Genomic DNA, 54,638 nt, shown 5'->3' with positions numbered 1-54,638 from the left:
GCCGACCTGGGTGAGGAAACGGTCGATCCAGTCCCGCGGCGGATCCACCGGCCCGTCGAACGGCGCGATCGCGAACCGGACGTGCTCGCGGATCACCTGGGAGGGCGGCCGGTCCACCCAGGGCACCTCGCGTCGCAGCGCCTTCCAGTTCTTGTCGAACCGCCACATGAGCGGGGGCAGCCAGGTCACGCCGCTCTCCAGCAGCACGACCCGCAGCCCCGGGTGCTCGGTGAACACGCCCTCCGCGACGAGACTGGTCAGCTGCGACTGGATCGCGAGGGCGGCGTTCGCATAGTCCTCGATGTAGTGCGACGGCCAGCCCACCGGGGACAGCGCGTTCGCCCCGGCGACGCCGGGGTGTATCGCCACCGGCAGCCCGGCGCGCTCCGCGGCGGCGTAGATGGGCCGGTGCACCCGGCGGCCGAGCGGGGTGGTGGTCTGGGCCGGCAGCAGGACCTGCACGAACCGTGGGTCCGCGGCGCAGCGTTCGATCTCCGCCGCGGCGCCCGCCGGGTCGTCCGGGACGACGACGATCGCGGCCCGCAACCGCGGGTCGGCGTCGAGCCAGGTCGCGGCCTGCCAGTCGTTGACCGCGCTCGCCAGCGCACCGGCCCAGTCGGTGTTGTGCAGGGCCCCGACCGCGTAGAGGCAGTTCAGTACCGCGACGGCGGCCCCGGGACCGTCGAGCACCCGGTCCCGCAGCAGGTCGACGTCCGAGCCGGGCGGGCCGGCGGCCGGGCGGGCCCCCGGGCGGGCGGACAGCGGCATCCCCGGCGGGTAGAAGGCCGGTGCGAAGCCCTCGATGCGGCCCTCGACGCAGTAGTCGATCCAGCGGTCCGGCAGGTGCGGGAACAGCGCGGAGATGCCCGGCACGGCGTGGTGCACGTCGACGTCGATCGCGGCCACCATCGGCGGCACCTCCACACGAGGGGACTGGCGACGAGCGTAGCCACGGCAGCCACTCGGCGGGTGCCTCGATGTGCGACGCGGCGGGCCACCCCGCCGATCGCGCCGGCGGCCCTCCGGGCGCGATCGGCGAGGCCCGAGCCGCCGGCTACCCCGCTGCCGGCTGTTGCGGGATGCCGTTCGCCGGCGGGGTGCTCTCGGCGCCGGTCACCGCGCCCCGGGAGAACCGGGAGAGCAGCTGCTCGCCCTCGGCCTGACGGCTGCCCGTGCGAGCACGTCGCGCCCGGCACGCCGACCCGGCGGCCGGCGCCGTCGACCCCTCGTCCATTCTGGACCCCATGTCGGAGCCGACGGCTGCGGATGTGATCGGCCTAGGCGGGTGGAACCCGCGCTACGCCCGGGTGCTGGCCATCGCGGCCACCGGGCCGTTCGCCGTCGCGTTGATCGACACGAACGGCGACGAGAGCGAGATCGACATCGACCACCTGTGGCTCGACGACACCGGGCGCTGGCGGCCGGGCAGCAGTTCCGGGGTCTACATTCCGCCGGTCGGCGTCGGTGATCACGGGGAGACCACCCACTACCGCTATGCGGTGGGACGGGCGGAGGCCCCCGGCGAGCACCACGTTCAGGTGGCCGGGGCCCCGGTCACGGTGACGGCGCAGGCCGGCGGATGGTGGGCCTGGCTCGCGCTGTGGTGAGCACCGGGCGTGTGCGACGGGTTCACCTGCGGGCCACCCGGACGTGTGCCGACGGACACCCGAGGGGACTGAGCTAGCCCGGATGCGAGTGGCCGTCCTGGACATGGCGGGTACCACGGTGGCTGACGACGGAATGGTCTTCGACGCCGTGCGGACGGCGCTGCGCGCGGTGCGCATCGTGCCGGAGGGCCCACGGTTCCCGGCACTGCGCCGACAGGCCGAGGCGACCATGGACCGGTCGACGATCGCGGTGTTCGGCGAGCTGCTCGACGGCGACATGCACCGTGCCCGCCGGGCCAACGCGGCGTTCGAGGCCTGTTTCGAGACGCAGCTGCGCGCCGGGCGGATCCACGAGGTCCCCGGCGCCCGTGCCGCCATGTCGGCCCTGCGTGCGGCCGGTCTGACCGTCGTCCTGAGCAGCGGGTTCGCCCCGGCCGTGCGGGACGCGCTGATCGCCGCGCTGGGCTGGTCGGACGTCGTCGACCTGCTCGTGTGCCCGGCCGATGTGGACGGTCGTGGGCTGCCCGATCCGGCGATGCTGCTGGCCGCGGCGGCGAGTGTCGACGCCGACCCGGCCGAGGTCGTCGCCGCGGGGGATGCGACGTCCGGAATGCTGGCGGCCCGCCGCGCCGGGACCGGGCTGGCGATCGGGGTGCGCACGGGGGCACACGGGGAGCGGGCGCTGCGGGCCGCCGGCGCCGACGACGTCATCGACTCGGTCGCCGACCTGCCCGCGCTGCTCGGCCTGCCCTCCTGACCCATCAGGCCGCCCCCTCAGGTGGAGAGCTCGCGCTCCAGCGGTGTGCGGAAGCGCGGCGTCACCCGGACCTCGCCCAGGTGCCCGGCCAGCCGCTCGGCGCCGGCCTGCACCGCCTTCTCACCGTCGGCCCCGATGTCGTCGAGCAGCCGCACCGCGACCTCGCCGTCCGGCCGTTGCGCCCAGCCGCCGACGATCCGGCCGTCCCACCACACCGTCGGGCCGATGTTGCCGGTCCGGTCGAACAGTGCCGGCCCGTGGGGGCCGAGGAACCAGCTACGCTCCTGCCACCCCATCGGCGTCGGATCCAGCGCCGGCAGCAGCGCGGCGGCCGGTTCCGGCGCCGGCACCGGGTCGGCGTCCTCGGCGAGCATCAGCCCGGGGGTGCCCTCCAGGTCCACCTCGACGGTGTCCAGCGCGGCCAGCGCGCGGCTGGTCTCGCGGATCCCCCACCCGGCCCACCAGCGCAGATCGCTCACCGGCGCCGGACCGAACGTGGCCAGCCAGTGCCCGGCCAGCGCGATCTGCGCGGCCTCGACCGCGAGCTCGGCGAGCGGGGCGCCGAGCCACGTCGTCATCGGCGACCAGCGGTACCGGGTGGAGGTCCACGAGCCCCGCGGCCTGCCGCGCACGATGTGCCCGTCGGCGGCCAACTGCAGCAGCACCCGGGCCGTCGCGTTCTGTCCGGTGGCCGCGATCCGGGTACGCAGCCGTGGCTCGTCGGCGGCGAGCTCGGTGGCGGCGGCTTCGCCGCGCGCCGCCAGCGCCGCGTGGGTGGCCGCCTCGACGTCGGCCAGCCACGCGGCCGCCTCGTCCACACCGGAGTCGGCGAGGTGGGCCACCAGGCGTTTGCGCTGGGTCGCCGCCACCGCCCGGGCGCACGCGGCCTGCACGATCGGGGCCACGTCCCGGTCGAGCACCCACACGGTCCGGCGCATCCCGAGCATTCGGATCAGCGCGCGGTCGTCGTAGAGGGCGCGCTCGACCGTGCCGACCCGCCCGTCGCGGGTCCGGGCCAGCACCGACAGGAACACCGAGGCCGCGTCGGTGGCGTGCAGCGCGACCAACGACGCCGCCACCGCCGTCGCACCGGCCACCGAGTCGGCCGCCCATGCGGTGGGGCAGAGCCGGTGCCGCACGGTCAGCCGGGCCCGCCGCCCGGCCACCCCGACCCGCCGTACCGCACCCGCCATCGCCGTCCCCCGTGTGCTGTGCCGATGCCGCCCGGCGGCGACAATCCTCCTGACCGCCCGTGCATCGGACCGGAGGAGATCCATGCCGTACTACCAGTTCACGATTCCCGCCGACAGCCCCAGCGCGCGGTACAAGGCCGAGATCGCCGCGGCGTTCACGAAGGTGCACACGACGGTCACCGGCGCGCCCGCGCAGTACGTCAACTGCTCGTTCGTCGAGGTCCCGGCGGGCAGCATCTTCGTCGCCGGCCGGCCGGTGGAGCACGGCCGCATGGTCGGGATCATCCGCGCCGGACGCACCGTCGAGGTGCGCAAGGAGCTGATCACCGCCCTGGCCGAGGCATGGAGCGAGGTGACCGGGGAGCCGAAGGAAGGATTCGCGTTGTTCCTGCAGGAGGTGCCCGGCCACCAGGTCATGGAGGAGGGCGTGATCCTGCCGGAGGCCGGCGAGGACTGAGCACTCAGGCCCAGGCGCGCGCGGAACGGGCGCGCCAGTAGTCCGCCGGCGGCTCGGCGAGCGCGGCCAGCTCGTCGCGCACCGCAGGCGGCACGTCGAGCGCCCGGGCGGCGGCGTTGCTGGCCAGCTGCGCCGGGTCGACCGCGCCCGACAGTACGATCCCGGCCCACGGCTGGGCGAGCGCGGCGGCGAGCGCCAGCTGGTCGACGGGCACCCCCAGCTCGGTGGCGAGCTCCGCGGCCCGCGTCGCCCCGGGCGAGCCGTCCTGCCCACCCGGCGCGAGCCGCCCGTTGGCCACCGCCTCCTTGACGATCACCCGCGCGCCCGCGGCGGCCGCCTCGGCCAGAGCCGGGGCGGCCGAGGTCTCCAGCACGTTCCAGGTCGACTGGATCGAGGTGAACAACGGCGCGCCGTCGACCTCGATCTCCACCGCCCGGCGCACCGTGTCGGCCTGCGTGGGCCCCGACGTCGACACCCCGATCCGCACCCCGGCGTCGCGCAGCCGGGCGAGCGCCCGGTGCAGCGGGGCGTCGTCGAGCACGCCGGTCTGCGGCGTCGCGGAGTGCACGTGGTAGACGTCGAGCCGGTCACCCAGCAGCGCCCGGGTCTGCGCGTACTGCTCGGTGAACGCGGCGAGCGAGTGGTCCTTGATCTCGTGCACCTCGGCGTCGAGGCGCCAGTCGCCGACGTAGCGGTAGCCCCACTTGGACCCGATCTCGACGTCGTCGATCTCCGGGTGGGCGGCCAGCCAGGCGGCCAGGAACTCCTCGGCGCGGCCGTAGGAGCGGGCGGCGTCGAGGTAGCGGATGCCCGCCGCGTAGGCGGCGTCGAGCACGGTCGCGGTGCGGGCGCGTAGGTCGGCGGCGTCGCGCCGGTCACCCAGGTCGGCGGCCCGCCCGGAGTTGATGTAGGCGGGCCGCCCGACGGCAGCCAGCCCGATCCCCAGCCCGGCGCTCACGGCCCCGTGGCCGTCCGGATCACAGCGCTGCTCCCTTCGGCGGACACGGGCGGCCGGATACCGCGCCGACGCCTACCCATCCTGCCTGCTGAGCACCCGTCCGCCCACACTCCCGGCCCTGGCGCCCTCGGCGCGCTCCCCGCACTCTGGTCTGCACGCACGTCAACGTCTGGAGGAGCATCAATGAAGAAGCTCATCAACGATCCGGCCGACGTCGTCGCGGAGGCGCTCCTGGGCATCGCCGCGGCGCATCCGGAACTGCGCGTCGACCACGAGAACAGGATCGTCTACCGCGGTGATGCCCCGGTCCAGGGCAAGGTCGGACTGATCTCCGGCGGCGGCTCCGGTCACGAACCGCTGCACGGCGGGTTCGTCGGCCAGGGGATGCTCGACGCGGCCTGCGCGGGGGAGATCTTCACCTCGCCGGTGCCCGACCAGATGCTGGAGGCCACCAAGCAGGTCGACGGCGGCGCCGGGGTGCTGCACATCGTCAAGAACTACACCGGCGACGTGATGAACTTCGAGATGGCCGCCGAGCTCGCCGCGGCCGAGACCGGCGTGGACGTGATGTCCGTGGTGACCAATGACGACGTCGCGGTGCAGGACAGCCTCTACACGGCCGGTCGCCGCGGGGTCGGGGTCACGGTGCTGCTGGAGAAGATCGCGGGCGCCGCCGCCGAGCAGGGCCGCAGCCTCCCCGAGGTCGCCGACGTCGCCCGCCGGGTCAACGAGAACGGGCGCAGCATGGGCATGGCACTGACCTCGTGCACCGTGCCCGCCGCCGGACAGCCCACCTTCGACCTCCCCGAGACCGAGATCGAGATCGGCATCGGCATCCACGGCGAGCCCGGCAGGCGCCGGGTGCCGCTTGTCCCGGCCGAGCAGATCGCCGAGTACCTGGTCGAGCCGATCCTGGCCGACATCGACTTCAGCGGCGGCGACGGCGTGATCGCGTTCGTCAACGGAATGGGCGGCACACCGCTGCTCGAGCTGTACCTGATGTACCACGAGGTGGCGGGGATCCTGGACAAGGCGGGTGTGCGGGTGGCGCGCTCGCTGGTCGGGCCCTACATCACCAGCCTCGACATGGCCGGCTGCTCGGTGACCCTGCTCAGGGTCGACGACGATCTGCTCGGGTTGTGGGACGCGCCGGTGCGCACCCCGGCCCTGCGCTGGGGTGTGTGAGCCGGTGGCCGACACCTCCGGCACCATCGACCTGGCGGCCCTGGACGGCTGGATGCGCGAGTTCGCCCGGCTCGTCGCCGAGAACCGCGACGAGCTGACCCGGCTCGACTCCGCCATCGGCGACGCCGACCACGGCATCAACATGGACCGCGGCATGACCGCGGCGGTGTCCGCCTTGGACGCCGCGACGCCGGCCGGCGCCGCCGGGATGTTCAAGAAGGTCGGGATGACGCTGGTGAGCACGACCGGCGGGGCGAGCGGCCCGCTGTACGGCACGCTGTTCCTGCGGTTCGGCACGGCCGCGGGCGAGGTCGGCGAGCTGACCGCCGCGACGTTCGCCACGGCGCTGCGCGCAGGTCTGGACGGGGTGGTCCAGCGCGGCAAGGCCGAACTCGGAGACAAGACGATGGTCGACGCGCTGGCCCCCGCGGTCGACGCCCTCGACGCGGGTCTCGCCGCCGACACCTCGCTCGGCGCGGCGCTCGCGGCCGCGCAGGCGGCGGCCGACGCCGGCCGGGACGCGACGATCCCGATGCTGGCGCGCAAGGGCCGGGCCAGCTACCTCGGCGAGCGCAGTATCGGGCACCAGGATCCGGGAGCGACGTCGGTGGCGCTGCTGGTGACCGCGGCGGCCACGGTGCTGGGCACACCGGGGCAGCGGTGAGCGAGGCGCCGGTCGGGCTGGTGGTCGTCGCGCACAGCAGGCCGCTGGCCCGGGCCGCGGTCGCGCTGGCCGAGGAGATGCTGCACGGTGGGCGGGTGCCGATCGCCGTCGCGGCCGGCCTGGACGAAACGACGTTCGGCACCGACGCCACCGCGATCCTGGACGCGATCACCGCCGCGGACACCGGCGCCGGGGTGGTCGTCCTGATGGACCTGGGCAGCGCGGTGCTCTCCGCCGAGCTCGCGCTGGAACTGCTCGACGACAACGCGCGCGCCCGGGTGCAGCTCTGCCCGGCACCCCTCGTCGAGGGCCTGGTCGTCGCGGCCGTCGCCGCGGCGGGCGGGGCCGACCGGGCGGAGGTGGCCGCGGAGGCGGGCGGTGCCCTGGCCGGCAAGACGGCGCAGCTCGGCGCGCCCGCCACGGACGACAGGGCTGCCGGGGCGATCCCCACCGGTGGGGCGGACGCGCTGACCGCGTCGTTCACGGTGACCAACCCGCACGGGCTGCACGCCCGCCCGGCGGCCCGCCTGGTGCAGGAGGTCCGGGCCGCCGGCGGGCAGGTCCGGCTGCGCAACAGGAGCACGGGCTCCGGGTGGGTGCCGGCCGGCAGCCTGTCGCGGGTCGCGACCCTGGGCGCCCAGCAGGGACACGAGGTGGAGGTCGAGGTCGCGGGAGACGGGGCCCGGGGCACGCTGGACCGGCTGCTCGCCCTGGCCGGGCGGCACTTCGACGAGGACACCCACGGCACCGGGACCGCCGAGGTCGCGCAGCCGCGGCCCGCGCGCGGCCCGGTGCCCGCGTCCCCGGGCGTCGTGGTCGGGCCGGCGCGCCCGGTGCGGCAGCCCGCGCTGGACGTTCCCACCGCGCGCACCGACGACCCGGCCGGGGCCTGGCGGGAGCTGAGCAGCGCCCTGGCCGCGGTGCGCGACGAGATCACCGGGGTGCGGGCGCGCGCGGCGCGGGACGCCGGACCGGCCGAGGCCGCGATCTTCGACGCACACCTGCTGCTGCTCGACGACAGCGGCCTGCTCGACGACGTCCGCGCCCGGGTGGAGGCCGGCGAGGCGGCGGCCCCGGCATGGGCGGGCGCCGTCGGCCGGGTGGCGGGGGAGTTCGCGGCGCTGCCCGACCCCTACATGCAGGCCAGGGCGGCCGACGTGCGGGCGGTCGGGGCCCAGGTGCTGCACGCGCTGCTCGGCGCCGCGGCCGCGGCGCCCCCCGCGCCCGGACCGGGGGTGCTGGTGGCCCCTGACCTCACCCCCGCCGAGGCGGCCGGGCTGGATCCGCAGACCGTCACCGGCGTGGTGCTCGCCGGCGGCAGCCCGACCGCGCACAGCGTGATCCTGCTGCGGGCCCGCGGTGTCCCGGCGGTGGTCGGCGCGGGCCCGGCTGTGCTGGACGTCGCCGACGGCACCCCGATCGCCCTCGACGGGGGCGACGGGAAGCTCGTCGTCGACCCGCCGGAGGCGGTCCTGCGCGACTTCCGGGCCCGGGCCGAGACCTTCGCCGCACGGGAACGGCGCGCCCGGATCCGCGCGGGCGAACCGGCGACCACCCACGACGGCGTCCGGGTCCTCGTCGGTGCGAACGTCGGGTCGGTGGCCGACGCCGTGGCCGCGTCCACATCCGGGGCCGACCTCGCCGGGCTGGTGCGCACCGAGTTCCTGTTCCTGAACCGGGAGCGGGCACCGGATGTCGCGGAGCAGGAGGCGGCCTACCGTGACGTCGCCGACGCCCTCGCCGGACGGCGGATCACGCTGCGCACCCTGGACGTCGGCGGGGACAAGCCGCTGGACTACCTGCCGATGCCCGCGGAGGCGAACCCGTTCCTCGGGCTCCGCGGGATCCGGCTCGCCCTCGCCCGCCCGGCGCTGCTGGCCGATCAGCTGCTGGCCGCGGTCCGGGTGGCCCACGACGTGCCGGTGAGCCTGATGTTCCCGATGGTCAGCACGCTCGACGAACTGCTGGCCGCCCGCCGGATGCTCGACGAGGCGATCCTGCGCGCCGGGCGTGGGCGGCCGGCCGGGCTGCAGGTCGGGATCATGGTGGAGGTGCCGGCCACCGCGCTGAAGGCCGCCGCCTTCGCCCCGTACGTCGACTTCCTGAGCATCGGCACCAACGATCTCACGCAGTACGCGCTGGCCGCCGAGCGCGGCAACGACGCCGTCGCCGGGATCGCCGACCCGCTCGACCCCGGCGTGCTGGCGCTGGTGGACGCGGTCTGCCGGGGCGCAGGCCCGGACGTGCTCGTCGCGGTCTGCGGCGAGCTGGCCGCCGACGAGCACGCGGTGGCGCTGCTGACCGGCCTCGGGGTGCGCGAGCTCAGCATGGCGCCGCCCGCGGTGCCCCGGGTGAAGGACGTCGTGCGCGAGCTCGACGCGGGCCGGGCGGCCGCGCTCGCCGCGCAGGCCCTCCGGGTGGGCACCGCGGACGCGGTCCGCACCCTGGTGGCCGGTCACTGACGCGGATGGGGTCGACTCGCGCACCGAAGAGCGCCGACTCGCGGGTCAGCTCCAGATCGTCACGTACACCGGTGGGCGGAACCGCGACGGCGGCACCCCGGCGCCGGGCGCGCGCAGCAGCCGCATCGCCTCCGGGGTGCCGAGGAAGTGCCGCAGCGAGCCGGCCGCGACCGAGCGCCGGTCGGTGGGCAGCGTGGTGGCGTGCCAGACGATGTCCAGCGGCGTGCCCGGCACGTCGACGACCTGCAGTTCGCGGCGGCGCAACTGGTGCACGGCCAGGTGCGCGATCGCCGGTGCGACGCCCGCCCCGCGCGCGGCGGCGTCCCACGCGGCGGTCTGGTTCGGGAACACCCGCAGCCGTGACTCCGGCACGCCGAGCCCACGCAGCAGCCGGCTCACGTCGCTGCCCGGGTCGGTCGCCGCGGACTCGACGAGCCACGGCCACTGCGCCGGCGACCCGCGGAAGCGGGCGTCCGGGGCGCCCAGCACCACGAGCCGGCACCGGAAGATCGCCTCGCTGACCAGGCCGAGGCTGCGGTCGCCGCCGAGATACGGGCCCAGCGCGAGGTCGGCCAGCCGCTGCGAGACCAGCACCGCCATCTCGTCGGTGGCCGCCACCCCGGCGGAGACCTCGATCGACCCCGAGGACCGTGCCGTGAAGGCGTCGGTCAGCGGGCCGGCCACGAACTCCACGATCGAACTCGGGGCGGCCAGCCGCAGCTGCTCCGGGGCACCCTTGGCCGACCGGACCGCGGCCTCGGCCTCCGCGCCGAGGGCGACCATCTGCGCCGCGATCGTCAGCAACCGGCTGCCGCCCGCGGTCATCGTCATCCCGTTCCCACCACGGATGAGCAGCGGATCGCCCAGGTACTTGCGCAGGGCCGCCAGGGCCTGGGACACAGCGGGCTCGCTGACCGAGAGTGCGTTGGCCGCCGCCTTCACCGAACCGAGGCGGGCGACCAGCACGAACGCAGACAGCTGTGTCAACGTCATGAACACAGTGTGACCTGCAGCACCGCCCATCTGGACCTAAGCGAAGGCTTATTTGTGATTTGTGCCTCGCTGCCGGCTGGTCCACGATGCGCAGACCACAACCGACGCGCGAGCGTGCAGCGGGAAGGAGCTCGGGGATGACCGGAGAACCGCAGAACCGACGCCCGGCCGAGGACCGCGCCGACGACGGAGAGCAGGCACTCTCCGTGCTTCGTGGGATCTGGTCGGCCCAGGGGCAGACCAGCGCCGAGCTCGAGGAACGCTTCGGCACCGGACACACCAAGGTCTGCAAGAACATGAAGGACATCGGCTTCGGTGGGATGGCGCCGGACGCGGTCGCCGAGGGGCCTGACGGCACCAACACCCCGGTGGGCTCCGACCTGCGCTCGGCCTGGCGGAACCGGCTCGAGCGCGAAGGCAAGCTGCACCCGCACGCCGTCAGCATCGGCGAGACCATCCGCCGCGACGCCGCGCGCTGATCGATGGGGCCGACCCGCCCGCACCTCGAGGAGATCCCTTTCGTGAACCAACCGGGCTCGGTCGCCGAGCTGACCGAGACGCTGCGCGCGGGCGGGTACCTGGCCGACCGCGGACTGGCCACCGCGGTCCATGTCGCACTGTCGCTGAATCGCCCGATGCTGCTGGAGGGCGAGGTGGGCGTCGGCAAGACCGAGCTGGCCAAGACGCTCGCCGCGGTCCTGGGCCGCAAGCTGATCCGGCTGCAGTGCTACGAGGGCATCGACACCAACCAGGCCATGTACGAGTGGGACTACGCCCGCCAGCTGCTGCACATCCGGGCGCTGTCCGAGCGCGGTGTCGAGGGCGAGGAGGCCGTCGACAAGCTGTTCGGGCCCCGGTTCCTCCTCGAACGCCCGCTGCTGGAGGCGATCAAGGCAGGCGACGGCGCGGTGCTGCTCATCGACGAGGTCGACCGCGCCGACGACGAGTTCGAGGCGTTCCTGCTGGAGGTGCTCTCGGACTTCCAGATCAGCATCCCCGAGGTGGGAACGATCAGGGCCGAGCGCCCGCCGCTGGTGCTGCTCACCTCCAACCGCACCCGCGAGCTGCACGACGCGCTCAAGCGCCGCTGCCTCTACCACTGGCTCGGGTACCCGGCGGCGCAGCGCGAGGTCGAGATCGTCACGGTGCGCGAGCCGAGCGTGTCCGCGGAGCTGGCGGCCAAGGTCGTCGCCGCGGTCAACCGGCTGCGTGAGCTGGACCTGGCCAAGCCGCCCGGCGTGGCGGAGACCATCGACTGGGCCCGCACGCTGGACTTCCTCGGTGAGACCGAGCTCGACGCCGAGGCCGCCGACCTCACCCTGGGCTCCGTCGTCAAGGACCACGACGACGCCGAACTGGTGCGCAGCCGGCTCGACGAGATCACCTCGCGGTAGCGATGACGGGGACTGCGCTGTGACGGCGGCCCCGGCCGGGCTGACCGGGGTGCTCGTCGACTTCGGCCGGGCCCTGCGTGCCGAGGGCGTGTCCGTCGGCTCGGGCGACATCCTCACCTTCTGCGCCGCGATGACCCCGCTGGACCCGACCGACCTGGTGGACCTGTACTGGGGCGGGCGGGTCTCGCTGGTCAGCCGCCGCGACGACATCGTGACCTACGACCGGGTGTTCCGGGAGTTCTTCCTCGACGCCGGCAACCCGGTGCAGGAACTGGTGAAGATCAAGGCCCGGGCGGAGTCCGAGGCGGAGACGGTGCTGGAGGTCGCCGCCGACCCGGGGGCCGAGGAGCCCGACGAGGAGACCGTCCTCGGGCTGATGGCGTCGAACGCCGAGACGTTGAAGGCCAAGGAGTTCTCCGCCTGCACCGACTCCGAACTCGAGGCGGTGCGCCGGATCATGGCCCGGATCCGGCTGGCCCCGCCGCGGCGGCGGACCCGCCGCACCCGCGCGGCGCGCCGGGGTCGCCGGCCCGACCTGCGCGCCACGATCCGCCGGTCGCTGCGGATGCACGGTGAGATGATCGACCTGCACTGGCGCCGCCGCCGGCTCCGGCTGCGCCCGCTGATCCTCATCCTGGACATCTCCGGGTCGATGGCCGACTACTCACGCGCGCTGCTGCAGTTCGCGTACTCGGCCAAGCGCGCGTCGTCGGGGTCGTTCACGGTCGAGGTGTTCTGTTTCGGCACCCGGCTCACGCATCTGACGAAGTCGCTGCAGACACGCAAGCCCGACGACGCGCTCGAGCGGGCCGCCCGGCTCGTCGTCGACTGGGAGGGCGGCACCCGGATCGGGGAGTCGCTCGACGCGTTCGTCCGGCACTGGGGGCGGCGGGGGATGGCCCGCGGCGGTGTCGTCGTGATCTGCTCCGACGGCCTCGACCGCGGCGACCCCGACGTCCTGGCCACCGCCATGGAGCGACTGTCGCGACTGTGCCACCGCATTGTGTGGATGAACCCGCACAAGGGAAACAACCCCGACTACCGCCCGCAGACCGTCGGCATGATGGTCGCCGACCCGCACATCGACGTGTTGCTGTCCGGTCACGACCTGGGCAGCCTGGAAGAGCTGGCCGCACTGCTCCCCGAGCTGGGCTAGCGAGAGAAGGAGAGCCGATGACGATCCGCTGGAGCGTCGGGGTCGAGGCCGAGGGCGACCGCATCTTCTCCCACGACGAGGTCGTCGAGCTGGCCGATGCCGTGGCGCCCCATGGCGGCATCGCCACCGGAATCGGCACGAACCGCTACGGCGCCCAGGTCGTCGTGGTCGCCGAGACCCGGGACGAGGCCATCGAACGCGGCGCCGCGACGTTCTCCGACGCCGTGCGCACGGCCGGCCTTCCGGAGTTCCCGATCGTACGGGTCGAGGCCATGAGTGAGGACGAGGACGGGGACGCGTGATCCGGCTCGGCTCGCTCGCCGGGTACGCGTTCTCCGGCCCCCGGCTGCTGGGCGGGTGGACCCCACCGGCCGAGCCGGGCGTCTACGCGATCTTGTACAAGCCGGACCCGGAGCGGGAGAAGTACGCGGTCATCTACGTCGGGCACGCCGACGACCTGTCCGCGGAGGGCTTTCCGTTCAAGCACCGCCGGGCGCACTGCTGGGTGCAGCGCGCGGGGTCGAAGTGGAAGGTGCACATCGCGACCCTGCAGATCCCCGGCGGCGGGCGCGGGCACCGGGAGATGGTCACGAACGAGCTGATCTCCGTCTACGACCCGCACTGCAACGAGCAGAAGTACGACACGGCGTGGCGCGCCGAGTGGATCGGGGAGTACTCCGACGCCCCCAACACCGCCCCGCTCCCGCCCCCGCGTCCGCCGGAGAAGCGCCCGCGCTGAGGGCCTCCGCTGCTGGCCCGGATGCCGGACGCTGCGATGTGGCGCTCCGGTGCGGTGATCGCCTGCCGTAGCGCAGCGTTCGGCGGCCCTGGGCCGCCCGCTCGTGGACACCGGACGCGACACGGCGCCGCACCCGGGGCAGGGGTGCGGCGCCGGTCCGGATGGCCGTCAGTCCACCGGAGCGAACCCGACGGCCTCGTGCAGACGTGACCGCCGCCGCCCGGAGGCGGGGACGGCCACCTTCGGCCGCTCGACGTTCGGCGAGGCCTTGACGACGATCTTCTCGGCGAACCCGTAGAGCAGCGGCAGCGCGCCGGCCACCGTGCCGCCGGAGCGGTTGATGTGCTCGACGCCCGGTCCGATCAGCGCGGCGTCGGCGTTGATCTGCCGGACGCTGTCCTCGCACGCCTCGAGGTTCGTCGCGATCCGGCCGAGCAGCGATCCGACCCAGAACAGGTAGAACGCGAGTCCGGCGATGAGCGCGGCGATGACGACGACGGTGAGGACGACCAGGGTGGTCATGCCGCCCCTCCGTTCGTGGTGGCCGGGGTCGGGATGCTCGGCAGCACCCGACCGAGGAACAGATGGTGTTGCAGGCCCTCGGCCAGCACCGCGTCGACGGCGTCACCGGTCTGTGGGATGAGCGCCGTGGACGCGGTGTTCCGCGTGATGGCCGACAACGTGTCCCGGATCTCCGCGACGCGCCTGTCGATGATCTTCACGAACCACACCAGCAGGCTCAGCAGTGCCGCCACGGCGAGCACCACGACGAACCCGGCGATGATGGCGATCCACCAGGCGGTGATCTCCTGATCGCTCATGGTTACCCTCCCAGCCTCTCGCGGCCGCGGCGCAGCCCGGCGGTGATGACCTCGGCGTGGTCGATGGTCTGGCGCAGCGCGGCCAGTGGCCGGGTGTTGCGCTCGGACTGCTGCAGGCCTGAGTTGATGACCTGCGCCTGCTCACCGATCCTGTGGGCCAGGACCAGGATCGGGACGACCAGGGCGACGACGACGAGGACCACGACGATCCCGATCCCGAAACCCAGGTACCACCCGAACATGTCCGGCTCGGCGGCTTGCGCGAGCGTCATGACGTCCTCCTCGCTACGGCGACCCGGCCGCCCGAATCCGACGACTCGTGCGCCGGAAAGTGCCGACTCGCGCTCCCGAAAGTGCCGACTCGCGGGGTCATACCGACTCGCAGAAGTCGCGGACCGGCTTGAGGTTGGCGTTCACCGACGGCAGCACGACCGGCACGGTGGACGTCGAGGCGGCGATGGCCTGCACCCCGCCGGTGAGGGTGGCGAGGGTCGTGCTGACGTGGCGCAGATGCAGGATCACCCGGAGCAGGCCCACGCCGGTGATGGCGATGATCAGGCCTGAGATGATCAGCGTCGCCCAGGCGGCTGCGGGCATGGCTGGTTCCTTCCTCGATCGGTGGTCATCACGGCAGCAACTTCGCGACGCTGCCCGCGTAGCGGGTCGCGCCGACCGCGACCTGGTGCACGGTCGCGTCGGTCGTGGCCAGCAGGCCGGGCACCGGTTCCAGTTGCCCGGCGAGGCGCCCGCCGCCGGCCAGGATGTCGTCGGCGGCCCAGCGGATCCGCTCGACCGCGGACAACACCCGGTTGAGCAGCGCGACCACGACCGGGAACACCACGAACAGCAGGATCGCGTTGCCGATCCACCACAGCGTCATGACTGCTCCTCTCTCAGGGGCGGGTGCTCGGGCCGAAGAACCGGCGGATGACCCGCTTGAGCGCCATCACCGCGGCCGACAGGCCGATGCCCAGACCGCTGGCCGGTTTCGCGGTCCGGGTCATGGTGGCGGTACCGCCGCCGCGACCGGCGTCGATGTTGTAGGAGATGCACTCCGCGAAGCTCTTCATCAGCACGCTGCTGACGTCGGAGATCATCCCGCGGCCGTACTGCGCGGCCGCGCCGGAGACCTGCAGGTCCTGGGTGACCTTGACGGTGGTCGCCCCGCCGCTCGCGGGCACCAGGGTGGCGGTCACCGTCATGTCCGCGGTGCCCTTGCCCTTGTCCTCCGAGCCGACCGCGTGGATCGCGATCCGCCGCGCGGCCTCGTCGGCCTCGACCATCCTCGCCGTGCCGGTGAATCCCAGCTTCACCGGCCCGAGCCGGGTGATGACCTTGCCCTGGTAGGTGCCGTCACCGAGGTCGTCGGTCAGCTCGGCACCGGGCAGGCAGGGCGCGAGGCCCGGCAGGTCCTGCATGTAGTCCCACACCTCGTCCACCGGTGCGGTGACCCGGAACTCGTTCTCGATCAGCATCAGTGATTCCCCCGCTCACTCGTTCCGCAACGGCGGCGCGCCGGAGATGTCCTTGCCGGTCCGGATGGCGTCCCAGACCCGGTCGGGCAGCAGCGGCATGTCGATGTTGCGCACACCGCTGTGCTCGATGGCGTTCATGACGGCGTTGACGAACGCGGCCGGCCCGCCGACCGCCGCGCACTCACCGACGCCCTTGGCACCGATGGGGTGGTGCGGGCACGGGGTGACGACCTCGTGCAACTCGAAGCCCGGGGTCTCCCAGGCCGTGGGCAGCAGGTAGTCCATGTAGTTCCCGCCGACGATGTTGCCCTCGGCGTCATAGGTCTGGAACTGCATGTTCGACATCGCGTAGGCCTCGGTGAGCCCGCCCATGATCTGCCCCTCGACGATCATGGGGTTGATCCGCACCCCGCAGTCGTCGACCGCGACCAGCCGCAGCACGTCCCAGACGCCGGTCTCCGGGTCGACCTCGACCGTCGCGATGTAGCAGGCGAACGGCCAGGTCAGGTTGGGCGGGTCGTAGTAGGCGTTGTTCTCCAGGCCGGGCTCCATGCCGTCGGGCATGTTGGTGTACGCGGCCATCGCGCACTCCTGGATCGTCACGCCCCGGCTCTCCGCCCCTCGCACGTAGAACCGGCCGAGCTCCCACTCGACGTCCTCCTCGGACACCTCCAGCAGGTGCGCGGCGAGCTTGCGGGCCTTCGCGCGGACCTTGCGGGACACCATCGAGACCGCCGCCCCCGCGACCGGCGTGCTGCGCGAGGCGTAGGTCCCCATCCCGAACGGCGCGGTGTCGGTGTCGCCCTCTTCGACGAGGACGTCGGAGGCCGGGATGCCGAGCTCGTGGCTGACGATCTGCGCCCAGGTCGTCTCGTGCCCCTGGCCCTGGGTCTTCGCGCCGGTGCGCAGGAGCGCCTTGCCGGTGGGGTGCACCCGCAGCTCGGCGGAGTCGAACATCTTGATGCCGAGGATGTCGTACTCGCGGCTGTTGCCGGCCCCGAGCGGCTCGGTCATCGTCGAGATCCCGATGCCCAGCAGCCTGCCGCGCTTGCGGGCCTCGGCCTGCTCGCGCGTGAAGTCCTCGTAGCCGATCGCGTCCAGCCCGATCTGCAGGCACGTGCCGTACTGCCCGGAGTCGACCAGGAACCCGAAGGGCGTGCGGGCCGGGAACGAGTCGTCGGAGCGCAGGTTGATGCGCCGGAACTCGGCCTGGTCCATGCCCAGATCGGCGGCCGCCGCGTGCATCATGCGTTCCTGGAAGAACATCGCCTCGGTGACCCGGAACGAGCACCGGTAGGCGACCCCACCGGGCGCCTTGTTGGTGTACGCACCCTGCGCGGTGATGTGGCCGTACGGGATGTCGTAGCAGGCGAACGCGGAGTGCACGAGCCCGATCTTGAACTTGCTGGGCTGGGCGTCGGAGAAGAACGCACCCTGGTCGGTGTCGGCGTGGAACCGGATGGCGAGGATCTTGCCGTCGGAGCGCAGCGCCATCTCACCGGTCAGGTACATGTCGCGGCCGAACCCGGTGGAGACCAGGTTGCCGGTCTTGTCCTCGATCCACTTCACCGGTTTGCCGGTGAGGATCGAGCACAGGATCGAGCACACGTAGCCGGGGTAGACGGGGACCTTGTTGCCGAAGCCGCCACCGATGTCCGGGGAGATGATCCGGATCATGTGCTCGGGCAGTTCCGCCACCAGGGACACCGCGGCCCGGATGATGTGCGGGGCCTGGGTGGTCATGTAGACCGTGAGCTTGCCCGTCGCGGAGTTGTAGTCGGCGACCGAACCGCAGTTCTCGATCGGCGACGGGTGGCTGCGCGGGTAGTGCAGCTTCAGCTCGGAGATCTGGTCGGCCCCGGCGAAGGCCCGATCGGTGGCCTCCTTGTCGCCGACCTCCCAGCGGTAGCAGACGTTGTCCGTCTGCCCCTCCTTGTCGTCCCGGATCAGCGGCGCCCCGGGTTCGAGCGACTGCATCGGGTTGACGATCGGCGGCAGCGGCTCGTACTCGACGACGATCGCCTCGACGCCGTCGCGGGCGATGTAGGGGTCGTCGGCGACGACACACGCCACCTCCTGGCCCTGGAAGCGCACCTTGTCGGTGGCCAGCACCGCCTGCGTGTCGTAGGACAGCGTCGGCATCCACGCCAGGTTGCGCTGCGCGGCCATCTCGCCGGTGAGTACCAGTCGCACCCCGGGGATCGCCCACGCCGCCGACGTGTCGATCGACGTGATCCGGGCGTGCGCGAGCGGGCTGCGCAGGATCTCCATGTGCAGCATGCCGGGCAGCACGATGTCGTCGACGTAGTTGCCCCGGCCGCGGATGAAGCGGGCGTCCTCCACCCGCTGCCGGCTCGCGCCGAGACCGCCGATCTTCACTTCGTCCAGTGCCTGTGACATTCCCTGCCTCCTCAGACCGCGACGGCGTTGTCGCTGGTGCCGGCGGCTGCCGCCTCGGCCCGCTGCTTCTGCGCGGCCCACAGCACTGCCTTGACGATGTTCTGGTAGCCGGTGCACCGGCAGAGGTTCCCGGACAGCCCCCAGCGGACGTCCTCCTCCGTGGGGTCCGGGTTCTCGGTGATCAGGGCCTTGGCGGCGAGCATCATCCCGGGGGTGCAGAAGCCGCACTGCAGGGCGTGCTCGCTGGTGAAGCCCTCCTGCACCGGGTCGAGTTCGCTGGGCGTACCCAGCCCCTCGACGGTGGTGACCTCGTGCCCGTCGGCCTGGACCGCGAGCATCGTGCACGACTTCACCGGGCGGCCGTCGTAGAGCACGGTGCAGGCGCCGCAGTTGGTGGTGTCGCACCCGATGTGCGTGCCGGTCAGCCCGAGGCCCTGCCGCAGCAGGTGGGCCAGCAGCAACCGGGGCTCGATCTCGGCGGTCCTGGGCTCGCCATTGACCGTGACGGTGATCCGGCGCTCGTCCACGCCGCCCTCCTTGGAGTTCACAGTGGACATGTCAGGCCGCCAGCGCGGTCCGGGGGCCGCCGAGTGCGCGGCTGACGAAGGTCTCGATGACGTGGCGCTTGTACTCGGCGCTGCCGCGGTGGTCGGGCTTGGGCCGGGCCGCCCCGGCGGCGAGCCGGGCCGCGCGGGCGATCACGTCGGGGTCGAGGGCATTGCCGGTGAGGGCCGCTTCGGCCTCGACGGCCTTGATGTTGTTGGCGCCCACCCCGGTCAGCGCGATGCCGGCTCGGATCACCTGGCCGTTCGCGGTCTCGAGCGCCACCGCCACGCCCGCCGTCGCGAAGTCACCGACCCGGCGCTCGAGCTTGAGGTAGGTGCCCGACACCGCGCCGCGAGCCGCCGGGACGCGGGCCTCGACCGCGATCTCATCGGGCGCGAGCGCGTTCTGGAACGGCCCGACGACGAAGTCCGCGGCCGGGATCGTGCGCCGGCCACGTGGGCCCTGGGCGACGATCTCGCCGTTCAGGGCCAGCATCACGGAGGCCCAGTCGCCCTGCGGATCGGCGTGGCACAGCGACCCGACCAGGGTGCCGCGGGTGCGCACGATCGGGTCGGCGACCAGCGGCGCCGCCGCGGCCATGGTGGGGTACCTGCCGGCCAGCAGCGTCGACCGCTCCAGGTCGGCGTGCCGGCACAGCGCGCCGACCCGCAGCGTGCCGTCGGCGTCCTCGTGGTGGTAGGCGAGCTCCGGGATGTCGTTGATGTCGACGAGCACTCCCGGTGCCGCGAAGCGCAGCTTCAGCAACGGGATGAGGCTCTGCCCGCCGGCGAGGACCTTGGCCTCGTCGCCGTACTCGGCCAGCAGTGCGCACGCCTCGTCGAGCGAGTGGGGAGCCTCGTAGCGAAAACGAGACGGGTACATCTCAGATCTCCTCTTCTGCGGCGCGGTGCCGGGCGGCCCGCTCGGGCTGGGCGGGCTCACTGATCGCCACGGGGAGTGACTCCTCCTCGGGGTCGGGGCGCGGCTGCTGGTGCGGCGGCCACGGTCCGGCCACGGGCTGGCCGGCCACCTTCATGAAGTCGACGATGGCGGGGAAGGACCAGATCGTCGGGCTCTTCCCGGTCTTCGGAGCGTTCTCGATCAGTTCGAACATGCGTGGATTGCGTCGGCTGTGCCCACTGGACTCGATGGCCATCGTCGGCTCGCCCTTTCGGCGGTGGTGCGGAAGTACCGCTGGTCGGTCCGGGTGCCAGTGCGTCACACGGTGTGACGAGATGACCACCCTGAGGTGGTGGGCAACCTCACACCTGTTTCGACTGGCGTGTCAAGTGCCGCCATGCTGCCGCGTGGAGACGCAGAGCACATCCACGCCCTAAGCGAAGACTTAAGTCCGATTTGCTGAGGCGCTGTGATCGGGACCACGATGGCCTCGATACGAGCGACGCCGCCGGACAGGTCGACGGCGCCGGTCGCGGCCGACCCGGGAGTGCCCATGCAGGTGCCCGCCCACTTCGAGTACCAGCGGGCGACGAGCGTCGATCACGCCATCTCGCTGCTGGCCCGGTACGGCCCCGAGGCGCGCATCGTGGCCGGTGGGCACAGCCTGATCCCGATGATGAAACTGCGGCTGGCCCAGCCGGAGATGCTCATCGACATCAACGACCTGGACGAGCTCGGCGAGATCCGTGTCGAGGTCGGTGACGAGGGCGCTGAGCTGCGGATCGGCGCGATGACCCGGCATGCCGACCTGCTCGGCTCCGCGGTCGCGGGCGAGCACTACCCGATGCTGCACGACGCCGAGCGCATGATCGCCGATCCGCTCGTGCGCAACCGCGGCACCGTCGGCGGCTCGGTCTGCCAGGCCGACCCGTCCGAGGACCTGTCCGGGGCGTTCACCGCGCTGCGGGCCACCGCGGTGATCCGCGGCCTCGACGGCGAACGCACCGTGCCGGTGCGCGAGTTCTTCACCGGGCCCTACCAGACCGTGGTCGGCCCGGCGGAGATCCTGGCCGAGCTGCGCGTCCCGCTGCGCCCAGGCGGGGGCAGCACCTACCTCAAGGTCGACCGCCGGGCCGGGGACTGGGCCGTCGCCGCGGCCGCTGCCGCGCTGTGGCTCGCCCCTGACGGCACCGTCGCCGAGGTCGGTCTCGGTCTCACCGCCGTCGGGGCCCCGGACTTCACCGCGGTGCAGGCCGAGGAGTACCTGCGTGGCCGCCCGGCCACGGAGGAGACCTTCGCCGAGGCCGGGCGGATCGCCGCCGAGCACTGCAGCCCGGTGGCCGACCAGCGTGGGCCGGTCGACTACAAGCGCCACCTCGCGGACGAGCTGACCGTCCGGGCGCTGCGCCGGGCCGCGGCCCGGGCCCGGGGCGGGGAGGCCTGATCGCGTGCAGATCACGGTGTGGGTCAACGGAGTCGAGCACGTCCGCGAGGTCGAGCCCCGGTTGCTGCTGGTGCATCTGCTGCGCGACGAACTCGGCTTGACCGGGACGCACTGGGGCTGCGACACGTCCAACTGCGGCGCGTGCACGGTGTGGATGGACGACGTGCCGGTGAAGTCGTGCACGGTGCTGGCGGTGATGGCCGGCGGCCGGCGGGTGCGCACCGTGGAGGGCCTCGAGGGTCCCTTCGGCCTGGACCAGGTGCAGCTGTCGTTCATCCGATGCCACGGCCTGCAGTGCGGCTTCTGCACACCGGGGATGCTGATGACCGCCCGCTGGCTGCTCGACCACAACCCGGACCCGACCGAGGCCGAGATCCGTGAGGCGATCGCGGGCCAGACCTGCCGGTGCACCGGCTACGAGAACATCGTGCGCTCGATCCGGCACGCCGCGGCGGCCGAGAACGCCCGGGACGGTGCCGCGTGAGCGCGCTCGGGGAGTTCAGCGGGTTCAGCGACGTCCCGACGCCGATGGGGCACGGGCGGATGCTGCGCAAGGAGGACGCGCGGTTCGTCCGCGGCCGCGGCCGCTACGTCGACGACCTGCGGCTGCCCGGGATGCTGCACGGCGCGATCCTGCGCAGCCCGTACGCGCACGCCCGGATCACCGCGGTCGACACCAGCGCCGCCGAGTCGCACCCCAAGGTCCGGGCGGTGATCACCGGCGAGACCCTCGCCGGGCGCGGGCTGGCCTGGATGCCGACGCTGTCGCACGACGTCGCGGCGGTGCTGGCCACGGACAAGGTGCGCTACCAGGGGCAGGAGGTCGCCTTCGTCGTCGCCGAGGACCGCTACGCCGCGCGCGACGCGCTGAGCCTGATCGAGGTCGAGTACGAACCGTTGCCGCCGGTGATCGACGCCCGCCGCGCCCTGGACCCGGACGCGCCGCTGATCCGCGACGAGATCGACGGGCGCACCGACAACCACGTCTTCGACTGGGAGGCCGGCGACGCCGCGGCCACCGATGCCGTGTTCGCCGCGGCCGAGCACGTCTCCGGGTGCGACCTGCTCTACCCGCGGGTGCACCCGGCCCCGCTGGAGACCTGCGGCATCGTCGCCGACGCCGACCGGATCTCGGGCAAGCTCACCGTGCACGCCACCACCCAGGCCCCGCACACCCACCGGATGCTCTACGCGCGCATCGCCGGCATCCCGGAACACAAGATCCGGATCGTGGCCCCGGACATCGGGGGCGGATTCGGCAACAAGGTCGGCATGTACCCCGGCTACCTGTGCGCGGTGGTGGGTTCGGTGCTGACCGGGTCTCCGGTGAAGTGGACCGAGGACCGCTCGGAGAACCTGATGAGCACGTCGTTCGCCCGCGACTACCACATGCACGGGGAGATCGCGGCGACGCGCGACGGGCGGATCCTCGGGTTGCGGGTCCGGGTGCTGGCCGACCACGGCGCGTTCAACGGGACCGCGCAGCCGTCGAAGTTCCCGGCCGGGTTCTTCACCATCTTCACCGGCTCCTACGACGTGGCGGCCGCGCACTGCCGGGTCACCGGCGTCTACACCAACAAGGCGCCCGGCGGCGTGGCCTATGCGTGCTCGTTCCGCATCACCGAGGCGTCCTATCTGGTCGAGCGCCTGGTCGACGTGCTCTGCCACGACCTCGGGCTCGACCCCGCCGAGGTCCGGATGCGCAACCTGCTGCGCCCGGAACAGTTCCCGTACGCCTGCGCGACGGGATGGGAGTACGACTCCGGTGACTATCCGCGCACCCTGGCGCTCGCCCTGGAGATGGCCGGCTACGACGAGCTGCGCCGCGAGCAGGCCCGCAGGCGCGCGGCCTACGCCGAGACCGGCCGCGGTGAGCTGCTGGGTGTCGGGATCAGTTTCTTCACCGAGGCCGTGGGCGCCGGCCCACGCCGGACGATGGACATCATGGGCCTGGGCATGGCCGACGGCGCGGAACTGCGGGTGCACCCCACCGGCACCGCGGTGCTGCGGGTGTCGTGCATGAGCCAGGGGCAGGGCCACGAGACCACGTTCGCCCAGATCGTCGCCGAAGAGCTGGGCGTCTCACCCGACGACGTCGAACTGGTGCAGGGCGACACCGACCAGACCCCGTTCGGGCTGGGCACCTACGGCTCCCGCTCGACCCCGGTGTCCGGGGCGGCCGCCGTCATGGTGGCCCGCAAGGTCCGCGAGCGCGCCCGGATCGTGGCCGCGGCGATGCTCGAGGTGTCTGCGGACGACCTGGAGTGGCACAAGGGGCGCTGGCAGGTCGCCGGCGACCCGGCCGCCGGGGCGACGATGGCGCAGATCGCGCTGGCCGCACACTCCGACCTGGAGCTGCCCGACGGCGTGGAGGGCCATCTCGACGCGAGCTGCGTCTACAACCCGCCCAACCTGACCTATCCGTTCGGCGCCTACATCTGCGTGGTGGACGTCGACCCGGGCACCGGGCAGGTGAAGGTCCGCCGGTTCGTCGCGGTGGACGACTGCGGGGTCCGGATCAACCCGATGATCGTCGAGGGCCAGGTGCACGGGGGGCTGGCCGACGGGATCGGGATGGCGTTGATGGAGCTGATGGCCTTCGACGACGACGGGAACCATCTCGGTGCCTCGTTCATGGACTACCTCCTTCCGACGTCGATGGAATGCCCGTCCTGGGAACTGGGAGAGACCGTGACACCGTCACCGCACCATCCGATCGGCGCCAAGGGGGTCGGTGAGTCGGCCACCGTCGGGTCACCCGCCGCCGTGGTCAACGCCGTGCTCGACGCGATCGGGGTCCGGCACGCGGACATGCCGCTGACCCCGGCGCACGTCTGGCGGGCCGTGCAGGGCCGCCCGATCCGTCCCGACCTGGCGATCCGGTGATCACCGTGAGCCGCGGCGAGCTGCTGGCGCGGGTCGACGACCTGCGGGCCGGCCGGACGCCGTTCGTCCTCGCGACGGTGGTCCGTGCCGAACGCCCGACCAGTGCGAAGCCGGGGGACTGTGCGCTCGTGCTGCCCGACGGCACCATCGACGGCTTCGTCGGCGGGGTGTGCGCGGAGTCGACCGTGCGGCTGGAGGGGCTGCGGTTGCTGGCGGCCGGTGAGTCCGGGCTGTTGCGGATCACCCCGAGCGCCGGTGGCGACGACGCCCCGGTGGAGGGGGTGCGCACGGTCGGCAACCCGTGCCTGTCCGGCGGCACCCTGGAGATCTTCCTGGAGGCGATGGTCCCGCCCACGCTGATCTCGGTGTTCGGCGAGGCCCCGGTGGCCCGGGCCCTGGTCCGGGTCGGCACCGCGCTGGACTACGACGTCCGGGCGGGGGCCGACCCGAGCGTTCCCGTCGCGGCGGACACCGCCGCCGTCGTCGTCGCCTCGCACGGGCGCGACGAGGCCGCGGTGCTGCGCGCGGCGTTGCGCGCGGAGGTGCCCTACATCGCGCTGGTGGCCAGCCGCAGACGGGCGGCCGGGGTGCGCGAGGAGCTCGCCGCGCTCGGCGTGCCCGCCGAGCAGCTCGACCGGGTCCACGCCCCGGCCGGGCTGGACATCGGGGCCCGGACGGCCCCGGAGATCGCGCTGTCGGTGTTCGCCGACATCGTGGCCCGCCGGCCCCGCAGCAGCGTCACGGTGCCGGACACGCTGCGCACCGAGCCGCCTGCCGAGCGGGCGCTCGAGGTCCCGGTCCCTGACGAGCCGCCGCCGGCGAAGCCCGCGCCGTTGCAGATCGCGATCGACCCGGTGTGCGGGATGGAGGTCGCGCTGACGCCCGCCGGCGTGTCGGCCCGGCACGGCGGGCAGGGCTACTGGTTCTGCGGCACCGGTTGCCGGCAGGCGTTCCTCGACGACCCGGCACGGTTCACGGGGTGACCCGGGTGCCCGATCTGCCCGCCGTTCCCGACGTGGACGCCCTGCGTGCCGCGCTGGACGACGTCGGGTACCTGGCCGACGACGCGCTGGCCACCGCCCTGTTCCTGGCCATGCGCATCGGCCAGCCGCTGCTGCTCGAGGGCGAGCCCGGGGTCGGCAAGACCCGCGCGGCGACGGCGCTCGCCGAGGCGCTCGACACCACGTTGCTGCGGCTGCAGTGTTATGAGGGGCTGACCGCGGGGGAGGCGCTCTACGAGTGGAACTACCCGCGCCAGCTGCTGTCGATCCGGCTGGCGGAGAGCCGCGGGGAGCAGCTCCGCGACGCCGACCTGTTCACCGAGGACTATCTGCTGGCGCGGCCGCTGCTGGCCGCGATCAGCCATCCGGGGCCGCGGCCCGCGGTGCTGCTCATCGACGAGATCGACCGCGCCGACGACGAGTTCGAGGCGTTCCTGTTCGAGATGCTCGCCGAGTCGGCGGTGACCATTCCGGAGCTGGGCACGCGGCGCGCGATCGTGCCACCGGTCGCGGTGCTCACCTCCAACCGCACCCGCGACCTGCACGACGCGCTGAAGCGGCGCTGCCTCTACCACTGGATCGGGTACCCGGACCCGCGGCGAGTGGAGGAGATCATCCGCCGACGGGTACCGGAGGCGGCGGGCTGGCTCGCGAGCCGGGTCGCCCCGGCGGTGCAGCGGTTCCGGGCCTTGGACCTGCTGAAACCGCCCGGGGTCGCGGAGGCGATCAGCTGGACGACCGCGCTGCACGTGCTCGGTGTGGCGGACCTCGACGTCGCTGCCGCCGAGCGCACGCTGGGTGCGGTGCTCAAGTACGACGAGGACGCGGCCACCGCCCGCGCAGCGGGCCTCGCCACCCTGATCCCCCATGCCTGACCCGCGAGTCGGCGGTTTCGGGTGAGCGAGTCGCCGGTGTGGGGTGACCTGCCGGCGCTGGTCGCCCGGTTCGCCGCCGCCTGCCACGACGCCGGGCTGCCCGTCGGCCCCGAACGCGCGGAGCGGCTGGCCCGGGCCGTCGTCCTCGTGGCGCCGCGGACGGTGCGCCGGCTGTACTGGTGCGCGCTGGCCACCGTCGTGTCCGACCCGGCGCAGATCCCCGTGTTCGACCGGGTCTTCGGTGCGGTGTTCGGCGGACCGGTCGACGTGGCCGAGTCCCGCGGCGACCCGAACGCGCCGGCGCCGGCCGGTGGGCCAGGTCGTGGCGAGCCCCGCGGCGGTGACACCCGAGGCGGCGGCGTGCTGCACCTCGCGCCCGGCACGGCCGCGGCCGCAGGCGGCGTCGAGGCGCCACTGCCGGCGATCGCGAGCGCCGCCGAACGGCTCGCCGGCCGCGACTTCGACGAGCTGTCGCCCGCGGAACTGCTGACGCTGTCCACGGCGATGAGCCGGTTGCGGGTGGCCATTCCGCCGCGGCGCTCCCGGCGCACCCGGCGCGCCTCGCACGGCCCGCGGGTGGACCTGCGGTCGACCCTGCGCACCGCCCGGCGCACCACGGGTGTCCCGATCACCCTGGTCCGTCGCACCCCGCGGCAGCGGCCGCGCCTGCTCGTCGTGCTGTGCGACATCTCCGGATCGATGGCGCCCTTCGCCCGCGCCCTGCTGCAGCTGCTCTACTGCGCGGGCGGCGGCGCCGGCGCCGAGGTCTTCACGTTCGCGACCCGGCTGACCCGGCTCACCCCGGTGCTCGCCCCCAGCACCCCGGCGATCGCGTTGCGGCGGGCCGGCCGGCTCGCTCCGGACTGGTCCGGCGGGACCCGGATCGGGGAGGCGCTCAAGGAGTTCCTGGACGCGCACGGCGCCCGCGGGATGGCCCGCGGCGCGGTCGTCTTGATCATCTCCGACGGCTGGGAGACCGGGGACCCGGCGCTGCTGCGGACCCAGATGGCGCGGCTGTCCCGGCTGGCCCACCGCATCGTGTGGGCCAACCCGCGGACCCGCGTGCCCGGGTACCGGCCGCTGGTCGGCGGCATGGCCGCGGCCTGGCCGTATTGCGACGCCGTGGTCAGCGCGCACAGCCTGGCCGCGATCGACGACCTGCTCGCCGCGCTGGCCGACACCACCCCGAACCGGTTCTCCCGGTCGACAGCCGGCGGTGGCCGCTAGAAGACGTGTCCCGACATCACACCGAGCAGCATCGCGAGGAGGCCGCGCCCGCCGGTGGGGCGAGCTGCTCCACCCGCAGTTCGGTGCGGATGTCGCCCACGGGGCTCCTGACGTCGCGGGCCCCGCATGGGCCCGAGGACGCCCGAGACGTCGGTCAGGGCGATTTCAGTCCTGCGGGCCGGCGTCGAGAGCCACCTCGTCGGGCAGCCCGTCGAGCTCCCAACCGTCCGACCGGATCTCCAGGTCGATCCGCCCGCCCCCCAGCGGCACGTTCTCGATCCGCAACGGGAGCATCCGCTCGGGCAGCACCGGGTCGAAGCCGACCCGCGCGGCCGGTAGGTCCGGGTCCAGCCGCAGCAGGCTGCGGGTGAGCAGCAGCGGGGAGGCGGCCGCCCACGCCTGCGGCGAGCAGGAGGTGGGGTAGGGGACCGGGCGGGAGAACTGCTCGCGGTCGAAGCCGCAGTACAGCTCGGGCAGCCGGTCGCCGAACCGGGCCGAGGCGTCGAGCACCTCGAGCGCGATCCGCTGAGCCTGCTCGACGAAGCCGTAGCGGGCCAGCCCGGCCACCGCGATCGCGCTGTCGTGCGGCCATACCGAGCCGTTGTGATAGCTCATCGGGTTGTAGGCGCCCATGTCGTTCGCCAGCGTGCGCACGCCGAACCCGCTGTCGAGCCGCTCGCCGGACAGGTGCCGGGCCACCGCGGGCGCCTTCTCGTCATCGACGATGCCGGTCCACAGGCAGTGCCCCATGTTGGACGTGACCGCGTCGACCTGCTCCTTGTCCCCGTCGAGTGCGATCGCGAACGCCTCCCGGTCGTCCATCCAGAACCAGTGGTTGAACTCCGACTTGAGCGTGGCCGCCCGGCCTCGCCAGTACGACTCCGCCGCCGGGTCGCCGAGCGTCGTGGCGATGGCGGCGCGGGCGCGGAACGCGGCGTAGGCGTAGCCCTGCACCTCGCACAGTGCGATGGGTGGGACCGCGAGCCGGCCGTCCGCGTGATTGACCCCGTCGAAGGAGTCCTTCCAGCCCTGGTTGGCCAACCCCCGGTCGGTGTGCCTGCGGTACTCGACGAACCCGTCGCCGTCGAGATCGCCGTAGTCGGCGATCCAGGTCAGCGCCCGGTCGACCGCCGGCAGGAGCGCCCTGAGGTCCTCGTCGGGCAGCTCGCCCCAGCGGTGCAGCTCGCCGACCAGCATGACGAACAGCGGGGTCGCGTCGACAGTGCCGTAGTAGACGTTGCCGCCACCCAGGGCGAGCCCGGCCTCCCGGCCCATGCGCACCTCGTGCAGGATCCGGCCGGGCTGCTCCTCGGTGAGTGGATCGGACTTCCGGCCCTGGAGCCGGGCCAGCGTGCGCAGGCTGCACCGAGCCAGCCGCGGGTCAAGCGGAAGCGCCATCCAGCTGGTCAGCAGACAGTCGCGGCCGAACAGGGCCATGAACCACGGCGCCCCGGCCGCGACGACGGGACAGTCGGGGTGATCCGGGTCCTCGATCTGCAGCGCACCCAGGTCCCGGGCGCTGGCCCGCAGCGTGTCGGCGAGGACGGTGTCCGGGGTCCGGATGCTCGGGGCGGCCAGCCGCCAGGCCTGCATCCGTCGCGCCGGGGGGCTCGTCTGCACCGGTGCCCCGCAGCGGTGCCGCGGCGGGATGCGGCGTCCCCCGACCAAGGCCTCGACGCTCAGGCAGGTCGACCATTCCGAGCGGGCCGGGATCACCAGGTGAAAGGTGAACCGGCCCGGCGAGATGCCGGGGTCGCCGGTTGCGGTGATCCGGGAGCCGCGCACGTCGGTGGGGGTCTCGAGCTGGTAGGTCAGGGCGTCCGCGCCGACGTCGACGACGACCCCGTGCGCGGGGTTCACGCGGCGTTGCTTCACCTCGAACAGGTCGGCGAAGTCGGTGGTGACGGTGAGGGACAGGGTCACCCCCGTCGCCTCCCGGCCCAGGTTGCGCAGCACGACGTCCTCGCGCATACCGTCGCCGACGTAGCGGTGGCGCAGGACGAGCACCGTGCTGTCGGCGTGCCCGCTGTGCGGCGCGGTGCGGCCCACGAAGGTCACCCGGTAGGGCTCGGTGGGGTCCTCGAGCGCGGTGAGGGTCTCCACGGCCTGGCCGTCGACTGCGAGCTTCCAGCACGACACGATCCGGGTGTCGGCGACGAACAGCCCGTGCGGGAAGTCGCGCAGCATGTCTCCGGAGGTCGAGGACACGCAGAACGTGGAGCCCTCGACGGCGGTGACGGTGCCGGTCTCGGCGGGCGGCACGGGCGGCCCGGCTCCGGTCGCCCACGCGTCGGAGGTCTCGGCGTCGACCAGGGTCATCGGCACACCACATCCTCATAGAGGGCCAGATGGTCGGCGACCATTCGCGAGGTGGAGACCGTGATGTCCGGGGCGCGGGCCACCTGCGCGTTCGAGATCGCGCTGACCGGCAGCCGCGTGCCGTAGCGCTGGTAGATCTGCCGGAAATCGCCGTCCAACGGGCCGTGGCACGTGGTCACCACCCGGTCGTGGCCACCGGCGAGAGCCCAGGCGGGGCCGGCCAGGGTGTGGTCGTGCACGATGTCGCAGCCGGCGAGCGCCTCGTACCCGTGCATCACGTGGTGCAGCTCGACCGGGGTCCGGCCCATCTGATCGCCGGCCGCGTCGTCGCGCGTGTAGGCGGTCGGCACCGGGGCCGTGCTGTCGCCGGTCGCGAACAACGTGACCTGGTGCCCCGCGGCGGAGAGCCCGCGAGCCAACTGGTCGATGACCGATTCGGTTCCTCCGTAGGTCGGTGGTGGCACCGCCGCCCATGGAGGCGCCAACAGCCCGATGCTCAGCGTGACGCTCGGCATCGGCCCATGCTGCAGAACCGGTCACCGACGGCGATTCGGCCCCGCGGCGCGAACGGCGGTGGCGCGCCCGGACCTGCCGGGTCAGACCTGCGGGGTGATCGCGGACAGTGCCTTCGAACCGCGGACCGCCGTGGCCAGGTCGACCAGCGCGGCCCCGTGGGTGGCGGCCAGCGCGGCGCTGTCCTCGGTCAGGGTGGAGCGGTCGGCGTAGCCGGAGTGGTCGACGTACAGGCCGGGGGAGAGGACCTGCATCGCGAAGAACCCGGCCAGCACGTTGCGCAGGTCGTTCATCGCGAGGAAGTGGTGCCCGCTCGCGCCGGTGAGCACGGTGGCCGCGGCCTTGCCCTGCAGCGGGGCGGTGGTCTCGCCCCACTTGCCACGCTCGGTGCGCTCCAGCAGGTCCTTGAGCAGGGCGGTATAGGTGGCGCGGTAGACCGGGCTGCCGAACACGACGGCGTCCGCGGCCTCGAGGGCCGCTGTGACGGCGGCCGGCTCGGCCTGGCTCAGCTCGATCAGCGAGGTGGTCGCTCCGGCCGCCTCGGCGCCGGCCAGGATGCCCGCGACGGCGGTGCTGGTGCGGCCACCCGGGTCGGGCCCGCCGACCACCCCCAGCACGACGCTCATCGGCTCTCCTCCTCGGTGGCGAGGGCATCGGGCGCGGTGATGCCGTAGCGGCCGCGGTAGAACAGCAGCGGCAGCCGGGCCGAGTCGGCGCCGAGGTCGGATACGCGGGCCACGACGATGGTGTGGTCGCCGCCGTCGTACTCGTTCCACAGCGCGCCATCGATCCAGGCACTGACCCCGTTCAGCACGGGCGCCCCGGACGGGGCCGGGGTCCAGTCCACGCCGGCGAACTTGTCCACGCCGGAGCGGGCGAACCCGGCGCTGTAGTGCTCGTGGTCCTCGGCCAGCACATTGATGGCGAACGTGCCGATCTCGCGGATCCTCGGCCAGGTCGACGACGTGCGCGACGGCGAGAAGCTGACCAGTGGCGGATCCAGCGACAGCGAGGCGAAGGACTGGCAGGTGAAGCCGATCGGCCCGTCGGGGCCGTGCGCGGTGATCACGACGACACCGGAGACGAAGTGGCCCAGGACCTCGCGCATGACGGCCGGGTCGACCGGACCGGGGGGCGCGCTGGCACTCGACGGGGAACCAGACATGGACGCCAGGTTAGGCACGGTCCGGCGTTCTTGACCATCCGTTCCGCGCAGTAGCCGGTTGCTGGTGCGCGGAACGGCCGGCGGGTCTGCACTCGGCGGCTGCCCGGCTGCGCTGGGCGGATAGATCCGTTTCGCCGGCCTGCCTACCGTCTCCTCCCGGCAGGCGGGTGGCACAGGCCACATCGCGCGGGAACCCCGCAGGTCGGCGCGGGGCGACGAGGAGGTGCCATGACTGCGGCAGCGCTCGAGTTGAATCCGACGGCCCCGCGCCCGGTGGAGGAGTCCCGGCCGCTGGTCGACGGCCGGCAGACCCACCCGCTCTACAACGACCAGAAGATGAAGCTGGGCCTGTTCGGCACGAACTGCTCCTACGGGCTGATCATGAGCCACGCCGAGAGCACCTACAAGGCGACCTGGGAACACACCCTGCAGGTGGCCCGCACCGCCGAGGCCATCGGCTTCGAGGCGCTGGTGCCGATCGCCCGGTGGCGTGGCTTCGGCGGCACCACGAACTTCAACGGCACCTGTTTCGAGACCTATGCCTGGGCTGCCGGGCTCGCGCAGGCCACCGAGCGGATCGGCATCTTCGCCACCTCCCACCTGCCGACGATGCACCCGATCGTCGCGGCCAAGGCGGCGACCACGATCGACCACATCTCCGGCGGCCGGTTCGGGCTGAACCTGGTGATGGGCTGGTTCTCCCCCGAAATGGAGATGTTCGACGGCTCGCAGCGCGAGCACGACGAGCGCTACGTCTTCGGCCAGGAGTGGCTCGACCTGGTGCTCAAGCTGTGGAGCGAGGAGGGCTCGTTCGACCACAGGGGCGAGTTCTTCACCTGCACCGGTGTCGAGTCCTACCCCAAGCCGCACCAGGCCCCGCGGCCGATCCTGATCAACGCGGGCAACTCGAAGGCGGGCGTGGAGTTCTCCGCCCGCAACGTGGACATCAACTTCGCGTCGCTGACGACGCTGGAGGAGATGAAGGCCTACACCGACACGATCCGGGCCAAGGCGCGCGACGACCACCAGCGCGAGATCACGACCATGACCTACGGGCTGATCGTCTGCCGGGACACCGAGAAGGAGGCCAAGGCGGCCTTCGACAACGTGATCGAGAAGGGCGACTGGGGCGCGGCGGAGAACGTCATGAAGATCGCCGGGATGCAGTCGCAGTCGTTCAACGAGCAGATCAAGCAGTTCCAGGAGCGCTTCATCGCGGGCTGGGCGGGCTACCCGATCGTGGGCACCCCGGAGCAGGTCACCGAGGAGCTCGGCCGGCTGCACGCGGCCGGCATGGAGGGCATGATCATGGGATTGATCGACTACAACGAGGAGATGAAGTACTTCGACGCCAACGTGATGCCGCTGCTCAAGCAGGCCGGTCTGCGGCACTGAGGCTGCAACCCGCGGCGTCGGGTGGCTATCGTTCGGTCCCGTCAGCCGTGCATCACAACGCCGTGGTGGAGGTGGCCGGGTGAGCGTTCCGCTCAGCTCGTTCCCCGTGCTGGAGACCGGAGACCTGGAGCAGGCGCGGGACGCGGTGACCCGCGTCTACCTGCCCCACGAACTGGTCCCCGACCGGGCCGGCGGCGGGAGCGGCGACCGGCTGGGCATGGTGCTCAACGCGATCGAGGACCGGAACTTCACCCTCGGCTTCCTGACCTACGGGGCTCCGACCCGGCTGTCCATGCCGGCCACCGAGAACTGCTATCACGTCAACCTCACCATCCGGGGCCGGACACACGCCGACCGGCAGGACGGCAAACGGGCCAAGACGGCGGCGCGGTCCAGCGGTGTGGTGCTGCTGCCCGACCAGCTCAACCGGGTCCGTTGGACCCCCGACGCCGAGCAGCTCATCCTCAAGATCCCCCGCACCGCGCTCGAATGTCATCTCGGCGGCCTGCTGGGACGGCCGGTGCACGAGGTCGTCGACTTCGACTTCCAGATCGACCTGACCACTCCGCGCGGGCGCGGCCTGCTGGCCTCGGTGGAGTTCCTCGCCGCCGAACTGGACCGCCCCGGCGGGCTGGCCGACATGCCGCTTGCCCGCGAGCAACTGGAGGCGTTCGTGCTCACCCAGCTGCTCAGCGCGGTCGGCCACCGGTGGGCCGACGAGCTGCACCGCCCGGTCGAGCCGGCCCGCCCCGGCCGGCTGCGGGCGGTGGTCGAGTACATGGAGAGCAACGCCGACGACCCGCTGACCCCCGGCGAGCTGGCCCGGGTCGGCTGCATGTCGGTGCGCACCCTGCACGCGTCGTTCCAGCAGGCGTTCGGCGAATCGCCGATGGCCTACCTGCGGCGGATCCGGCTCGACCACGTACGCGCCGAGCTGACCGGAGGCCGGGACCCGGATGTGCGGATCACCGACGTGGCGATGCGCTGGGGGTTCTTCCATCCCAGCCGCTTCGCCCAGCAGTACCGGAAGCGCTTCGGCGAGCTTCCCTCGGCCACCGTGCGCCGCTGCACCGGCTGAACCCGGCGGGACGCCGGCGCGCGGCGGCTGTCGCGATGCGGCACACGGATAGCCGCGGGGTGGGCGGCACTCGTAGCGTGACCAGCCAGAGCAGGCCTGAGTGTGCAGTCGAGGAGGACGGACCAATGGCTGATCTCGAGCAGTTCCGGATGCTGATCGGCGGCAAGGCCGTCGATGCGATCTCCGGGAAGACCTTCGAGTCGCAGAACCCCTACACCGGCAAGCCGTGGGCGGTGGTGCCCGACGGTGGCCCGGAGGACGTCGACGCCGCCGTCGCCGCGGCCCGGGCGGCCCTGGAGGGTGAGTGGGGCGAGATGACCGGCTTCGCCCGCGCCGCGCTGCTGCGCCGGCTGGGTGATCTGGTCACCGAGAACGCCGAGCGGCTGGCCCGGCTCGAGGTGCAGGACTCCGGCAAGCTCTACCGGGAGATGATCGGCCAGCTCAACGGGCTGGGCGCCTGGTACCACTACTACGCGGGCCTGGCCGACAAGCTGGAGGGCCGGCAGATCCCGTCGCCGAACCCGAACTACCTCGTCTACACCCGCCGGGAGCCGGTCGGTGTGGTCGCGGCGATCACGCCGTGGAACTCGCCGCTGCTGCTGATGACCTGGAAGCTGGCGCCCGCGCTGGCCGCCGGCTGCACGTTCGTGATCAAGCCGTCGGAGCACTCGCCGGCCTCGACGCTGGGGTTCGCCGAGCTGATCGAGCAGGCCGGGTTCCCGCCGGGGGTGGTCAACGTCGTGTCCGGGCTGTCCCGCGAGGTCGGGGCCGCGCTGGCCGGCCACCCCGGGGTGGACAAGGTCGCGTTCACCGGCTCCACGGCCACCGGCCGGGCGGTCGCCAAGGCGGCCGCGGAGAACATCAACAAGGTCACCCTGGAGCTGGGCGGGAAGTCCCCGCAGATCGTGTTCCCCGACGCCGACCTCAAGGCCGCCGCGAACGGGCTGGTCGCCGGGGTGTTCGCCGCGACCGGGCAGACCTGCATGGCCGGGTCCCGGCTGATCGTGCACGAGAGCGTGCACGACGAGCTGGTCCGGCTCGTCGCGGAGCGGGCCGCGCAGATCAAGCTGGGCGACCCGAACGACCCGGAGACCGAGATGGGGCCGGTGGCCAACCGGCCGCAGTACGAAAAGGTCCTCGGCTACCTGCAGACGGCACAGTCCGAGGGCGCCACGGTGGCCTACGGTGGCACCGCCGACGAGGGCCTGGGCGGCTACTTCGTGAAGCCGACCGTGCTCACCGGTGTCGGCCCGGACTCGACCGTGGTCAAGGAGGAGATCTTCGGCCCGGTGCTCTCGGCGTACACGTTCACCGAGGAGGCCGGGGCGCTGAAGCTGGCCAACGACACCCCGTACGGGCTGGCCGCAGCGGTGTGGACGAAGGACGTGCACCGGGCGCACCGGGTCGCGGCGAAGTTGCGGGCCGGCACGGTGTGGATCAACGCCTACCGGGTCGTCGCCCCCAGCGTGCCGTTCGGCGGGTTCGGGGCCAGCGGGCTGGGCCGGGAGAACGGCATCGAGGCCGTCAACGAGTACACCGAGAACAAGTCGGTGTGGGTCGAGCTGACCGGTGGCACCCGGGACCCGTTCACCCTCGGCTGACGTCACACCCGCTCGCCCGATCGGGGAGCCTGTCGGGCCGGTCGTCGGGACCGGACTCCGGAGAAGATGATCGGACCGGCGCCACCCGTTGAGATCGTGGGGAGCCCACGGGTGGCGCCGGCCTGATGTCACCGGCGGGCCGGGCGGGGTGGACCGGCCGTGTCGGTCAGCTCAGCTGGCGTAGGCGCGGAGCCGGTCGGCCCGCTCGCCGATGCGCAGCTTGGCCATGACCTCGCGCTCGATCTGCCGGACGCGCTCACGGGACAGCCCGAAGCGGCGGCCGATCTGGTCCAGCGTGCGCGGCTGCCCGTCGTCCAGGCCGTAGCGCATCCGGATCACGTACTGCTCGCGGTCCTCCAAGGTGGCCAGCACCCGGCGCAGGTCGTCGTGCAGCAGGTGCGAGATCACCGTGTTCTCGGCGTCGGTGGCCTCGGCGTCCTCGATGAAGTCGCCGAGCGGGGCCTCCTCCTCCGAGCCCACCGGCATGTCCAGGCTCACCGGGTCGCGCGCGTGGTCGAGCAGGTCGGCGATCTTCTCGACGGCCAGGCCCGACTCCTCGGCCAGCTCCTCGTGAGTGGCCTCGCGGCCCAGGCGCTGGTGCAGGTCCCGCTTGATCCGGGCCAGCTTGTTGACCTGCTCCACCAGGTGCACGGGCAGCCGGATGGTACGGGCCTGGTCGGCCATGCCGCGGGTGATGGCCTGGCGGATCCACCAGGTCGCGTACGTGGAGAACTTGAAGCCCTTGGCGTAGTCGAACTTCTCCACGGCGCGGATCAGCCCGAGGTTGCCCTCCTGGATCAGGTCCAGCAGCGGCATGCCACGGCCGGTGTAGCGCTTGGCGAGCGACACCACCAGGCGCAGGTTGGCCTCGAGCAGGTGGTTCCGGGCGCGTTCGCCGTCGCGGACGATCGCCCGCAGATCGGCGGCGTACTGCTTGTCGAGCTGGGTGTCGTCCTCGCGCGCGGTGTCGAGGACGTGCTTGGCGAACACGCCCGCCTCGATCCGCTTCGCGAGCTCGACCTCCTGCGCTGCCGTCAGCAGCGCGGTCTTTCCGATACCATTCAGGTAGACCCGCACGAGGTCGGCGGCCGGGCTCTGGGCGTCGAGGTCCTCGGCGGACAACTCGACGGCAGTGGCGGCTGCAGCCTCGTCGGGCGCGGTCCGCTGGCCGGGAATGGTCTGCGGCGCTGTCATCTGCGTTCCTCCCCTACGGGACCCGGGCGGTGGCGCTGGTGGCGGCCTCCCGCCGGGGCTCTCATAGGGTTGAACGCACGGCCATCGGTAAACGTTCCCGCCCGCGCGCATCCGCCGGGCGGGTGAACGTGGATCACATTCCCCGCCCGGAATCGATCAGGGAGCCGGCACCCGGCGGGTGCCGCGCGGGTCGGCGACGGCGGTCGCGGCGGCCAGCGTGCGCTCGGCCGCTCCCGCCCCGCCCGCGGCCGGGTCGGCCCGTGGCACCGAGTGCTCGTAGACGGCCTCGAGCAGCGGCGGCCAGTCCTCGCGCAGCGCGTCCCGCCCCATGAACAGGCCCAGGTGCCCGCCGTTGGCCGTGCGCCGGGTGATCTGCTCGCGCGGGGTGCCGACGGCGTCCGCGGCGGCGAACAGCTGGGCCGGCGGGGTGATGTGGTCGGTCGACCCCGCCAGCAGGAACAGCGGGCAGGTGATCGCGGCCAGGTCGGCGCGGCGGCCGTCGATCACGAGATCGCCGGAGATCAGCTGGTTGCGCCGGAACAGGTGCTCGACGAGCCACAGATAGAAGCTCCCGGGGATGTCCTGGGTGTGCTTGAACCAGTCCTCGAACACCCGGTAGCGCTCCACGTGCGCCGGGTCGTCGATGTTCTCCAGCAGCTGCAGTTGGCGGGCGATCTCCGAGTGCGGCTGGATGCCGATGAAGTTGCCCAGCACCGCGCGGCCCGGCATGTTCCCGCCGCCCACCGCCACCAGCGCCCGGTAGGGGGCCAGGCCGAATGCCCTGGTCAGCGCGATCGTCGACGCCGCGATCACGGACTCGCCTGCGTGGAAGTCGATCGGTGCGCCGGCCAGGGTCAGGGTGTGCACCCGCTCCGGGTGCAGCGCCGCGTAGATCGCGGCGAGCCACCCGCCCTGGCAGTTGCCCACCAGGTTGGCCCGCCCGCCCATCCGGCGGATCGAGCGGTCGATGACGTCGAGGTAGTCGGTGATGGTGACGTGCCGGGTGGCCGCGGTCGCCGCCCGCCATTCCAGCGAGTACAGCCGGGTCAGGCCGGCCGCCTTGATCACGGCGAGCTGACTCTGGGCGGGGGAGAAGTCGACGACGGTGGACGAGTGGCCGGCCTGGGGCGGCAGCACCAGGGTGGGGACGACGTCGGTGGCGCGATGGGCGTCGTCGGTGAAGTCGCGCAGGTGGGCGAACGGGGTGCTGAGCACGATGTCGTTGGGCAGGTGCCAGTCCGGCGCCCGCCGGTCGCGCATCGCGGTGAGCCACAGCAGGCCGCGGGTGGCCGCCTCGAGGGGAGTTGCGGCCCGGGTGAGGGTGTCGACCCAGGCGGTGCCTGCGGCCCGGGTGAACTCGGCCAGGCTGCGTGCGGTGCTCCTCGCGTTGTAGCCGAACAGGTACCGCAGCGGGTCGGCGGATGCGATGTCGCCGCCGGACGCGGCGGTCGGCGCGGGGAAAGCCACGGGGGGCATGCATCTCCCATCAACACTGATGTCCGAAACTCGGAGATCCAACGTTAGGGTCGGTGCACATCCCGAGCAACAGCTGAGTTACTGCCGGGTAGTGCTTGCTTTTTCAAGCGCAGGTGACGGGGCATACACCTGACCGGGAACGGGCATGCACCCTTACCGGGGAGTCCCTCGAGACGATGGGGTGCTCATCCGGCCGGGACCGTTCGGCCGAGCGGCGGTCGGAACGGTGACATCGAGCAGGGAGGCGAGACGTGGTCCGGTCGACCGACCTGAACGACGCCCTCGGCGACGTCCTCGGCGACGTCCTCGACGGCAGGGCGAACGATGCCGCCGCAGCGCTGCGCCGGACCGCCGCCGACATGGTGACGAGCCTGCGCGATCTGCTGGATCCCCGGGAGGCGGCGGCTCAGGTCGATCCGGTGGGCCTCGCCGGCGCCGGGCTCGAGGCGCTCCGCGCGCTCGCCTCGAGCCCGGCGGCCGCGGTCCGCGCGACGATCGCCTTCGGCGGCGACACCGGGAGAGCCGCGCTCGCGGCACTGCTCCGCGGCGCCGGGGCGACGTCCGAGGGGCCTGCCGAGCTGACCCCCGAGGACCGCAGGTACGCCGACCCCGCCTGGGAGCAGAACGCCTGGTACTACCTCTGTCGCCAGGAGCACGCGCTGTTCGCCGATCACCTGCGGGCGGTGTCCGGCGAGCTGGAGCTCGGTCCGACGGCCCGTCGCAAGATCGACTTCATGGTCCGGCAGGTGGTCGAGGCCACCGCGCCGGTGAACTGGCCGTGGTCCAACCCCGCCCTGCTGAAGAAGGCCCTGGAGACCGGCGGGCACAGCCTGGTCCGCGGGGTCCGCAACATGCTGCGCGACGCGGTGACCAACAACGGCATGCCGCGCCAGGTGGCACCGGGACAGCACGAGGTGGGCAGGGATCTGGCGGCCACCCCGGGCAAGGTCGTGTTCCGCAACCGGCTCATCGAGCTGATCCAGTACGAGCCGCAGACCGAGCGGGTGCACGCGATCCCGCTGCTGCTCAGCCCGCCGTGGATCAACAAGTACTACATCATGGATCTCGCCCCGCAGAAGAGCCTCGTCGAGTGGGCGGTGCAGCACGGGCACACCGCGTTCATGATCAGCTACCGGAACCCGGACAGCGGGCTGCGCGAGGTGACGATGAGCGACTACCTGTGCGAGGGCCCGCTCGCCGCGCTCGACGTCGTCGAGGAGATCACCGGCTCGCCCACCGTGAACGTCGCCGCGCTCTGTCTCGGCGGAACGCTCGCCACCGCGGCCGCAGCCTGGCTCGCGGCGCGCGGAGACGACCGGATCCACTCGCTGACCCTGATGAACACGCTGCTGGACTTCACCGAGCCCGGCCCGCTCGGCGTCTTCACCGACGAGAAGACGGTGCAGCGTCTCGAGCGCTCCATGGCCCGCGACGGCTACCTGCCCTCGGAGAGCATGAAGACCACGTTCGACCTGCTGCGGGCGACCGACCTGGTGTGGAACTACGTGGTCAACGACTGGATGCTCGGCGAGGACCCGGCGCCCTTCGACATGCTGAGCTGGAACTCCGATTCCACCCGGATGCCGGCTGCCATGCAGGTCGAGTACCTGCGGACCTGTTACCTGGAGAATCAGCTCGCCGAGGGCACGATGGAACTGGCCGGGGAGCGCCTCGATCTGTCCGCGGTGCGTCAGGACGCCTACGTGGTCAGTGCGGAGGCCGACCACATCGCGCCGTGGACCTCGGTCTACGAGGGAGCCCGGCGGCTCGGCGGCATCGTCCGGTTCGTGCTGTCGAACTCGGGGCACATCGCCGGCGTGGTCAACCCGCCGTCGCCGAGGTCCACGCACCGGTTCGGCGAGTCCGACCACCTGCCGGAGGGCGCGCAGGGGTGGCGCGACAATGCCGTCGAGCACAAGAAGAGCTGGTGGGAGGACTGGACGCCGTGGATCGCGGAGCGCGCCGGGGAGCAGCGGATCCCGCCGCCGATGGGCAGCTCGGCACACCCCGTGCTGGAGTCGGCGCCCGGCAGCTACGTGCTGCGGGGCTGAGGGCTGTTCGCCGGTCCGCGGCGGTGCGGCGCAGGGGCGCGCCGGCGGCGTGGCCGGCGACGTGCCCGACGTCGCCAAATTTCCGGCGTGCCCTGGGCGACGCGGCGGGTGATCGGCGGGACAATGCGGCCATGGGCCCACAAGGCGTCGGTGTCGAGGTCGCGGCGTGAGCACGTCGCAGTCGACTGACGGATCATCCGAGCGGGATCAGCAGGGCTGGTCGGCGCAGATCAACGCGCTGGGCGGGTTCATCCGCGCGCAACGGCAGATGGCGAAGCTGTCGCTGCGCGAGATGGCCTCGCTGACGAGTGTGTCCAACGCGTATCTGAGCCAGATCGAGCGTGGCCTGCACCAGCCCTCGCTGAAGGTGCTGCAGGCCATTGCCGACGCTCTGCAACTGTCCACCGAGCAGATGCTCAAGCAGGCGGGGTGGGCCTCGGGCGCGCCCATGAACGGCGCCGTGGAGCGGGAGCGGGCCGACGAGCCCCGGGCCGCCGGCACCGAGGAGGCGATCCGCTCGGACCCGCGGCTCACCGAGGAGCAGCGCACCGCGCTGCTGGGTGTGTACCGCAGCTTCGTGGAGGGATCGGGGTCACAGTAGGTTCCGGCCCCCGGACTGCTTGACATACTTAACGGCCCTGCTTAGTTTAGGTAGCGGACATCCAACCGAGTCACGAAAGGACGAGTTGATGACCGCGCCTACCGACCAGTTCGTCGACTTCGCCAAGCGCAGCCAGGAGGCGGTCACCGCCGCCGTCCGTACCTGGGCCGACACCGTGCAGTCCTACACCGGCAGCCTGACCGGCGGCCAGCCGAAGCTGCCCGACGCACACGCGGTCGTCGACCGCACCTTCGACTTCGCCGAGAAGGTGCTGGAGAACCAGCGCCAGTTCGCGCACACCTTGTTCACGGCGGGCTTCCAGACCGTCGAGACCGTCACCGACCAGGCGGCCCGGGCCGCCCAGTCGGTCACGCAGCACACGGTGAACGCCACCGAGACCGCGGCCGACAAGGCCGCCACGGTTGTGGACGAGGCCGGCGACAAGGCCGCCTCCACCGCGCGCACCGCGCGCAACGCCGCCAAGAGCTGATCTCGCAGGGGGTGCCGACGGCCCCGCCTGGTCCCTCGTCCGAGGAGGCCGGGCGGGGCCGCCGTCGTCGTCGGGGACCGTCGGTGATGCGGCCAGTGGTGCAGATCACCTAGGGTCACTCCATGGTGCGCGCACTGGTGACCGGGTCCGGAGACCGGGTGGCGGAGGTGGCCGACCGGCTGTCCGCCGAGGGGCTGGAGGTGCTGACGGCGGCCGACGCCGCGCAGCTCGACGACCTCGATCTCGATGGCCCCATCGATCACTACGTGCAGCTGCCGGTCACCGTGCGCCCGATCGGGGACACCCTGGTCGGGAGGGTGCGCTCCTTCCTCTCCGACGGCCTGCTCGGCCGGTTCGCGCTGGTCGAGCGGGTGCTGCCGGCGCTCGCCGACGGGGCCAGCGTCGTGCTGGTCTCGGGCAACGTCCCGGCGGGCGCTGCCCTCCCCGACGACCAGCACTCCCGGCTCGCGCTGCTGCACGTGCTCGCCCATGCCACCCGTGCGGAGCTCGCCGCCCGCGGCGTCCGGGTCACCGTGGCGAGCGGTTCGCGGACCGATCTCGAGCTGGTCCGGTTCGCGCTGCGCGGGGGAGAGGACCCGGCCGCGCGGCTCGTCGCCGAGCCCAGCGAGCAGATCAGCGCCAAACAGTACGAGGACTGGCGCACCGAGGTGATGGGCCTGGTCCAGGCCCACGGCTGACTGTCCGGTCAGACCTCCACGATCACCGTGAACGGGCCGTCGTTGACCGACTCGACGGCCATCTGCGCGCCGAACACGCCCGTCTCGACGTGCGCGCCGCGACCCCGCAGCTCGGCGACCACCGCGTCGACCAGCGGTTCGGCCTGCTCCGGGCGCGCGGCCGCCGACCACGACGGCCGGCGGCCCTTGCGGGTGTCGCCGTAGAGGGTGAACTGGCTGACCACCAGCAGTGGCGCGCCGGCCTCGGCGCTGGACCGCTCGCCGTCGAGGATGCGCAGCTCGTGCAGCTTGCGGGCCATGGTGCGCGCGGTGTCGGCGGTGTCGTCGACATGCACGCCCAGCAGCACCAGCAGCCCGGGACCCTCGATCTCGCCGACGACTGCGCCGTCCACCCGCACCGCCGCCCGGCCGACCCGCGCCGCGACCGCCCTCATCGCGACCGGTCCGCAGCCGGCCACCCGTCGACGGGCAGCAGCATGCCGTGCCGGACGAACTCGCGGACGGCCGGCAGCGTCGCGGCGACCAGTGCGTCGAGCGGCACGTCGTGGGCGAAGGCGAGCAGGGTCAGCAGCTCCTCCAGCGGCAGCTCGCCGCGGCAGCCCGCCAGCAGCGCCGCGGCCGGCGCGTCGATCTCGTGCCGCCAGCGTGGTCCGTCGGAGCGCATCACGGCGGCGCCGGCGTCGGCCCAGCCCTCGTCGCCCGGCACCGCGTAGCGCTCCAGCACCGCGGTCGGGGCGAGCGCCAGCCGGGCACCGAGCAGGGCCTCGTCGGATGCGTGCGCGCGGAGCCAGTCGACGCGCTCGAGCCAGCCCGCCATCTCGGGGCCGAGCGGGTCGTCCACTGCGCCGAGCATGTCCTCGACCACGACCGTCGGCTCCGCGGTGGGGTCCTCGAGCCGGCGCAGCAGCAGGTACCCGAACCCGACGGCCTCGACGTCCTGCTCCTCGAGCCAGTCCAGCCACTCGCCGGCCTGCCGGCGGGCCTCGGGCGAGCTGAGGTCGAGCCCGGCGTCGCGCTGCCACGTGCCGACGTGCAGCGCCGGATCGGTGACCTCGCGCTGCACGATCCACGCGTCGACGCCCGGGGGCAGCCAGGAGCGCACCCGGTCGGGCCAGTCCTCGCCGCGCACGTGCAGCCAGGAACCGAGCAGCTGGGCCACTCCGCCGGGGTTGAGGTGCTCGGGCAGCGCCCGGATCAGCCCGGCCAGCGCGGCGTCACCCGCCTGCCCGGAGTCGCGGTAGACGTAGTCGACCCGGGCCGGGCCGGGCACGAACGGCGGGTTGGAGACGATCTGGTCGAACCGGCGCCCGGTGACCGGCTCCAGCCACGGGCCGTCCAGGAGCTCGACGTCGACCTCGTTGAGCGCGAAGGTGGCCGCGGCCAGGGCCAGCGCGCGGGGCGCCACGTCGGTCGCGGTGACGGCGCCGGCGTGCCGGGCGGCGTGCAGGGCCTGCACGCCGCAACCGGTGCCGAGGTCGAGCAACGTGCCGACCGGCCTGCGCGCGGTGGCCGCGGCCAGCGTGAGCGACGCCCCGCCGACGCCGGTCACGTGGTCGCGGTCCTGCCGCGCGGCTGGGGTGTCCAGGTCCGACAGCACCCACCACTCGCCGTCCTCGTCGGCGTAGGGGCGCAGGTCCAGTCCCGCGACCAACCCCTCGGCGTCGCGCCGCAGCAGCCCGGCGCCGACCAGATCGGCGGCCGGGGCCGGCGCGAACGCCGCGGCCACCGCCGCCTCCGGTTCGGACTCGCCGAGCAGCAGCAGCCGGACGATGACCCCGAGATCACCGGCGTCGCGGGTGGCCCGGGACGCGGCCTCGGGCTCGCCGCGGCTCAGCGCAGCGTGCGCGTCGGGGCCGAGCAGCCCGCGCACGCCGTCGGTCGTGTAACCGGCTCGGGTCAGGGCGGTGCGCAGCGCATCGGTCAGGGCGGGCTCGAAACGGGGGAGCACACCGTCGATCCTCCCCGATCCCGCTCGGGCGCCCCTCGTTCGCCCCCGCCGTTAAGCTGCCCCGGTGAGCATCAGCCTGGCCCAGGACGCCGACGCCGACGCCGTGCTCGACCGGGACCCGCTGGCGTTGCTGATCGGCATGCTGCTCGACCAGCAGATCCCCATGGAGCGCGCGTTCGCCGCCCCGGCCGAGCTGGCGCGCCGCCTCGGCGCCGACACCCTCGACGCCCACGAGCTGGCCGGTCACGACCCCGACGAGCTCGTCGAGCTGTTCAGCCGTCAGCCCGCGCTGCACCGCTTCCCGAAGTCGATGGCCGGTCGGGTGCAGGCGCTTGCGGCGGCCCTGGTCGAGCAGTACGACGGCGACGTCACCGCGGTCTGGAACGACGTGGACAGCGGCAAGGAACTGCTGCGCCGGCTGGGCGCGCTGCCCGGGTTCGGCAAGCAGAAGGCGCAGATCTTCGTCGCCCTGCTGGGCAAGCAGCGCGGGGTGACCCCGGACGGCTGGCGTGAGGCCGCGGGCGGTTACGGCGAGGCGGATGTGTACAAGTCGGTGGCCGACGTGCTCGACGGGCGCTCGCTGGCGAAGGTCCGCGAGTACAAGCAGCAGATGAAGGCGGCGGCCAAGGCCGGGAAGTAGCGCGTAGGGCTAGCATCGGGCTCGTGCACAAGGTCCCGATCCCTCGCCGCGGCCTCCGGGTGATCGACCCGGACCAGGTGTGTGACGCCACGGCGGTGCTCGCCGACAGCGAGCAGGTGCAGCACTCGGCGACGGTGCTCGACGCCTTGGGTGAGGTCAACCGGCTGAGCATCCTGCTCGCGCTGTACCACGCCGGTGACCTGTGCGTGTCCGATCTGGCCGTCGCGGTCGGGATGAGCGACAGCGCCGTGTCGCACGCGCTGCGGTTGCTGCGCGCCCACGGCCTGGTCACCGCGCACCGGGAGGGCCGGCTGGTCCGCTACCGGATCGCCGGCGGCCTGGCCCGCCGGCTCCTCGAGGTGGTCTCGCAGGAGGCCGTGCACCCGGTCCGGTTGCACGCCCACGGGCACGCCGACCCCGACGACACCTCGCTCGCCACCCCCTGATCCCGGCGCGCCCGGTCACCGGCGCCGCGCCGGACATCAAAGATTGATTACCTGTTCAGTCTTGAACCCGAATCCGGTCGCACCGTAGATTCCGCACGACATCGGCGACGGCGGGAGGAACGGGATGCACATCGCAGAGGGCTACCTTCCCCCGGTGCACGCGGTGGCCTGGACGGTCGCCGCCGCGCCCTTCGTGATCCACGGCGGCCGCGCCGTGGTCCGCCGGGTGCGCGCCGAACCCGACTCGAAGCTGCTGCTCGGCGCGGCCGGAGCGTTCAGCTTCGTGCTCTCCGCGCTGAAGATCCCGTCGGTCACCGGGTCCTGCTCGCACCCGACCGGCACCGGGCTCGGCGCCGTCCTGTTCCGGCCACCGGTGATGGCCCTGCTCGGCACGATCGTGCTGTTCTTCCAGGCCACGCTGCTCGCGCACGGCGGGCTGACCACCCTGGGTGCCAACGTGTTCTCCATGGCGATCGTCGGGCCGTGGGTCGCGTACGGGGTGTTCGCGGCGACCCGCAGGCTCGGTGGCGGGCTCGCGCTCGGGGTGTTCCTGGCCGCATCGGTGGGCGACCTGGCCACCTACTGCGTGACCAGCGCGCAGCTCGCGCTGGCGTTCCCGGACGCGTCGTCGGGCGTGCTCGGCGCGGTCGCCAAGTTCGGGGCGATCTTCGCGGTCACCCAGATCCCGCTGGCGGTCAGCGAGGGGCTGCTCACCGTGCTGATCGTGCGGCTGCTCATCCGGGTCAGCCCGGCCGAGCTCACCCGGCTCGGATTCCGCACGGCGGCCCCGGCACCCGCCGCTGCGAAGGAGGTCGGCGCGTGAAGCGGTCCACGCTGGTCAACTGGCTGCTGGTGCTCGCCGTCGTCGCGCTGGCGGGGCTGCCGCTGCTGGTCGTCGATGGCGAGTTCGGCGGCGCCGACGGTGTCGCAGCCGAGCAGATCGCCGCCGACCACCCCGACTACCGACCCTGGTTCGCCCCGCTGTTCTCCCCCTCGGCGGAGGTGGCCTCGGGCCTGTTCGCGCTGCAGGCCGCGGTCGGTGCCGGGTTCCTCGGCTACTACTTCGGGGCCGCCCGCACGAAGCGTCGACTCGGTACGGGCCGCAGCACGGCCGCCGAGCCGGCGCCGCCCACGGGCGACACCACCTGATGCTGCCGTTGGACGCGGTCGCCTACACCAACCGCTGGCGCCCGCGGCATCCGGCGGAGAAGGCCTTCCTCGCCCTCGGGCTGCTGGCCTGCGCGGTCGCGCTGCCGCCATGGCCCGGCGCGCTCGTCGTGGGTGCGGTGGCCGGCGCGGTGCTGCTCGGTCCCGCCGGGGTCGCGCCTCGGCAGGCGTGGCGGGCGACGAGAGTGCCGCTCGGATTCGTCACGGTGGGATCCGTGCCGCTGCTGGTGGCGGTCGGCGGCTCGCCGTGGATCAGGTTCGAGCCCTCCGGCCTCCCGACCGCGCTGCAGGTCGCCGGACGGGCGACCGCGGCGCTGCTGTGCCTGCTGCTGTTCGCCGCGACCACGCCCCTGGCCGACACGTTGCCGCGGCTGACCAGGCTCGGCGTGCCGCCGGCGATCACCGAGGTCGCCGCCCTGATGTATCGGTTCCTGTTCCTGCTGCTGGAGTCGGTGCGGACGGTGCGGGAGGCCCAGGCCAGCCGGCTCGGGTTCCGCACCTGGGTGACGTCGTACCGGTCGCTCGCCGGCCAGGCGGGGGCGATCTTCGTGCGGTCGTTCGACCGGGCCCGGCGGATGGAGGAAGGGCTGGCGTTGCGCGGTTACACCGGGTCGCTGCGGGTCGAGGTGGAACCGCGGCCGGTGTCGCGGCCGTTCGTCGCTGCCGTGGCGGCGCTGCTGGTGGCGGTCGTCGCCGGGACGTGGGCGCTGCACGGGACGCTCGCGTGAGCCCGCCGCTGCTGCAGGCCTGCGGGCTGCACTTCGGGTACGAGGCCGGCCGCCCGGTGCTCGCCGGTGCCGACCTCGCTCTGCACGCCGGGCGCCGGCTCGCCGTGCTCGGCCCGAACGGCGGGGGCAAGACCACGCTGTTCCGGCTGCTCGTCGGGGCGCTGGTGCCGGACGCCGGGGAGGTGCTGCTCGACGGCGCCGCGGTGAGCCGCACCCGCCGCGGCCTCGCCGAGCTGCGCGAGCAGGTGCAGCTGGTGCTGCAGGATCCCGACGACCAGCTGTTCGCGGCGAGCGTCGGGCAGGACGTCTCGTTCGGCCCGGTCAACCTGGGGCTGCCGCCCGACCAGGTCCGGTCGCGGGTCGCGGCGGCCCTGCAGGCGCTCGGGATCGCCGAGCTGGCCGACCGGCCCACGCACCTGCTGTCGTTCGGGCAGAAGAAGCGGACCGCGATCGCCGGCGCGGTGGCCATGCGCCCACGGCTGCTCGTGCTCGACGAGCCCACCGCCGGACTCGACCCGGCCGGTGTCGAAGAGCTGCTGGTCACGCTGGCCGAGCTGCACGCGGCGGGGACGACGCTGGTGGTGTCCACGCACGACGTCGACCTGGCCTACCGGTGGGCCGACGACGTCGCCGTCGTGGCCGGGGGCCGGGTCCGGGTGGCCGGCGCCGACACCGTGCTCGGCGATCCGCAGCTGCTGCGCTCGGCCCGGCTCGGGCCGGCCTGGGCCCCCGCCGCGCACCGGCTGCTGGAGCGCGCCGGGCTCGGCGCCGGGCCTCGGCCGCGGACCGCCGCCGAGTTGTACGCGGCGCTGGACACCGGCGGTGCGCCGAGTGGCAGGGATTGGACCGAGGGTCGGCAGGCGCGCACCGGAGCCGAGTGACACGATGGACCGCGGAGGTGGTCCCGTGGCCGACCCGCAGCGCGAGCCCGATCCTGTTCTGATCACGGACGCGGCTCTCTCCTACGAGGAGGAGCTGGCGGTCCGCAAGAAGCGTTACGCGCTGATGATGGGCATGCGCGTGCCCTGCTTGATCCTGGCCGGGGTGTTCTACCAGATCCCGTGGCTCGCCGTCACGATGCTGCTGCTCTCGGTGCCACTGCCCTGGATGGCGGTGCTGATCGCGAACGACCGGTTGCCGAAGAAGGCGGAGAACGCCAACCGCTACCGGGGCGAGCGCCCCGAGCTGGAGGCCCGGCCGCACCCGGTCATCGAGAACTGACCGGGCGCGGCCCGCGCTGACCGGCGACGAGCACGGCGGCCGGCCCGGTCACCGGGACAGCTCGACGGCCACCCGGGCGGCGAGCTCGGCGTTCGCCTTCACCAGGGCCAGGTTCGTGGCCAGGCTCGCGCCGCCGCTGCCGGCGTGGAAATGCTCGAGCAGCGCCGGGGTGACGTCCTTGCCGGTGATGCCGCGCTCGGCCAGCAGCGCGAGCCCGTCGGCGAGCAGCCGGTCGTGCAGCGCGCCGTCGAGCTCGTCCGCCGCCGGCACCGGCTGGGCGAGAACGAGGCCGGCGGCCGAGCCCAGCCCGCGGTGCGCCCGCCACACGGCGGCGACCTGCGCCGGGTCGTCCACCCGCCATGGCACCGGATGGCCCGAGTCGCGGCGGTAGAAACCCGGGAACGAGTCGGTCCGGTAGCCCAGCACGGGCACCGACCCGGTCTCCAGCACCTCCAGCGTCGCGGCGACGTCGAGGATCGACTTCACCCCGGAGCAGACCACGACGATGCCGGTCCCGGCGAGCGCCGCGAGGTCGGCGGAGACGTCCCAGGACTCCCGCGCCCCGCGGTGCACGCCGCCGAGTCCCCCGGTGGCGAACACGACCACCCCCGCGGCGGCGGCCAGCGCCGCGGTGGCGGCGACGGTCGTCGCGCCGTCGCGACGCAGGCCGACCGCCACCCCGAGGTCGCGCACCGACAGTTTGGCCAGGCCGGCGCCGCAGACCCGGTCCAGTTCGTCGGGGCTCAGGCCGACCCGCGGCACGCCGTCGAGCACCGCCACGGTCGCCGGCACCGCGCCGTGCGCGCGGACCGCCGCCTCCAGCTCGTCCGCCGCGGCGCGGTTGCGCGGGGCGGGCAGGCCGTGGGCCAGCAGCGTGCTCTCCAACGCGACGACCGCGCGGCCGTCGGCCAGGGCGGCGGCGACATCCGCGGACAGCTCGGGAGACACGGCGGTGGAGCGGACGGTGTGCGGCACGTGCGGCATCATGGACGACATGGCGACCCAGGTGCTGCCCGACGTCGAGACCCGCCCCGAGGGCACCGACACGACGGGCAACGACGAGCCCAAGATGTTCCACTACGTACGCAAGGCCAAGATCGCGGAGAGCGCGGTGCTGGGCAACCTCGTGGTGGCGCTGTGCGGCGAGACCTTCCCGGTGACCAAGTCGCCGAAGCCCGGCTCGCCGGTCTGCCCGGAGTGCAAGAAGATCTACGACTCGCTGCCGTCCGGCGGCGACAAGGACTGAGGCCAGCACGAGCTCCGAACGCCACGCGTGGCGCTTCGCGTGTGCAGCACGCGCACCTGAAGCGCCATGCGTGCGTCAGCGCGGGTCGGGCCCGGTGAGGAAGCCGTCGATCACCGGGGCCAGCTCGTGCGCCTCGGTGAGCAGCGCCAGGTGGCCACCGGAGTAGAGGTGCAGCCGCGAGCGCGGGATGCCCCGGTTCATGATCCGGGCGTTGACGGCCGGGACGATCGGATCGTCGTCGCCGGCCACGATCAGCGTGGGCTGGCGGATCAGGCCCAGGAACGGCAGGCTGCTCCAGCCCGCGCCGGCGAGCAGCTGGTAGTAGTAGCCGCGCTGGGGGCCGCCCCGGGTGTAGGCGTGCAGCACATCGGCCGCCCGTTCCGGGTGGGTGCGCATGGTACCGCCGTAGATCTCCCCGGCGATCCGGGCGGCGTAGGCCGGGTCGCGGTGCCGGCGCGGGGTGAGCATCCGGCCGAGCACCTGCGGGCGGGCGGGCACCATCAGCGAGCCGGTACCGGTCGCGGCGAGCACCAGCCTGCGGCACTGACGGCGCTGCGTCACCGCGAACTGCTGCGCGAGCCCGCCGCCCCAGGAGAAGCCCAGCACGTCGACCTCGCGGTGGCCCAGCCGCGTGACCAGCGTCCCGACCAGCGGCGCGAACGTCGACATGTGGTACGGCACGACCGGCAGCGGGGAGCCGCCGATTCCCGGCACGTCGAACCGGATGACCTCGAGATCGCCCGGCAGCTCGTCGACGAACGGCTGCAGCAGCTCCAGGCTCGCTCCGATGCCGTTGAGCAGCAGCAACGGGGTCCTGATCGGTCCGGTCCCGGCGGTCGCCCGCCGGACCGACACCCGCAGGCGCCGGCCGCGGACGGTGGTCTCGAACAGGTCGTCGGTCTCCGGGAACGTCATCGGGCGTAGACGTACTCACCCGGCGCCGGATGCACGGCGTGCAGCCCTCGCCCGCCCAACTCCGGTGGCGCGTCACGCAGGCCGCCGCAGCGTTCGCCCAGCCAGTCCAGCAGGTCGGGCCACCACGATCCGGACTCGGTGCCGGCCGCCTCGAGCCAGGTCTCCGGTTCGGCCGGGTGTCCGGGTGTGACCGGTTCCGGGGCGACCGTGAAGCCCGCCGTGTCGTTGCCCGGCGGGGTGACCATGGCGGCGACGTGTCCGCTGCCGGCCAGCACGAACCGGCTCCGCCCGCCGAGGAGCTGGGTCGTCCGGTAACAGGCCTGCCAGGAGCACAGGTGGTCGGCGCTGCCGGCGATCAGGTACACATCGCGATCGATCTTGGACAGGTCCACCGGCGTGCCGAGCAGGGTCGCCGCACCCGGCGTGACCAGCGCATTGCTCAGTGCGATGTCGATGAGGTCGCGGTGCAGCGCCGCGGTCATCCGGGTGCTGTCGGCGTTCCAGTACCGGATGTCGACGGGCTTGGGCGCCCTGCCCTGCAGGTAGTTGTCGACCCAGTGGGGCCAGATCAGGTCGTTGGGACGCAGCCAGGCGAACGCCTCGGCCACGGTGCGGCCGTCGAGGTAGCCCTGCGCCGCGGACGCCTCGGTCGCGGCGCGGGCGGTGGCCTCGTCGAGCAGTGCCCCGGCTGTGCCTGCCGTGTCCTGGTCGAGGACCGTCGCCGCCAGCGCGACGGCGGCGACCCGGTGCTGCTGGCCGATCGCCGCCAGGTGGGCCAGCAGCATCGAGGTGATCGTGGCACCGGAGCAGAACGCCATCAGCGCGGTCCGGTCGACCCGGGTGATCCGCTCGCAGGCGTCCATCGCGTCGAGGACGGCCTGGCCGTAGGTGTTCAGGTCCCAGTCGGCGTGCTCGGCCTCGGGGTTGCGCCAGCTCATCGAGAACACCTGCTGGCCGCCCCGGACGAGGTGCTCGACGATGCTGCGCCCCGGGGCGAGGTCGGCCAGGTAGTACCTGTTGATCGTCGACGGCACGATCAGCACCGGCACGTCGCGGACCTCGCGGGTCTGCGGCAGGTACTGGATCAGCTCGAACACCGGGGTGCGCAGCACGACCGCGCCGGGCGTGGCGGCCAGGTCCTCGCCGACGGTGAACGCGTCGGGCTCGACCGTCGACGGCACCCGCGGCGGGGTGGACAGGTCGGTGACGAGGCGGCGCAGACCCTCCACCGCGCTGCGGCCGCGGGTGTCGATCGCGGCGCGCCACGCCAGCGGGTTGAGCAGCGGATTGTTGCTCGGCGCGAGCGCGTCGCAGAGGCCGGAGACGGCGAAGCGCACCTGCTCGTCGTCGGCCCGGTCCAGCTCGGCGTCGTCGACCAGGCCGGTGGCGGTGCCGGTCGCGGCGATGTGGGTCTGCACGGCCCGGCGCAGCAGCCCGTTCTGCGACCACGCGGGATCGGCGAACCGGCGGTCGTTCTCCTGCGGTGCGAGCTCGGAGCGGCCGAGCCCGATCTTGCCCAGTTCGGCGAGCAGGCCCGCGCTGCGGCGCAGCACCGCCGCCGGCCGGGCGGCCAGCGAAGCGGCCAGCCGCATCCCGGACGCGGCCGGCAGCATCCGGCGCAACGGGCCCAGCGCGCCGTCGGGCAGCAGCATGTCCAGCCCGGTCGCGATGTCGGCGTCCGGCTCCTCGGGCGGGGACTGACGCTGTCCGGTGCCGGGGTACTGCGCCGTCACGAGCTCTCCTTCGAGCGGGCGGGTGGGGTGACTGCAGGATGGGCGGAGCGGCCGTCTCCGGGCAACTCCCGGTTCACCCTGTCGTGATCGGGCCTCGACGTGGCGGGCCCGGCGTCGGCGGGGAGGGCCAGGGCGGCGGCCCGCTGCGCCGCGATCCGGCGCATCGACAGCAGCCGGTCCAGCCGGCGTTGGCGCCGGCTCGGCCGGGCCGGCCACACCTCCTCGACCGCGTTGTTGAGCTGCGCGCCGAGCACGACCGAGAACCCCAGCAGGAACGCGAACAGCAGGAACGCGATCGGCGTGGCCAGCGCGCCGTAGGTGTAGCCGGTACTGGTGATCACCGAGATGTACACCCGCAGCCCGGTGGTCGAGACGATGAACACGACCATCGCGAGCAGGGCGCCGGGCAACAGCCGCCGCCACGGCAGGCTGTGCGGCAGCGCCACCTTGTACAGCGTGGTCAGCACCAGCACGAGCAGCAGGCCCACACCCGGGTAGTAGAAGGCGTCGATGATCGAGATCGCGGTCGGCCGCCACGACTCCGGCAGCACCTCGGGCAGCAGGTCCGGGCCCAGCGCCACGATCGGCAGCGTGAACACCGCCACGACCAGCGCGAACAGGTAGATCAGCAGCGAGAAGACGCGCTGCCAGACGGGGTGGCGGACGTCGTACTGCCCGTGCGCCTCGGTGATCGAGTCGACCAGCGAGGAGATCGCCGACGAGCCCGCCCACAACGAGATCACGAACCCGATGGAGACCACGTCGGCACGCCCGATCGTCAGGATGCTGGCCGCGGTCGGCGCGATGATCTGGTCGACGACCTCCGGCGTGAACACCTGCCGGGAGAACTGGACGATCTTGCCCTCGACGATCTCCACGGTCGCCGGGCCGAACCAGCCGCCCACATAGCCCAGCGAGCCGAGCAGGGCCAGGAACAGCGGCGGCAGTGAGAGCGCCTGCCAGAACGCGGCCTGCGCGGACATCGAGAAGATCCCGTCGGCCCACGCCTTGGCCAGGGTGCGGGCGACGACCCGCCGGACCCCGCGCCGCCGGCGGCGCGGGGAAGGCGGAGGGCCGGCAGGCGCATCGTCCCGCGCCGCGTGCTGCTCGGCGGGGCCGTCCGTCGCCGGGAACACGGTCGTCTCGGTAGCCATCGCCCCATCAGGATGGACCACGCGATGCCGATCATCGCAGCGTGGCGGGTCACGACGCGCCGGACGATGCGCCCCGGTTACCCTGATCGGCGCCCGCACGGTGGGGGGTCACTCGGCCGCGCGGGGGAGTCAGTCGTGCCTCGCGGCGTCGCGTGGCCGGCCCCGTCCGCACGAGCCGGACCGAGCCGTACTCATCCGACCAGGGGAGTTGTGTGTCGCAGGCCCTCACTCCGCCCGAAACCGGACCGTCGTCCCGGCCGCTGCGTGCCTGGCAGCGCAGCGCGCTGGCCCGCTACCTGGCGGCGAAGCCGCAGGATTTCCTCGCGGTCGCGACGCCCGGCGCGGGCAAGACCGCGTTCGCGCTGCGCGTCGCCTCCGAGCTGCTCGCCGACCGCACGATCAACGCGGTGACCGTGGTGGCGCCCACAGAGCACCTCAAGTACCAGTGGGCGCAGTCGGCGGCGCAGGTCGGGATCGCGCTCGACCCCGAGTTCCGTAACTCCGCGGGCGGCACGTCGTCGGACTACACCGGCATCGCGGTGACCTACGCGGGCGTGGCCGCCCACCCGATGCTGCACCGGGCCCGCACCGAGAACCGGCGGACGCTGGTCATCCTCGACGAGGTGCACCACGCCGGTGACGCGAAGTCGTGGGGCGACGCGGTCAAGGAGGCCTTCGACCCGGCCACCCGGCGGCTCACGTTGACCGGGACGCCGTTCCGCAGCGACGACAACCCGATCCCGTTCGTCGACTACCTGCCCGACGCCGAGGGCGCGCTGCGCAGCCGCGCCGACCACTCCTACGGCTACGCCGAGGCGCTCGCCGACGGCGTCGTCCGGCCGGTGGTGTTCCTCGCCTACTCCGGCACGTCGAGCTGGCGGACCAGCGCGGGCGAGGAGATCACCGCCCGGCTCGGCGAGCCGCTGACCGCCGAGCAGACCGCGCGAGCCTGGCGGACCGCGCTCGACCCCGGTGGCGAGTGGATCCCGGCCGTGCTGGCCGCCGCGGACAAGCGGCTGAGCGGGCACCGGGCCGGCGGCATGCCCGACGCGGGCGGGCTCGTCATCGCGTCGGACCAGACGACCGCGCGGGCCTACGCCGGCATCCTCGCCGACATCACCGGGACGCCGCCGGTGGTCGTGCTCTCCGACGAGGCGGGCGCGTCCGACCGGATCGCGCAGTTCTCCGCCTCCGACGACCGGTGGATGGTCGCCGTCCGCATGGTGTCCGAAGGCGTCGACGTTCCCCGGCTCGCCGTCGGGGTGTACGCCACCAGCGCGTCGACCCCGCTGTTCTTCGCCCAGGCCATCGGCCGGTTCGTGCGGTCGCGGCGGCCGGGGGAGACGGCCAGCGTGTTCGTGCCCAGCGTGCCGGTGCTGCTCGGGCTGGCCAGCGAGCTGGAGGCGCAGCGCGACCACGTCCTGGGCAAGCCGCACCGGGCCGAGGAGAAGTGGAACGACGAGGAGCTCGCGGCCGCCCAGCGCCAGCAGGACGAACCGGGGGAGGACGAGAAGTCCTTCACCGCGCTGCACGCCGACGCCGAGCTCGACCAGCTGATCTACGAGGGGACGTCGTTCAGCGCCGACGAGGAGGACTACCTCGGGCTGCCCGGGCTGCTCGAGCCCGACCAGGTGCGGCTGCTGCTCAACCAGCGCCAGCAGCAGTGGCTCGCCAAGGGCCAGAACCGGACCGGTGCGCAGGCCCGGGCCACCCCGCCCC

General features: G+C 73.1%; 60 protein-coding genes (1 of these 60 running past the window's edge). 34 read left to right on the top strand and 26 right to left on the bottom strand.

What is annotated here, in order from left to right:
* A protein-coding gene (locus tag HF526_RS03380; protein ID WP_169379739.1) for an amidohydrolase family protein crosses the window boundary here: on the bottom strand, positions 1-909 show its 5' portion. 162 nt of this gene lie to the left of the window's left edge; only the first 909 of its 1,071 coding nucleotides appear in the window; its start codon is at positions 907-909; the stop codon falls past the left edge of the window.
* A 68-nt stretch (positions 910-977) separates the two neighbouring features.
* Here HF526_RS03380 and HF526_RS03375 point away from each other — a divergent pair, with 68 nt between their 5' ends.
* The 3 genes from HF526_RS03375 to HF526_RS03365 all read left to right on the top strand — a co-directional run bounded on the left by HF526_RS03375 (position 978) and on the right by HF526_RS03365 (position 2,364).
* Complete coding sequence (locus HF526_RS03375) at positions 978-1,163, top strand: hypothetical protein (protein WP_169379738.1); 186 nt, start codon at positions 978-980, stop codon at positions 1,161-1,163.
* A gap of 81 nt (positions 1,164-1,244) precedes the next feature.
* Positions 1,245-1,607: a hypothetical protein gene (locus HF526_RS03370; RefSeq protein WP_169379737.1), complete on the top strand. Its 363-nt coding sequence runs from the start codon at positions 1,245-1,247 to the stop codon at positions 1,605-1,607.
* An 82-nt stretch (positions 1,608-1,689) separates the two neighbouring features.
* Positions 1,690-2,364: an HAD family hydrolase gene (locus tag HF526_RS03365; RefSeq protein ID WP_169379736.1), complete on the top strand. Its 675-nt coding sequence runs from the start codon at positions 1,690-1,692 to the stop codon at positions 2,362-2,364.
* 17 nt (positions 2,365-2,381) lie between these two features.
* Here the strand turns inward: HF526_RS03365 and HF526_RS03360 are convergent, their stop codons facing one another.
* Positions 2,382-3,557 carry a DNA glycosylase AlkZ-like family protein gene (locus tag HF526_RS03360; protein WP_169379735.1) on the bottom strand — a complete coding sequence of 392 codons (1,176 nt, stop codon included), beginning with the start codon at positions 3,555-3,557 and terminating at the stop codon, positions 2,382-2,384.
* An 82-nt stretch (positions 3,558-3,639) separates the two neighbouring features.
* Here HF526_RS03360 and HF526_RS03355 point away from each other — a divergent pair, with 82 nt between their 5' ends.
* Positions 3,640-4,014, top strand: a complete 375-nt coding sequence (locus tag HF526_RS03355) for a tautomerase family protein (protein WP_169379734.1) — start codon at positions 3,640-3,642, stop codon at positions 4,012-4,014.
* Between the two features lie 4 nt (positions 4,015-4,018).
* Here HF526_RS03355 and HF526_RS03350 read toward each other — a convergent pair whose 3' ends face one another.
* Positions 4,019-4,972 carry an aldo/keto reductase gene (locus tag HF526_RS03350; protein ID WP_169379733.1) on the bottom strand — a complete coding sequence of 318 codons (954 nt, stop codon included), beginning with the start codon at positions 4,970-4,972 and terminating at the stop codon, positions 4,019-4,021.
* 183 nt (positions 4,973-5,155) lie between these two features.
* Here HF526_RS03350 and dhaK point away from each other — a divergent pair, with 183 nt between their 5' ends.
* Genes dhaK through ptsP form a run of 3 tightly spaced genes read left to right on the top strand, consistent with a single transcriptional unit; the run spans position 5,156 to position 9,283 of the window.
* Positions 5,156-6,157: a dihydroxyacetone kinase subunit DhaK gene (gene dhaK, locus HF526_RS03345; protein WP_169379732.1), complete on the top strand. Its 1,002-nt coding sequence runs from the start codon at positions 5,156-5,158 to the stop codon at positions 6,155-6,157.
* A gap of 4 nt (positions 6,158-6,161) precedes the next feature.
* Positions 6,162-6,821 carry a dihydroxyacetone kinase subunit DhaL gene (gene dhaL / locus HF526_RS03340; RefSeq protein WP_338051264.1) on the top strand — a complete coding sequence of 220 codons (660 nt, stop codon included), beginning with the start codon at positions 6,162-6,164 and terminating at the stop codon, positions 6,819-6,821.
* The gene (gene ptsP, locus HF526_RS03335) at positions 6,818-9,283 is read left to right on the top strand and encodes a phosphoenolpyruvate--protein phosphotransferase (RefSeq protein WP_338051263.1); all 2,466 of its coding nucleotides are present in this window, start codon (positions 6,818-6,820) and stop codon (positions 9,281-9,283) included. Before dhaL ends, ptsP begins: the two co-directional genes overlap by 4 nt.
* A 45-nt stretch (positions 9,284-9,328) precedes the next feature.
* On the opposite strand, the gene HF526_RS03330 is transcribed toward ptsP, so the two are convergent.
* Entirely contained in the window at positions 9,329-10,276 is a 948-nt protein-coding gene (locus HF526_RS03330; RefSeq protein ID WP_169379731.1) for a LysR family transcriptional regulator, read from the bottom strand.
* A gap of 137 nt (positions 10,277-10,413) precedes the next feature.
* Here HF526_RS03330 and HF526_RS03325 point away from each other — a divergent pair, with 137 nt between their 5' ends.
* Genes HF526_RS03325 through HF526_RS03305 form a run of 5 tightly spaced genes read left to right on the top strand, consistent with a single transcriptional unit; the run spans position 10,414 to position 13,565 of the window.
* A complete protein-coding gene (locus HF526_RS03325) occupies positions 10,414-10,755 on the top strand; it encodes a hypothetical protein (protein WP_169379730.1) in 342 nt (113 codons plus the stop codon).
* Positions 10,756-10,797: 42 nt separating this feature from the next.
* The gene (locus tag HF526_RS03320; RefSeq protein ID WP_338051262.1) at positions 10,798-11,670 is read left to right on the top strand and encodes an AAA family ATPase; all 873 of its coding nucleotides are present in this window, start codon (positions 10,798-10,800) and stop codon (positions 11,668-11,670) included.
* Between the two features lie 19 nt (positions 11,671-11,689).
* Positions 11,690-12,826, top strand: a complete 1,137-nt coding sequence (locus tag HF526_RS03315) for a VWA domain-containing protein (protein ID WP_169379728.1) — start codon at positions 11,690-11,692, stop codon at positions 12,824-12,826.
* 17 nt (positions 12,827-12,843) lie between these two features.
* Entirely contained in the window at positions 12,844-13,128 is a 285-nt protein-coding gene (locus HF526_RS03310; protein ID WP_169379727.1) for a hypothetical protein, read from the top strand.
* Positions 13,125-13,565 (top strand): hypothetical protein, encoded by a 441-nt coding sequence (locus HF526_RS03305; RefSeq protein ID WP_169379726.1) that lies wholly within the window; start codon positions 13,125-13,127, stop codon positions 13,563-13,565. Before HF526_RS03310 ends, HF526_RS03305 begins: the two co-directional genes overlap by 4 nt.
* Positions 13,566-13,733: 168 nt before the next feature.
* On the opposite strand, the gene HF526_RS03300 is transcribed toward HF526_RS03305, so the two are convergent.
* The 10 genes from HF526_RS03300 to HF526_RS03255 form a co-directional block, all read right to left on the bottom strand.
* Positions 13,734-14,087 carry a hypothetical protein gene (locus HF526_RS03300; RefSeq protein WP_169379725.1) on the bottom strand — a complete coding sequence of 118 codons (354 nt, stop codon included), beginning with the start codon at positions 14,085-14,087 and terminating at the stop codon, positions 13,734-13,736.
* Positions 14,084-14,386, bottom strand: coding sequence for a hypothetical protein (locus tag HF526_RS03295; protein ID WP_169379724.1), 303 nt, complete (start codon positions 14,384-14,386; stop codon positions 14,084-14,086). Before HF526_RS03295 ends, HF526_RS03300 begins: the two co-directional genes overlap by 4 nt.
* A 2-nt stretch (positions 14,387-14,388) precedes the next feature.
* Positions 14,389-14,658 (bottom strand): hypothetical protein, encoded by a 270-nt coding sequence (locus HF526_RS03290; RefSeq protein ID WP_239028234.1) that lies wholly within the window; start codon positions 14,656-14,658, stop codon positions 14,389-14,391.
* 97 nt (positions 14,659-14,755) lie between these two features.
* The gene (locus HF526_RS03285; protein WP_169379723.1) at positions 14,756-14,983 is read right to left on the bottom strand and encodes a hypothetical protein; all 228 of its coding nucleotides are present in this window, start codon (positions 14,981-14,983) and stop codon (positions 14,756-14,758) included.
* A 28-nt stretch (positions 14,984-15,011) separates the two neighbouring features.
* Positions 15,012-15,266, bottom strand: a complete 255-nt coding sequence (locus HF526_RS03280) for a hypothetical protein (protein WP_169379722.1) — start codon at positions 15,264-15,266, stop codon at positions 15,012-15,014.
* Between the two features lie 13 nt (positions 15,267-15,279).
* Positions 15,280-15,861, bottom strand: coding sequence for an SRPBCC family protein (locus tag HF526_RS03275; protein ID WP_169379721.1), 582 nt, complete (start codon positions 15,859-15,861; stop codon positions 15,280-15,282).
* A gap of 15 nt (positions 15,862-15,876) precedes the next feature.
* Positions 15,877-18,261, bottom strand: a complete 2,385-nt coding sequence (locus HF526_RS03270) for an aerobic carbon-monoxide dehydrogenase large subunit (protein ID WP_169379720.1) — start codon at positions 18,259-18,261, stop codon at positions 15,877-15,879.
* Positions 18,262-18,272: 11 nt separating this feature from the next.
* Positions 18,273-18,818, bottom strand: a complete 546-nt coding sequence (locus tag HF526_RS03265) for a (2Fe-2S)-binding protein (RefSeq protein WP_169379719.1) — start codon at positions 18,816-18,818, stop codon at positions 18,273-18,275.
* A 1-nt stretch (position 18,819) separates the two neighbouring features.
* Positions 18,820-19,689, bottom strand: coding sequence for an FAD binding domain-containing protein (locus tag HF526_RS03260; protein WP_169379718.1), 870 nt, complete (start codon positions 19,687-19,689; stop codon positions 18,820-18,822).
* Between the two features lies 1 nt (position 19,690).
* On the bottom strand, positions 19,691-19,921 hold the full coding sequence (locus tag HF526_RS03255; protein ID WP_169379717.1) for a hypothetical protein: 231 nt from the start codon (positions 19,919-19,921) through the stop codon (positions 19,691-19,693).
* A 339-nt stretch (positions 19,922-20,260) separates the two neighbouring features.
* Here HF526_RS03255 and HF526_RS03250 point away from each other — a divergent pair, with 339 nt between their 5' ends.
* The 6 genes from HF526_RS03250 to HF526_RS03225 are packed head-to-tail and all read left to right on the top strand — an operon-like array spanning position 20,261 to position 27,140.
* Entirely contained in the window at positions 20,261-21,151 is an 891-nt protein-coding gene (locus tag HF526_RS03250; RefSeq protein ID WP_169379716.1) for an FAD binding domain-containing protein, read from the top strand.
* 4 nt (positions 21,152-21,155) lie between these two features.
* Positions 21,156-21,635: a 2Fe-2S iron-sulfur cluster-binding protein gene (locus HF526_RS03245; RefSeq protein WP_169379715.1), complete on the top strand. Its 480-nt coding sequence runs from the start codon at positions 21,156-21,158 to the stop codon at positions 21,633-21,635.
* Between the two features lie 44 nt (positions 21,636-21,679).
* The gene (locus HF526_RS03240; RefSeq protein WP_169379843.1) at positions 21,680-24,037 is read left to right on the top strand and encodes an aerobic carbon-monoxide dehydrogenase large subunit; all 2,358 of its coding nucleotides are present in this window, start codon (positions 21,680-21,682) and stop codon (positions 24,035-24,037) included.
* A 5-nt stretch (positions 24,038-24,042) separates the two neighbouring features.
* Positions 24,043-25,020 carry an XdhC family protein gene (locus tag HF526_RS03235; RefSeq protein ID WP_169379714.1) on the top strand — a complete coding sequence of 326 codons (978 nt, stop codon included), beginning with the start codon at positions 24,043-24,045 and terminating at the stop codon, positions 25,018-25,020.
* A 5-nt stretch (positions 25,021-25,025) separates the two neighbouring features.
* Positions 25,026-25,913, top strand: a complete 888-nt coding sequence (locus HF526_RS03230; protein ID WP_338051278.1) for an AAA family ATPase — start codon at positions 25,026-25,028, stop codon at positions 25,911-25,913.
* A gap of 21 nt (positions 25,914-25,934) precedes the next feature.
* Positions 25,935-27,140, top strand: a complete 1,206-nt coding sequence (locus tag HF526_RS03225) for a vWA domain-containing protein (RefSeq protein ID WP_338051261.1) — start codon at positions 25,935-25,937, stop codon at positions 27,138-27,140.
* Between the two features lie 165 nt (positions 27,141-27,305).
* Here HF526_RS03225 and HF526_RS03220 read toward each other — a convergent pair whose 3' ends face one another.
* The 4 genes from HF526_RS03220 to HF526_RS03205 form a co-directional block, all read right to left on the bottom strand.
* Positions 27,306-29,459 carry an amylo-alpha-1,6-glucosidase gene (locus HF526_RS03220; RefSeq protein ID WP_169379840.1) on the bottom strand — a complete coding sequence of 718 codons (2,154 nt, stop codon included), beginning with the start codon at positions 29,457-29,459 and terminating at the stop codon, positions 27,306-27,308.
* Positions 29,456-29,974: a glycosyltransferase gene (locus HF526_RS03215; protein WP_169379713.1), complete on the bottom strand. Its 519-nt coding sequence runs from the start codon at positions 29,972-29,974 to the stop codon at positions 29,456-29,458. Before HF526_RS03215 ends, HF526_RS03220 begins: the two co-directional genes overlap by 4 nt.
* Positions 29,975-30,055: 81 nt before the next feature.
* Positions 30,056-30,598: an NAD(P)H-dependent oxidoreductase gene (locus HF526_RS03210; RefSeq protein WP_169379712.1), complete on the bottom strand. Its 543-nt coding sequence runs from the start codon at positions 30,596-30,598 to the stop codon at positions 30,056-30,058.
* Positions 30,595-31,137, bottom strand: a complete 543-nt coding sequence (locus HF526_RS03205; RefSeq protein ID WP_169379711.1) for a flavin reductase family protein — start codon at positions 31,135-31,137, stop codon at positions 30,595-30,597. Before HF526_RS03205 ends, HF526_RS03210 begins: the two co-directional genes overlap by 4 nt.
* Positions 31,138-31,365: 228 nt before the next feature.
* Here HF526_RS03205 and HF526_RS03200 point away from each other — a divergent pair, with 228 nt between their 5' ends.
* From HF526_RS03200 to HF526_RS03190, 3 genes are all read left to right on the top strand, one after another.
* On the top strand, positions 31,366-32,532 hold the full coding sequence (locus HF526_RS03200) for an LLM class flavin-dependent oxidoreductase (RefSeq protein ID WP_169379710.1): 1,167 nt from the start codon (positions 31,366-31,368) through the stop codon (positions 32,530-32,532).
* 79 nt (positions 32,533-32,611) lie between these two features.
* Positions 32,612-33,610: an AraC-like ligand-binding domain-containing protein gene (locus HF526_RS03195; RefSeq protein ID WP_169379709.1), complete on the top strand. Its 999-nt coding sequence runs from the start codon at positions 32,612-32,614 to the stop codon at positions 33,608-33,610.
* A 125-nt stretch (positions 33,611-33,735) separates the two neighbouring features.
* Positions 33,736-35,211, top strand: a complete 1,476-nt coding sequence (locus HF526_RS03190) for an aldehyde dehydrogenase (RefSeq protein WP_169379708.1) — start codon at positions 33,736-33,738, stop codon at positions 35,209-35,211.
* Between the two features lie 171 nt (positions 35,212-35,382).
* Here the strand turns inward: HF526_RS03190 and HF526_RS03185 are convergent, their stop codons facing one another.
* Positions 35,383-36,405 (bottom strand): sigma-70 family RNA polymerase sigma factor, encoded by a 1,023-nt coding sequence (locus tag HF526_RS03185; RefSeq protein WP_169379707.1) that lies wholly within the window; start codon positions 36,403-36,405, stop codon positions 35,383-35,385.
* A gap of 156 nt (positions 36,406-36,561) precedes the next feature.
* On the bottom strand, positions 36,562-37,881 hold the full coding sequence (locus HF526_RS03180) for an alpha/beta fold hydrolase (protein ID WP_169379706.1): 1,320 nt from the start codon (positions 37,879-37,881) through the stop codon (positions 36,562-36,564).
* A gap of 251 nt (positions 37,882-38,132) precedes the next feature.
* Between HF526_RS03180 and HF526_RS03175 the strand changes: the two genes are divergently transcribed.
* The 4 genes from HF526_RS03175 (at position 38,133) to HF526_RS03160 (ending at position 41,721) form a co-directional block, all read left to right on the top strand.
* The gene (locus HF526_RS03175) at positions 38,133-39,932 is read left to right on the top strand and encodes a PHA/PHB synthase family protein (protein ID WP_338051260.1); all 1,800 of its coding nucleotides are present in this window, start codon (positions 38,133-38,135) and stop codon (positions 39,930-39,932) included.
* Between the two features lie 166 nt (positions 39,933-40,098).
* The gene (locus HF526_RS03170; RefSeq protein WP_169379705.1) at positions 40,099-40,533 is read left to right on the top strand and encodes a helix-turn-helix domain-containing protein; all 435 of its coding nucleotides are present in this window, start codon (positions 40,099-40,101) and stop codon (positions 40,531-40,533) included.
* An 88-nt stretch (positions 40,534-40,621) separates the two neighbouring features.
* Complete coding sequence (locus tag HF526_RS03165; protein WP_169379704.1) at positions 40,622-41,023, top strand: hypothetical protein; 402 nt, start codon at positions 40,622-40,624, stop codon at positions 41,021-41,023.
* Between the two features lie 122 nt (positions 41,024-41,145).
* Positions 41,146-41,721, top strand: coding sequence for an SDR family oxidoreductase (locus tag HF526_RS03160; RefSeq protein ID WP_169379703.1), 576 nt, complete (start codon positions 41,146-41,148; stop codon positions 41,719-41,721).
* A gap of 8 nt (positions 41,722-41,729) precedes the next feature.
* Here the strand turns inward: HF526_RS03160 and dtd are convergent, their stop codons facing one another.
* Complete coding sequence (gene dtd, locus HF526_RS03155; protein WP_169379702.1) at positions 41,730-42,155, bottom strand: D-aminoacyl-tRNA deacylase; 426 nt, start codon at positions 42,153-42,155, stop codon at positions 41,730-41,732.
* Positions 42,152-43,669 carry a DUF7782 domain-containing protein gene (locus HF526_RS03150; RefSeq protein WP_169379701.1) on the bottom strand — a complete coding sequence of 506 codons (1,518 nt, stop codon included), beginning with the start codon at positions 43,667-43,669 and terminating at the stop codon, positions 42,152-42,154. The genes dtd and HF526_RS03150 overlap by 4 nt, the downstream gene beginning before the upstream one ends.
* Before the next feature lie 64 nt (positions 43,670-43,733).
* Between HF526_RS03150 and HF526_RS03145 the strand changes: the two genes are divergently transcribed.
* From HF526_RS03145 to HF526_RS03115, 7 genes are all read left to right on the top strand, one after another.
* Positions 43,734-44,309, top strand: a complete 576-nt coding sequence (locus HF526_RS03145; protein WP_169379700.1) for an HhH-GPD-type base excision DNA repair protein — start codon at positions 43,734-43,736, stop codon at positions 44,307-44,309.
* A 23-nt stretch (positions 44,310-44,332) separates the two neighbouring features.
* Positions 44,333-44,755, top strand: a complete 423-nt coding sequence (locus tag HF526_RS03140; RefSeq protein WP_169379699.1) for a metalloregulator ArsR/SmtB family transcription factor — start codon at positions 44,333-44,335, stop codon at positions 44,753-44,755.
* Positions 44,756-44,879: 124 nt separating this feature from the next.
* Positions 44,880-45,578, top strand: a complete 699-nt coding sequence (locus tag HF526_RS03135; protein ID WP_169379698.1) for an energy-coupling factor ABC transporter permease — start codon at positions 44,880-44,882, stop codon at positions 45,576-45,578.
* Positions 45,575-45,904, top strand: coding sequence for an energy-coupling factor ABC transporter substrate-binding protein (locus HF526_RS03130; protein ID WP_169379697.1), 330 nt, complete (start codon positions 45,575-45,577; stop codon positions 45,902-45,904). Before HF526_RS03135 ends, HF526_RS03130 begins: the two co-directional genes overlap by 4 nt.
* Positions 45,904-46,650 (top strand): cobalt ECF transporter T component CbiQ, encoded by a 747-nt coding sequence (gene cbiQ, locus HF526_RS03125; protein WP_169379696.1) that lies wholly within the window; start codon positions 45,904-45,906, stop codon positions 46,648-46,650. The genes HF526_RS03130 and cbiQ overlap by 1 nt, the downstream gene beginning before the upstream one ends.
* Positions 46,647-47,531, top strand: coding sequence for an ATP-binding cassette domain-containing protein (locus tag HF526_RS03120; protein WP_169379695.1), 885 nt, complete (start codon positions 46,647-46,649; stop codon positions 47,529-47,531). Before cbiQ ends, HF526_RS03120 begins: the two co-directional genes overlap by 4 nt.
* Before the next feature lie 4 nt (positions 47,532-47,535).
* The gene (locus HF526_RS03115; RefSeq protein ID WP_169379694.1) at positions 47,536-47,871 is read left to right on the top strand and encodes a DUF3099 domain-containing protein; all 336 of its coding nucleotides are present in this window, start codon (positions 47,536-47,538) and stop codon (positions 47,869-47,871) included.
* Between the two features lie 48 nt (positions 47,872-47,919).
* Here the strand turns inward: HF526_RS03115 and HF526_RS03110 are convergent, their stop codons facing one another.
* Positions 47,920-48,855, bottom strand: a complete 936-nt coding sequence (locus tag HF526_RS03110) for a pseudouridine-5'-phosphate glycosidase (protein WP_239028241.1) — start codon at positions 48,853-48,855, stop codon at positions 47,920-47,922.
* A 10-nt stretch (positions 48,856-48,865) separates the two neighbouring features.
* Here HF526_RS03110 and HF526_RS03105 point away from each other — a divergent pair, with 10 nt between their 5' ends.
* Complete coding sequence (locus HF526_RS03105) at positions 48,866-49,117, top strand: DUF3039 domain-containing protein (protein WP_169379692.1); 252 nt, start codon at positions 48,866-48,868, stop codon at positions 49,115-49,117.
* A gap of 75 nt (positions 49,118-49,192) precedes the next feature.
* Here the strand turns inward: HF526_RS03105 and phaZ are convergent, their stop codons facing one another.
* Genes phaZ through HF526_RS03090 form a run of 3 tightly spaced genes read right to left on the bottom strand, consistent with a single transcriptional unit; the run spans position 49,193 to position 52,919 of the window.
* Complete coding sequence (gene phaZ, locus HF526_RS03100) at positions 49,193-50,032, bottom strand: poly(3-hydroxyalkanoate) depolymerase (RefSeq protein WP_169379691.1); 840 nt, start codon at positions 50,030-50,032, stop codon at positions 49,193-49,195.
* Positions 50,029-51,765, bottom strand: a complete 1,737-nt coding sequence (locus HF526_RS03095) for a PHA/PHB synthase family protein (protein WP_211176715.1) — start codon at positions 51,763-51,765, stop codon at positions 50,029-50,031. The genes phaZ and HF526_RS03095 overlap by 4 nt, the downstream gene beginning before the upstream one ends.
* The gene (locus tag HF526_RS03090; protein WP_169379690.1) at positions 51,762-52,919 is read right to left on the bottom strand and encodes a YihY/virulence factor BrkB family protein; all 1,158 of its coding nucleotides are present in this window, start codon (positions 52,917-52,919) and stop codon (positions 51,762-51,764) included. The genes HF526_RS03095 and HF526_RS03090 overlap by 4 nt, the downstream gene beginning before the upstream one ends.
* A 212-nt stretch (positions 52,920-53,131) precedes the next feature.
* Between HF526_RS03090 and HF526_RS03085 the strand changes: the two genes are divergently transcribed.
* A partial coding sequence (locus HF526_RS03085; protein WP_169379689.1) for a DEAD/DEAH box helicase family protein occupies positions 53,132-54,638 on the top strand: 1,507 nt, incomplete at its 3' end.

This window comes from Pseudonocardia acidicola, assembly GCF_012911935.1.
GTDB classification, from domain to species: domain Bacteria; phylum Actinomycetota; class Actinomycetes; order Mycobacteriales; family Pseudonocardiaceae; genus Pseudonocardia; species Pseudonocardia acidicola.
This window is presented reverse-complemented; position numbering and strand designations above follow the sequence as displayed.

What these genes read in the sequence shown, in the direction of transcription:
- HF526_RS03115 (WP_169379694.1), top strand. Translation starts at nt 47,536, where the DNA reads ATGGACCGCGGAGGTGGTCCCGTGGCCGACCCGCAGCGCGAGCCCGAT.
- HF526_RS03110 (WP_239028241.1), bottom strand. Translation starts at nt 48,855, where the DNA reads ATGCCGCACGTGCCGCACACCGTCCGCTCCACCGCCGTGTCTCCCGAG.
- cbiQ (WP_169379696.1), top strand. Translation starts at nt 45,904, where the DNA reads ATGCTGCCGTTGGACGCGGTCGCCTACACCAACCGCTGGCGCCCGCGG.
- HF526_RS03160 (WP_169379703.1), top strand. Translation starts at nt 41,146, where the DNA reads ATGGTGCGCGCACTGGTGACCGGGTCCGGAGACCGGGTGGCGGAGGTG.
- HF526_RS03275 (WP_169379721.1), bottom strand. Translation starts at nt 15,861, where the DNA reads ATGCTGATCGAGAACGAGTTCCGGGTCACCGCACCGGTGGACGAGGTG.
- HF526_RS03280 (WP_169379722.1), bottom strand. Translation starts at nt 15,266, where the DNA reads ATGACGCTGTGGTGGATCGGCAACGCGATCCTGCTGTTCGTGGTGTTC.
- HF526_RS03325 (WP_169379730.1), top strand. Translation starts at nt 10,414, where the DNA reads ATGACCGGAGAACCGCAGAACCGACGCCCGGCCGAGGACCGCGCCGAC.
- HF526_RS03270 (WP_169379720.1), bottom strand. Translation starts at nt 18,261, where the DNA reads ATGTCACAGGCACTGGACGAAGTGAAGATCGGCGGTCTCGGCGCGAGC.
- HF526_RS03365 (WP_169379736.1), top strand. Translation starts at nt 1,690, where the DNA reads ATGCGAGTGGCCGTCCTGGACATGGCGGGTACCACGGTGGCTGACGAC.
- dtd (WP_169379702.1), bottom strand. Translation starts at nt 42,155, where the DNA reads ATGAGGGCGGTCGCGGCGCGGGTCGGCCGGGCGGCGGTGCGGGTGGAC.
- HF526_RS03290 (WP_239028234.1), bottom strand. Translation starts at nt 14,658, where the DNA reads ATGACGCTCGCGCAAGCCGCCGAGCCGGACATGTTCGGGTGGTACCTG.
- HF526_RS03215 (WP_169379713.1), bottom strand. Translation starts at nt 29,974, where the DNA reads ATGCCGAGCGTCACGCTGAGCATCGGGCTGTTGGCGCCTCCATGGGCG.
- HF526_RS03295 (WP_169379724.1), bottom strand. Translation starts at nt 14,386, where the DNA reads ATGAGCGATCAGGAGATCACCGCCTGGTGGATCGCCATCATCGCCGGG.
- HF526_RS03300 (WP_169379725.1), bottom strand. Translation starts at nt 14,087, where the DNA reads ATGACCACCCTGGTCGTCCTCACCGTCGTCGTCATCGCCGCGCTCATC.
- HF526_RS03355 (WP_169379734.1), top strand. Translation starts at nt 3,640, where the DNA reads ATGCCGTACTACCAGTTCACGATTCCCGCCGACAGCCCCAGCGCGCGG.
- HF526_RS03165 (WP_169379704.1), top strand. Translation starts at nt 40,622, where the DNA reads ATGACCGCGCCTACCGACCAGTTCGTCGACTTCGCCAAGCGCAGCCAG.
- HF526_RS03260 (WP_169379718.1), bottom strand. Translation starts at nt 19,689, where the DNA reads ATGTACCCGTCTCGTTTTCGCTACGAGGCTCCCCACTCGCTCGACGAG.
- HF526_RS03090 (WP_169379690.1), bottom strand. Translation starts at nt 52,919, where the DNA reads ATGGCTACCGAGACGACCGTGTTCCCGGCGACGGACGGCCCCGCCGAG.
- HF526_RS03250 (WP_169379716.1), top strand. Translation starts at nt 20,261, where the DNA reads ATGCAGGTGCCCGCCCACTTCGAGTACCAGCGGGCGACGAGCGTCGAT.
- HF526_RS03180 (WP_169379706.1), bottom strand. Translation starts at nt 37,881, where the DNA reads ATGCCCCCCGTGGCTTTCCCCGCGCCGACCGCCGCGTCCGGCGGCGAC.
- HF526_RS03220 (WP_169379840.1), bottom strand. Translation starts at nt 29,459, where the DNA reads ATGACCCTGGTCGACGCCGAGACCTCCGACGCGTGGGCGACCGGAGCC.
- HF526_RS03200 (WP_169379710.1), top strand. Translation starts at nt 31,366, where the DNA reads ATGACTGCGGCAGCGCTCGAGTTGAATCCGACGGCCCCGCGCCCGGTG.
- HF526_RS03375 (WP_169379738.1), top strand. Translation starts at nt 978, where the DNA reads ATGTGCGACGCGGCGGGCCACCCCGCCGATCGCGCCGGCGGCCCTCCG.
- HF526_RS03285 (WP_169379723.1), bottom strand. Translation starts at nt 14,983, where the DNA reads ATGCCCGCAGCCGCCTGGGCGACGCTGATCATCTCAGGCCTGATCATC.
- HF526_RS03255 (WP_169379717.1), bottom strand. Translation starts at nt 19,921, where the DNA reads ATGTTCGAACTGATCGAGAACGCTCCGAAGACCGGGAAGAGCCCGACG.
- HF526_RS03135 (WP_169379698.1), top strand. Translation starts at nt 44,880, where the DNA reads ATGCACATCGCAGAGGGCTACCTTCCCCCGGTGCACGCGGTGGCCTGG.
- HF526_RS03210 (WP_169379712.1), bottom strand. Translation starts at nt 30,598, where the DNA reads ATGAGCGTCGTGCTGGGGGTGGTCGGCGGGCCCGACCCGGGTGGCCGC.
- HF526_RS03330 (WP_169379731.1), bottom strand. Translation starts at nt 10,276, where the DNA reads ATGACGTTGACACAGCTGTCTGCGTTCGTGCTGGTCGCCCGCCTCGGT.
- HF526_RS03240 (WP_169379843.1), top strand. Translation starts at nt 21,680, where the DNA reads ATGGGGCACGGGCGGATGCTGCGCAAGGAGGACGCGCGGTTCGTCCGC.
- HF526_RS03265 (WP_169379719.1), bottom strand. Translation starts at nt 18,818, where the DNA reads ATGTCCACTGTGAACTCCAAGGAGGGCGGCGTGGACGAGCGCCGGATC.
- HF526_RS03185 (WP_169379707.1), bottom strand. Translation starts at nt 36,405, where the DNA reads ATGACAGCGCCGCAGACCATTCCCGGCCAGCGGACCGCGCCCGACGAG.
- HF526_RS03190 (WP_169379708.1), top strand. Translation starts at nt 33,736, where the DNA reads ATGGCTGATCTCGAGCAGTTCCGGATGCTGATCGGCGGCAAGGCCGTC.
- HF526_RS03105 (WP_169379692.1), top strand. Translation starts at nt 48,866, where the DNA reads ATGGCGACCCAGGTGCTGCCCGACGTCGAGACCCGCCCCGAGGGCACC.
- dhaK (WP_169379732.1), top strand. Translation starts at nt 5,156, where the DNA reads ATGAAGAAGCTCATCAACGATCCGGCCGACGTCGTCGCGGAGGCGCTC.
- HF526_RS03205 (WP_169379711.1), bottom strand. Translation starts at nt 31,137, where the DNA reads ATGTCTGGTTCCCCGTCGAGTGCCAGCGCGCCCCCCGGTCCGGTCGAC.
- phaZ (WP_169379691.1), bottom strand. Translation starts at nt 50,032, where the DNA reads ATGACGTTCCCGGAGACCGACGACCTGTTCGAGACCACCGTCCGCGGC.
- HF526_RS03360 (WP_169379735.1), bottom strand. Translation starts at nt 3,557, where the DNA reads ATGGCGGGTGCGGTACGGCGGGTCGGGGTGGCCGGGCGGCGGGCCCGG.
- HF526_RS03310 (WP_169379727.1), top strand. Translation starts at nt 12,844, where the DNA reads ATGACGATCCGCTGGAGCGTCGGGGTCGAGGCCGAGGGCGACCGCATC.
- HF526_RS03370 (WP_169379737.1), top strand. Translation starts at nt 1,245, where the DNA reads ATGTCGGAGCCGACGGCTGCGGATGTGATCGGCCTAGGCGGGTGGAAC.